General features: G+C 38.8%; 65 protein-coding genes and 1 pseudogene. 11 read left to right on the top strand and 55 right to left on the bottom strand.

Annotation, left to right across the window (positions count from 1 at the left end; translation table 11 throughout):
- The 35 genes and pseudogenes from B5D30_RS09295 to B5D30_RS09455 form a co-directional block, all read right to left on the bottom strand.
- On the bottom strand, positions 1 to 184 hold a 184-nt coding region (locus tag B5D30_RS09295), incomplete at its 3' end, for a hypothetical protein (RefSeq protein WP_200806723.1).
- Between the two features lie 137 nt (positions 185 to 321).
- A pseudogene (locus B5D30_RS09300) lies at positions 322 to 1,500 on the bottom strand (phage tail protein); the annotation flags it as partial.
- A 70-nt stretch (positions 1,501 to 1,570) separates the two neighbouring features.
- Complete coding sequence (locus B5D30_RS09305) at positions 1,571 to 2,611, bottom strand: PDDEXK nuclease domain-containing protein (protein WP_200806724.1); 1,041 nt, start codon at positions 2,609 to 2,611, stop codon at positions 1,571 to 1,573.
- Between the two features lie 51 nt (positions 2,612 to 2,662).
- Positions 2,663 to 2,803 carry a hypothetical protein gene (locus B5D30_RS13970; RefSeq protein WP_200806725.1) on the bottom strand — a complete coding sequence of 47 codons (141 nt, stop codon included), beginning with the start codon at positions 2,801 to 2,803 and terminating at the stop codon, positions 2,663 to 2,665.
- Between the two features lie 47 nt (positions 2,804 to 2,850).
- A complete protein-coding gene (locus B5D30_RS09310; protein WP_078807800.1) occupies positions 2,851 to 3,231 on the bottom strand; it encodes a hypothetical protein in 381 nt (126 codons plus the stop codon).
- A gap of 3 nt (positions 3,232 to 3,234) precedes the next feature.
- Positions 3,235 to 3,825: a major tail protein gene (locus tag B5D30_RS09315; protein ID WP_078807801.1), complete on the bottom strand. Its 591-nt coding sequence runs from the start codon at positions 3,823 to 3,825 to the stop codon at positions 3,235 to 3,237.
- Entirely contained in the window at positions 3,813 to 4,166 is a 354-nt protein-coding gene (locus B5D30_RS09320; protein ID WP_078807802.1) for a hypothetical protein, read from the bottom strand. Before B5D30_RS09320 ends, B5D30_RS09315 begins: the two co-directional genes overlap by 13 nt.
- Positions 4,163 to 4,594 (bottom strand): HK97-gp10 family putative phage morphogenesis protein, encoded by a 432-nt coding sequence (locus B5D30_RS09325; RefSeq protein ID WP_078807803.1) that lies wholly within the window; start codon positions 4,592 to 4,594, stop codon positions 4,163 to 4,165. Before B5D30_RS09325 ends, B5D30_RS09320 begins: the two co-directional genes overlap by 4 nt.
- A complete protein-coding gene (locus B5D30_RS09330; protein WP_078807804.1) occupies positions 4,587 to 4,925 on the bottom strand; it encodes a head-tail adaptor protein in 339 nt (112 codons plus the stop codon). Before B5D30_RS09330 ends, B5D30_RS09325 begins: the two co-directional genes overlap by 8 nt.
- Positions 4,922 to 5,233, bottom strand: coding sequence for a head-tail connector protein (locus B5D30_RS09335; RefSeq protein WP_078807805.1), 312 nt, complete (start codon positions 5,231 to 5,233; stop codon positions 4,922 to 4,924). The genes B5D30_RS09330 and B5D30_RS09335 overlap by 4 nt, the downstream gene beginning before the upstream one ends.
- Before the next feature lie 40 nt (positions 5,234 to 5,273).
- Complete coding sequence (locus tag B5D30_RS09340; protein ID WP_078807806.1) at positions 5,274 to 5,699, bottom strand: HD domain-containing protein; 426 nt, start codon at positions 5,697 to 5,699, stop codon at positions 5,274 to 5,276.
- Positions 5,700 to 5,753: 54 nt separating this feature from the next.
- Positions 5,754 to 6,965 (bottom strand): phage major capsid protein, encoded by a 1,212-nt coding sequence (locus B5D30_RS09345; RefSeq protein WP_078807807.1) that lies wholly within the window; start codon positions 6,963 to 6,965, stop codon positions 5,754 to 5,756.
- Positions 6,966 to 6,968: 3 nt separating this feature from the next.
- Positions 6,969 to 7,712 carry a head maturation protease, ClpP-related gene (locus B5D30_RS09350; RefSeq protein ID WP_078807808.1) on the bottom strand — a complete coding sequence of 248 codons (744 nt, stop codon included), beginning with the start codon at positions 7,710 to 7,712 and terminating at the stop codon, positions 6,969 to 6,971.
- Positions 7,612 to 8,940, bottom strand: a complete 1,329-nt coding sequence (locus B5D30_RS09355) for a phage portal protein (RefSeq protein WP_078807809.1) — start codon at positions 8,938 to 8,940, stop codon at positions 7,612 to 7,614. Before B5D30_RS09355 ends, B5D30_RS09350 begins: the two co-directional genes overlap by 101 nt.
- Entirely contained in the window at positions 8,937 to 10,220 is a 1,284-nt protein-coding gene (locus B5D30_RS09360) for a BppU family phage baseplate upper protein (protein WP_078807810.1), read from the bottom strand. The genes B5D30_RS09355 and B5D30_RS09360 overlap by 4 nt, the downstream gene beginning before the upstream one ends.
- Positions 10,221 to 10,235: 15 nt before the next feature.
- Positions 10,236 to 11,828, bottom strand: coding sequence for a terminase large subunit (locus B5D30_RS09365; RefSeq protein ID WP_144399557.1), 1,593 nt, complete (start codon positions 11,826 to 11,828; stop codon positions 10,236 to 10,238).
- Positions 11,829 to 11,893: 65 nt separating this feature from the next.
- Positions 11,894 to 12,070, bottom strand: coding sequence for a DUF5049 domain-containing protein (locus B5D30_RS09370; protein WP_078807812.1), 177 nt, complete (start codon positions 12,068 to 12,070; stop codon positions 11,894 to 11,896).
- Entirely contained in the window at positions 12,054 to 12,248 is a 195-nt protein-coding gene (locus tag B5D30_RS09375; RefSeq protein WP_078807813.1) for a DUF6900 domain-containing protein, read from the bottom strand. The genes B5D30_RS09370 and B5D30_RS09375 overlap by 17 nt, the downstream gene beginning before the upstream one ends.
- Positions 12,249 to 12,250: 2 nt before the next feature.
- Entirely contained in the window at positions 12,251 to 12,670 is a 420-nt protein-coding gene (locus tag B5D30_RS09380) for a DUF4314 domain-containing protein (protein ID WP_234984650.1), read from the bottom strand.
- A gap of 57 nt (positions 12,671 to 12,727) precedes the next feature.
- Positions 12,728 to 13,978: a site-specific DNA-methyltransferase gene (locus tag B5D30_RS09385; protein WP_078807815.1), complete on the bottom strand. Its 1,251-nt coding sequence runs from the start codon at positions 13,976 to 13,978 to the stop codon at positions 12,728 to 12,730.
- Complete coding sequence (locus B5D30_RS09390) at positions 13,978 to 14,760, bottom strand: S-adenosylmethionine synthetase N-terminal domain-containing protein (protein ID WP_078807816.1); 783 nt, start codon at positions 14,758 to 14,760, stop codon at positions 13,978 to 13,980. The genes B5D30_RS09385 and B5D30_RS09390 overlap by 1 nt, the downstream gene beginning before the upstream one ends.
- Before the next feature lie 5 nt (positions 14,761 to 14,765).
- Positions 14,766 to 15,428: a P27 family phage terminase small subunit gene (locus tag B5D30_RS09395; RefSeq protein ID WP_456107107.1), complete on the bottom strand. Its 663-nt coding sequence runs from the start codon at positions 15,426 to 15,428 to the stop codon at positions 14,766 to 14,768.
- Positions 15,429 to 15,474: 46 nt separating this feature from the next.
- On the bottom strand, positions 15,475 to 15,840 hold the full coding sequence (locus B5D30_RS09400; protein ID WP_078807854.1) for an HNH endonuclease: 366 nt from the start codon (positions 15,838 to 15,840) through the stop codon (positions 15,475 to 15,477).
- Between the two features lie 187 nt (positions 15,841 to 16,027).
- Complete coding sequence (locus tag B5D30_RS09405; RefSeq protein WP_078807817.1) at positions 16,028 to 16,456, bottom strand: DUF1492 domain-containing protein; 429 nt, start codon at positions 16,454 to 16,456, stop codon at positions 16,028 to 16,030.
- A complete protein-coding gene (locus B5D30_RS09410; RefSeq protein ID WP_078807818.1) occupies positions 16,453 to 17,805 on the bottom strand; it encodes a DEAD/DEAH box helicase in 1,353 nt (450 codons plus the stop codon). The genes B5D30_RS09405 and B5D30_RS09410 overlap by 4 nt, the downstream gene beginning before the upstream one ends.
- Positions 17,786 to 18,067 carry a VRR-NUC domain-containing protein gene (locus B5D30_RS09415; protein WP_078807819.1) on the bottom strand — a complete coding sequence of 94 codons (282 nt, stop codon included), beginning with the start codon at positions 18,065 to 18,067 and terminating at the stop codon, positions 17,786 to 17,788. Before B5D30_RS09415 ends, B5D30_RS09410 begins: the two co-directional genes overlap by 20 nt.
- Complete coding sequence (locus B5D30_RS09420) at positions 18,064 to 18,273, bottom strand: hypothetical protein (RefSeq protein WP_078807820.1); 210 nt, start codon at positions 18,271 to 18,273, stop codon at positions 18,064 to 18,066. The genes B5D30_RS09415 and B5D30_RS09420 overlap by 4 nt, the downstream gene beginning before the upstream one ends.
- 136 nt (positions 18,274 to 18,409) lie before the next feature.
- Positions 18,410 to 20,656: a phage/plasmid primase, P4 family gene (locus B5D30_RS09425; protein ID WP_078807821.1), complete on the bottom strand. Its 2,247-nt coding sequence runs from the start codon at positions 20,654 to 20,656 to the stop codon at positions 18,410 to 18,412.
- A complete protein-coding gene (locus B5D30_RS09430) occupies positions 20,653 to 21,399 on the bottom strand; it encodes a phage antirepressor KilAC domain-containing protein (RefSeq protein WP_078807855.1) in 747 nt (248 codons plus the stop codon). The genes B5D30_RS09425 and B5D30_RS09430 overlap by 4 nt, the downstream gene beginning before the upstream one ends.
- A 10-nt stretch (positions 21,400 to 21,409) precedes the next feature.
- The gene (locus tag B5D30_RS09435; RefSeq protein WP_078807822.1) at positions 21,410 to 23,353 is read right to left on the bottom strand and encodes a DNA polymerase; all 1,944 of its coding nucleotides are present in this window, start codon (positions 23,351 to 23,353) and stop codon (positions 21,410 to 21,412) included.
- A 57-nt stretch (positions 23,354 to 23,410) separates the two neighbouring features.
- Positions 23,411 to 23,974 carry a DUF2815 family protein gene (locus tag B5D30_RS13975; RefSeq protein WP_200806726.1) on the bottom strand — a complete coding sequence of 188 codons (564 nt, stop codon included), beginning with the start codon at positions 23,972 to 23,974 and terminating at the stop codon, positions 23,411 to 23,413.
- Positions 23,975 to 25,111 carry a DUF2800 domain-containing protein gene (locus B5D30_RS09440; RefSeq protein ID WP_200806727.1) on the bottom strand — a complete coding sequence of 379 codons (1,137 nt, stop codon included), beginning with the start codon at positions 25,109 to 25,111 and terminating at the stop codon, positions 23,975 to 23,977.
- Positions 25,104 to 25,403, bottom strand: coding sequence for a hypothetical protein (locus tag B5D30_RS09445; protein ID WP_078807823.1), 300 nt, complete (start codon positions 25,401 to 25,403; stop codon positions 25,104 to 25,106). Before B5D30_RS09445 ends, B5D30_RS09440 begins: the two co-directional genes overlap by 8 nt.
- A 2-nt stretch (positions 25,404 to 25,405) precedes the next feature.
- The gene (locus tag B5D30_RS09450) at positions 25,406 to 25,603 is read right to left on the bottom strand and encodes a hypothetical protein (RefSeq protein ID WP_078807824.1); all 198 of its coding nucleotides are present in this window, start codon (positions 25,601 to 25,603) and stop codon (positions 25,406 to 25,408) included.
- A 98-nt stretch (positions 25,604 to 25,701) separates the two neighbouring features.
- Positions 25,702 to 26,307 carry an RNA polymerase sigma factor gene (locus tag B5D30_RS09455; RefSeq protein WP_078807825.1) on the bottom strand — a complete coding sequence of 202 codons (606 nt, stop codon included), beginning with the start codon at positions 26,305 to 26,307 and terminating at the stop codon, positions 25,702 to 25,704.
- A gap of 487 nt (positions 26,308 to 26,794) precedes the next feature.
- Between B5D30_RS09455 and B5D30_RS09460 the strand changes: the two genes are divergently transcribed.
- The 5 genes from B5D30_RS09460 to B5D30_RS09480 all read left to right on the top strand — a co-directional run bounded on the left by B5D30_RS09460 (position 26,795) and on the right by B5D30_RS09480 (position 32,146).
- Complete coding sequence (locus tag B5D30_RS09460; protein WP_078807826.1) at positions 26,795 to 27,676, top strand: hypothetical protein; 882 nt, start codon at positions 26,795 to 26,797, stop codon at positions 27,674 to 27,676.
- A 13-nt stretch (positions 27,677 to 27,689) separates the two neighbouring features.
- Positions 27,690 to 28,337, top strand: a complete 648-nt coding sequence (locus B5D30_RS09465) for a hypothetical protein (protein WP_078807827.1) — start codon at positions 27,690 to 27,692, stop codon at positions 28,335 to 28,337.
- Between the two features lie 14 nt (positions 28,338 to 28,351).
- The gene (locus B5D30_RS09470; RefSeq protein WP_078807828.1) at positions 28,352 to 28,555 is read left to right on the top strand and encodes a helix-turn-helix domain-containing protein; all 204 of its coding nucleotides are present in this window, start codon (positions 28,352 to 28,354) and stop codon (positions 28,553 to 28,555) included.
- 14 nt (positions 28,556 to 28,569) lie between these two features.
- Positions 28,570 to 30,864, top strand: coding sequence for an AAA family ATPase (locus B5D30_RS09475; RefSeq protein WP_159443281.1), 2,295 nt, complete (start codon positions 28,570 to 28,572; stop codon positions 30,862 to 30,864).
- Positions 30,865 to 30,925: 61 nt separating this feature from the next.
- Positions 30,926 to 32,146 (top strand): MspI family type II restriction endonuclease, encoded by a 1,221-nt coding sequence (locus B5D30_RS09480; protein WP_234984651.1) that lies wholly within the window; start codon positions 30,926 to 30,928, stop codon positions 32,144 to 32,146.
- A 44-nt stretch (positions 32,147 to 32,190) separates the two neighbouring features.
- Here the strand turns inward: B5D30_RS09480 and dcm (B5D30_RS09485) are convergent, their stop codons facing one another.
- Positions 32,191 to 33,420, bottom strand: a complete 1,230-nt coding sequence (gene dcm, locus B5D30_RS09485; protein ID WP_078807830.1) for a DNA cytosine methyltransferase — start codon at positions 33,418 to 33,420, stop codon at positions 32,191 to 32,193.
- Between the two features lie 455 nt (positions 33,421 to 33,875).
- Here dcm (B5D30_RS09485) and B5D30_RS09490 point away from each other — a divergent pair, with 455 nt between their 5' ends.
- From B5D30_RS09490 to B5D30_RS09500, 3 genes are all read left to right on the top strand, one after another.
- Positions 33,876 to 34,034, top strand: coding sequence for a helix-turn-helix domain-containing protein (locus B5D30_RS09490; RefSeq protein ID WP_078807831.1), 159 nt, complete (start codon positions 33,876 to 33,878; stop codon positions 34,032 to 34,034).
- A 78-nt stretch (positions 34,035 to 34,112) separates the two neighbouring features.
- Positions 34,113 to 34,580, top strand: coding sequence for a hypothetical protein (locus B5D30_RS09495; protein WP_078807832.1), 468 nt, complete (start codon positions 34,113 to 34,115; stop codon positions 34,578 to 34,580).
- Positions 34,581 to 34,597: 17 nt separating this feature from the next.
- Complete coding sequence (locus B5D30_RS09500) at positions 34,598 to 35,332, top strand: HNH endonuclease (RefSeq protein WP_078807833.1); 735 nt, start codon at positions 34,598 to 34,600, stop codon at positions 35,330 to 35,332.
- Positions 35,333 to 35,353: 21 nt separating this feature from the next.
- Here B5D30_RS09500 and dcm (B5D30_RS09505) read toward each other — a convergent pair whose 3' ends face one another.
- From dcm (B5D30_RS09505) to B5D30_RS09530, 7 genes are all read right to left on the bottom strand, one after another.
- On the bottom strand, positions 35,354 to 36,355 hold the full coding sequence (gene dcm, locus B5D30_RS09505; protein ID WP_078807834.1) for a DNA (cytosine-5-)-methyltransferase: 1,002 nt from the start codon (positions 36,353 to 36,355) through the stop codon (positions 35,354 to 35,356).
- The gene (locus B5D30_RS09510) at positions 36,348 to 36,569 is read right to left on the bottom strand and encodes a helix-turn-helix domain-containing protein (RefSeq protein ID WP_078807835.1); all 222 of its coding nucleotides are present in this window, start codon (positions 36,567 to 36,569) and stop codon (positions 36,348 to 36,350) included. The genes dcm (B5D30_RS09505) and B5D30_RS09510 overlap by 8 nt, the downstream gene beginning before the upstream one ends.
- A gap of 100 nt (positions 36,570 to 36,669) precedes the next feature.
- The gene (locus B5D30_RS09515; RefSeq protein WP_078807836.1) at positions 36,670 to 38,187 is read right to left on the bottom strand and encodes a protein kinase domain-containing protein; all 1,518 of its coding nucleotides are present in this window, start codon (positions 38,185 to 38,187) and stop codon (positions 36,670 to 36,672) included.
- A 13-nt stretch (positions 38,188 to 38,200) separates the two neighbouring features.
- Positions 38,201 to 38,959 carry a hypothetical protein gene (locus B5D30_RS09520; protein ID WP_078807837.1) on the bottom strand — a complete coding sequence of 253 codons (759 nt, stop codon included), beginning with the start codon at positions 38,957 to 38,959 and terminating at the stop codon, positions 38,201 to 38,203.
- Positions 38,960 to 39,207: 248 nt separating this feature from the next.
- A complete protein-coding gene (locus B5D30_RS14100; protein ID WP_234984652.1) occupies positions 39,208 to 39,843 on the bottom strand; it encodes a nucleotide-binding domain-containing protein in 636 nt (211 codons plus the stop codon).
- The gene (locus tag B5D30_RS14105) at positions 39,789 to 40,502 is read right to left on the bottom strand and encodes an SMODS domain-containing nucleotidyltransferase (protein WP_234984653.1); all 714 of its coding nucleotides are present in this window, start codon (positions 40,500 to 40,502) and stop codon (positions 39,789 to 39,791) included. The genes B5D30_RS14100 and B5D30_RS14105 overlap by 55 nt, the downstream gene beginning before the upstream one ends.
- A complete protein-coding gene (locus B5D30_RS09530) occupies positions 40,503 to 41,069 on the bottom strand; it encodes an SLATT domain-containing protein (RefSeq protein ID WP_078807838.1) in 567 nt (188 codons plus the stop codon). It abuts the gene before it with no gap.
- A 1,160-nt stretch (positions 41,070 to 42,229) separates the two neighbouring features.
- Here B5D30_RS09530 and nrdD point away from each other — a divergent pair.
- Positions 42,230 to 44,413, top strand: a complete 2,184-nt coding sequence (gene nrdD, locus B5D30_RS09535) for an anaerobic ribonucleoside-triphosphate reductase (protein ID WP_078807839.1) — start codon at positions 42,230 to 42,232, stop codon at positions 44,411 to 44,413.
- Between the two features lie 510 nt (positions 44,414 to 44,923).
- On the opposite strand, the gene B5D30_RS09540 is transcribed toward nrdD, so the two are convergent.
- The 5 genes from B5D30_RS09540 to B5D30_RS09560 form a co-directional block, all read right to left on the bottom strand.
- Entirely contained in the window at positions 44,924 to 46,525 is a 1,602-nt protein-coding gene (locus B5D30_RS09540; protein WP_078807840.1) for a CTP synthase, read from the bottom strand.
- Between the two features lie 220 nt (positions 46,526 to 46,745).
- The gene (rpoE, locus tag B5D30_RS09545) at positions 46,746 to 47,336 is read right to left on the bottom strand and encodes a DNA-directed RNA polymerase subunit delta (RefSeq protein ID WP_078807857.1); all 591 of its coding nucleotides are present in this window, start codon (positions 47,334 to 47,336) and stop codon (positions 46,746 to 46,748) included.
- 144 nt (positions 47,337 to 47,480) lie between these two features.
- Positions 47,481 to 47,870 carry a rhodanese-like domain-containing protein gene (locus B5D30_RS09550; RefSeq protein WP_078807841.1) on the bottom strand — a complete coding sequence of 130 codons (390 nt, stop codon included), beginning with the start codon at positions 47,868 to 47,870 and terminating at the stop codon, positions 47,481 to 47,483.
- Positions 47,871 to 48,006: 136 nt separating this feature from the next.
- Complete coding sequence (locus B5D30_RS09555) at positions 48,007 to 48,984, bottom strand: ROK family glucokinase (RefSeq protein ID WP_078807842.1); 978 nt, start codon at positions 48,982 to 48,984, stop codon at positions 48,007 to 48,009.
- A complete protein-coding gene (locus B5D30_RS09560) occupies positions 48,984 to 49,202 on the bottom strand; it encodes a YqgQ family protein (protein ID WP_078807843.1) in 219 nt (72 codons plus the stop codon). Before B5D30_RS09560 ends, B5D30_RS09555 begins: the two co-directional genes overlap by 1 nt.
- 130 nt (positions 49,203 to 49,332) lie before the next feature.
- Here B5D30_RS09560 and B5D30_RS09565 point away from each other — a divergent pair, with 130 nt between their 5' ends.
- Together B5D30_RS09565 and B5D30_RS09570 are read left to right on the top strand one after the other, a co-directional pair.
- Entirely contained in the window at positions 49,333 to 49,878 is a 546-nt protein-coding gene (locus tag B5D30_RS09565; protein ID WP_078807844.1) for a 5-formyltetrahydrofolate cyclo-ligase, read from the top strand.
- A gap of 41 nt (positions 49,879 to 49,919) precedes the next feature.
- A complete protein-coding gene (locus B5D30_RS09570) occupies positions 49,920 to 50,447 on the top strand; it encodes a GNAT family N-acetyltransferase (protein ID WP_078807845.1) in 528 nt (175 codons plus the stop codon).
- A gap of 206 nt (positions 50,448 to 50,653) precedes the next feature.
- On the opposite strand, the gene tig is transcribed toward B5D30_RS09570, so the two are convergent.
- From tig to B5D30_RS13235, 7 genes are all read right to left on the bottom strand, one after another.
- A complete protein-coding gene (gene tig, locus B5D30_RS09575) occupies positions 50,654 to 51,937 on the bottom strand; it encodes a trigger factor (RefSeq protein WP_078807846.1) in 1,284 nt (427 codons plus the stop codon).
- Positions 51,938 to 52,037: 100 nt separating this feature from the next.
- Positions 52,038 to 52,472 carry a hypothetical protein gene (locus B5D30_RS09580; RefSeq protein WP_078807847.1) on the bottom strand — a complete coding sequence of 145 codons (435 nt, stop codon included), beginning with the start codon at positions 52,470 to 52,472 and terminating at the stop codon, positions 52,038 to 52,040.
- Between the two features lie 15 nt (positions 52,473 to 52,487).
- Positions 52,488 to 53,510 (bottom strand): DNA polymerase III subunit delta, encoded by a 1,023-nt coding sequence (gene holA / locus B5D30_RS09585; RefSeq protein ID WP_078807848.1) that lies wholly within the window; start codon positions 53,508 to 53,510, stop codon positions 52,488 to 52,490.
- The gene (locus B5D30_RS09590; RefSeq protein WP_078807849.1) at positions 53,507 to 55,759 is read right to left on the bottom strand and encodes a DNA internalization-related competence protein ComEC/Rec2; all 2,253 of its coding nucleotides are present in this window, start codon (positions 55,757 to 55,759) and stop codon (positions 53,507 to 53,509) included. The genes holA and B5D30_RS09590 overlap by 4 nt, the downstream gene beginning before the upstream one ends.
- Positions 55,746 to 56,240, bottom strand: a complete 495-nt coding sequence (locus B5D30_RS09595) for a ComE operon protein 2 (RefSeq protein ID WP_078807850.1) — start codon at positions 56,238 to 56,240, stop codon at positions 55,746 to 55,748. Before B5D30_RS09595 ends, B5D30_RS09590 begins: the two co-directional genes overlap by 14 nt.
- 70 nt (positions 56,241 to 56,310) lie before the next feature.
- Positions 56,311 to 56,934: a ComEA family DNA-binding protein gene (locus B5D30_RS09600; protein ID WP_078807851.1), complete on the bottom strand. Its 624-nt coding sequence runs from the start codon at positions 56,932 to 56,934 to the stop codon at positions 56,311 to 56,313.
- Positions 56,935 to 57,263: 329 nt separating this feature from the next.
- Entirely contained in the window at positions 57,264 to 57,383 is a 120-nt protein-coding gene (locus B5D30_RS13235; protein WP_407675498.1) for a transposase, read from the bottom strand.

Genomic DNA, 57,383 nt, shown 5'->3' on the forward strand with positions numbered 1-57,383 from the left:
GTGTTGATTTTCCAGAAAAAATACTTTCTACCAAGTAGACAAACAAGGTGTGATAAGGAATTCCTTTTTCCTTCTTCATATTAGACAAACGAGCAATCTTTTCAAATTCAAATCGCTGAAAACTTTTGGCAATTGAATGTTGAATAAATGACTTTTCTTGGTTGTTTCGTGTTATAATATTCATGGCATGAACACTCCTTGATCGTTATGGTTTGGTACTTTAATTATATCAAGTTTTGAGTGTTTCATGCTTTTTTTATTCCCCTTGAATGTTGGTGAGGTAAGGGGAAACGTGGGGTTTTGGTGTTTCAAGTTTTAGTTTATTACATTTTGAAAAGCCTCAACTACATTGCCGATTAACATTCCTATATCTGCGTTCGCATTTCCAAGCCCTGCCATCAAGTTGCCAATTGATGATTGTAACCCTTGAATAGAACCTCCAATCGTTTCTGTCGCCTCTTTGGCAGTCGTTCCTGTAATGCCCATTTGTGTTTGAATGGCATGGATTGCCTCAGTGACATCAGCGAAATTAGATAGGTCGTATTTCTTGCCTGTGATTTTCTCGGCATCAGCGAGTAATCGTTCCATTTCCGTTTTTGTTCCACCGTAGCCTAACTTCAAATTGTCTAGCATTCCATAATTTTGTTTGGCAAACCCTTGATAAGCGTTCTGAATAGAAGTAATATCTGTTCCCATTTTATTGGCATTGTCACTCATGTCTGTAATGGCTTGATCCGCCACACCAGCAGCTTTTTTCGTATCTCCGTCAAGAGAGGCGATTAAACTTGCAGAGAAACCTGTGACGGTTTCCATGTATTCATTTGCGGACATTCCTGCGGTTTTAAACGCATTATCGGCTGACTTTTGAACGGTTTTTGAGGCATCACCAAAAAGAGTATCGACTCCTCCAACTAACTGTTCATAGTCAGAGTAAGCAGAAACCACTTCTTTGCCAAGTTTGACTGCAACAGCTCCTGCCGCTACGGCAAATGCACCCATTGTGACACCCACACCTTTTAAGACACCGCCTAACTTATCAAATTTTGAACCAGATTTTTCTGCCTCATCTGCGGTATCTTTCAGCTCGTTGCCTAATTTATCCGTTTGCTTGGTAGCATCTTCTTCCTCAGTCCCCATTGACTCAATCGCTTTTTCGTTACTAGCTACTTCTCGCTCCATACTGTTGAGCTGAGCTTTGGCATTGTTGAGCTGAATCGCCCAGTTCTGGGTTCGCTTGTCATTTTCGCCAAAACTGTCACTTGCGTTTTTCAAGGCATTTTGAAGTGTCGCAATCTTTTCTTTTTGTGTGTCTATGGACTTGTTTAAAACTTCATTACGTGAAGAAAGTGCGTGAATACTCTTATCGTTCTTATCGAATTCAGAAGATACGAGTTTCATCTCACTACCTAGGACTTTGAAACTCTGATTGATGTCACGAAGGCTGTTCTTAAACTCACGTTCTCCTTCAATACCGATTTTTAGACCGAAATTGTCTGACATGACCTCACCTCACTTTCTGTTTTAGGGTATGAAAAAAGCACTTAGCTTAATTGCTAAATGCTCTAATTCCTTATTCTTCTGTCGCTTGAAAATCTTTCAGTAATCTTGCTTCAATATCTTCTACGCTTGGTAGTTTATCCACATACTCATCTGGCAATACTTCAGTAATGGAATACTCTGCTAACCCGATGGGTGAATGAATGTTTTTCAACGCATACTCTGCCATGAGTTTATCTTTATTTTTACAAAGTAGAATACCAATCGTAGGATTGTCTCCTTCTCGTCTCATTTCTCCATCTACTGCATTTACATAAAAATTTAATTTCCCTGCAAATTCTGGTTTAAAATCAACTGCTTTTAGTTCAACGACTACATAACAGCGAAGTTCGAGATGGTAAAACAACAAGTCCAGATAAAAATCATTTTCTCCAACGTGAATCGGATATTGTTGCCCTACAAATGAAAAGCCACTGCCAAGCTCCAATAAGAATTGTGTTACATTTTGAACCAATTCGTTTTCGATCACTCTCTCTAAAGCACCTTTTCTTACTGCTACAAAATCAAATACATAAGGGTCTTTTATGATATCTTGTGCTAAAGTATTTTGTGGATTTTCCAAGGTTACATCAAAATTTGTAATCTTGGGAGCTTGTGTTTGACGATGGTAGACATCTGTTTCAATTTGATGTTGCAATACTCTAAATGACCAATTTTCTTTTTTAATTTGTTCTATATACCATTTGCGTTCCTCTACACTCTCAATTTTTAGCAATTCTAAATTGTGTGACCAACTAATTTGTGCAGACACTGTTTGCACAAATTCTAAATCTGGATAGACACTTGCAAATTTTGCCATGTTTTTCAGATTCCTCACAGAAAAACCAACAATTTTAGGAAACTCTCTTTTTATATCAAATGCAAGTGTATCAATAAATTTATTCCCCCAAGATTTCTTTTCATTGATTACTTTCCCAATGTTCCAATAAAGCAAGATCAGCTCTGAATTGGCATTTTTTGCAACGCGATATTGAGTTTCATGCACCTTGGTTTTAATCGTAGCAAGCAGTTCAATATATTCCTTATTATCTACCAGCATATCTTTTTCGCTCATTTTCTTCCAACCTCTAATTTTGTCTATTTTTTTCTATAAGTATACCATAATTTAGACTCCACTTGTCAGTACTTCATCAATAAACAGCTCCACTTTAGGCTTAGCCACACCTGTGTATTGCTTATGACACTCCCACAAATCAAGAAAAAGTCCAAGCGGACAGAACCAAAAATCATCTGGTGTCATCCCCATTTGAACCGTTCCATAATAATACAGGCGAGTAAATGTTTCTTCATCACTTACTCGCCGTCCTTGTTTTTTCCTGAATCCTCACTTTCAATCACTCGGTTTGTGCCTTTAAACATAGCCTCTGTGATCGCTTCTTTGTAATTCGCCAAATCAAGTGGTGAAGTTAAAAGTTCCACATACTCAGTCGTGAGTTCTTCTCGTTTCTCCTTGTGTTTCAGATTATGAATCTTGATAGATTGATTGGCGAGTAAGGTAATCAACCAAACAATCTCATCTAGTGCCAACTCAAAGTTCTCTGATTTTAGAAGTTTATCACCCAAATGATCGAGTCCATCATAATGAGCAGCGATTTCTTTAGTCGCTTTGGTGGTCAAAATTAAATCAAATTCTTCCTCCCCTAATTGAATCGTACTTGTTCGTTCCTCAATCATTGCTTAGTCCTCCTCGAAATTTGGTTCGTAAACATTGGAATACCACCCAGAAATCATTGCCTGAGAAACATCTAAATCTCCCTCATCTACCTCTGCTTTCCATGGGTGTTTGCCTTGACCGTCTAATTTCTTTCTTCGCATCACTGTTCCCTCAATCGTTGGGGTTGAAAACGTAATGCTGTCGCCTTTGGTCGCTAGACTGCTACTTGGCACGGCAAATTTCACACGGTAGAGCCACACATATTTGTATTGTCCTTTTGATTTTTTGGCACGAAAGCCAATCGCAACAGGTGTACCTCCGTCTTCACTTGACGAAACCAAGACACCGTTTGAGTCAACGACTGCTCCTGTTAATACTGCTGCCACACTGCGACCGATATTGTCCACTCCAAGGGATAACGTTCCATTCTTAAATTCTTTGACCACTTCACTCGCACCGTCATCTGCGTAAAGTGTTGCCTCGGCTAATTCGACTGACAATTCTGCCGAGATTGCTTTGGCAAGTAACACAGGTGTGCCGTATATTTCGTCACCTGTTGCCAGTGACTCTGTAATTGATGCATAGTAAAGTTTGTCCAATCCTACTGTTGCCATATTGTTTCCTCCATTTCATAATGCTTTGCGACATCTATTGCCACATGAAAATAGTTTGTTTCTTTCTCAAAACCAACAAAGAATCTTTCCGTAATCGTGAAATTTGCTCCAAGTAAGGCTTGAGTGATCGGTTTCTTTATTGCTAAATAGTTCCCTTTGGTGAACAATGAAATGCGAACCTCATTGACATCAATCGTAGGCAAGTTGTCACCAAAGATTTCAAATTGGTCTGAAAGTGGTGTCAGCACGGAATAAGTATTCGGAGCTGAGTCACTAAACTCTCCTGTTTCAACTGGGATGTTGAGGTTAACAAGTAAGCTGTTTAGTTCTTCTAAAATCAAATGTTCTCCACCTCACTTTCTAGTTTCGCTTTCATGGTTTCAATACAGTTTTTTCTTGATTGTGCCTTGGCAGGTTTTAAAAAAGGTTTCGGTGCTTGACTGTGACGTCCGTACTCGAGAATATTGGCTATCTTGGCATTTGATTCCCCGTCACTTCTTGGTTCATCAAAACCGACTTTGATATTCCAATTGCCGTCTTTATCTTGACGTGCCTGTGATATACCGAGTGCTTTCTCAAGTTCTCCTGTCGACCGACTTTCAAACTTGGTATTTACTCCAACAACAGCTGAAAGATTGGTTCTCACTTTGTTTTCAACCACTTCTGCACCACTTTCTAATACTCTCGGTATGATTTCGTCCGTTTTGCTCGCTAGTTTAGACACCTTCATCAAGAAGTCCTCTGGCATTTTCATCATTGCTTTAGCCATTTGTACTCCCCTCTACTTTCGTGGTCAGCACCTCAAGATACATTCCTCGATTTCTGACGTTTTCAACAGAGAGAATTTGATACCTGTCGTTGTCTGAGAGAATTACCATTTCCGTTGTGACTGGAAAACTTGGAATCACTCGAAAACGAAATAAGCAAGTTGCTGAACTAAAGGTTGCTAGATTGACCCACTTCTCTGTGGCATTCTTTTCTTCCTTGTAAGCTCGAGTGCTTGCTAGGACTTCATCTTGTTTCGTCACAAATCCTGCACTGTCTTTATGATTACTCGTTTTTACAATTTGAATCCGCTGCTTCATTTTCCCAAAACTCATACTTGCCACCGCCTATCTAGTCGGAGTAATAAATTCACCGTGTACCAAACTTGACTACTCGCATTGACATTATCCGAAAAGAATCCAGCCGTTGCCCCGTCACGACTTTCATAGAAGTGACTCGCAAGCATGATAATCGCTTGTTCAGTCGTGGCTGGAATTTCATTTTCCAAATAATAATCTTCCGTTAAATGTTGGTAGCTTTCAGCGTAAGAAAGAGCCGTTAGAATCAATCGTTCTAACAGCTCATCATCTTCATCATGATCGAGTATGAGATTAGCTTTGACTTTTTCAAGTAATTCGGTCATAACAACCTCCTTTGATAAAAAAGCACCTCGTCAATAATAACTAAATGCTCAAAAAATCTATCGCTTTTTTATATTTTTCTATACGTTTATAATCTGTTTCCGTTATTTTTTTCAATCTTGATAGGTCAGAATTATGTCTTAAATCAGCCAACTTGACTATTCGGCTTATTGAATTGCTTTTTACATCTTCCAAATATTCAAAGTACGGTTGCCCTTTTTTCTTTGTTAATAGCTCAACTGCTTTGACAACATTTTCTGGAATCCCTTTATTCAGCAACTCTTCCGCAGTGATTGCTGTATCTTCTAGAACATCATGAAGATAAGCAGTTGCTTTTTCTTCATCAGTTGAGACAAAACTTGCAACTGTTTTAGGATGTTCAATATAATCAACACCCGCTTTGTCCTCCTGTCCTTGATGTGCTTCAGTAGCAATCTGCAAAGCTAATTCAGAAATTATTAACTCCATTATGACACCACCCCTCATTGATTTCCATACTATTATTCTACCACAAATAGCTTTTTATGAACCACTTCCTGATGCTTTCATTTTCAAAATTTGAACAGCTTCAGGCAAGATTAATTTGCCGTCTACCCGTTCTTTCGCCAAAAATGCCACCATACCGTTTCCTGCAAACAATTCTCGCAACTGGTCAAAACTACGCACCCCACGGTCGCCAATGTTGTAGTAAGAGAAATCTCCAAAAGCAATGACAGGTGTTCCTGCAGAAACAGTCGGTACAAATGGCGAGGTATACACAGGATAACCAAACAAGCGATCAGGCTCTCCAGCTTGTACGGCAGGTTGCCATAGGTATGCCCCGTTCCCGTCCTTTAATTTACGAAGTAAGGCAATCGTTTGGTCATTCATGATGAATACTGCATTTTTACGATAAGGTCGTTTCAAAGCATACACCAAGTTAATGATTTCATCCGCCGTAATCGAACTTTGCGTATTGGTCGTTACTGCCACTTGGCCACCACCTGTTGGAGCAAAAATACCAAGTGGCTTTCCTACACCGTCTCCATTTAGGAAGGCATTTTCTTCTGCATTCGCAAGAGCTTTGGCAAACTGGTCTAAGATATAATTTTCCAGATTAAAGGCATTATCATAAAGCAACTCATCAGTAATTTTAATCGCCACATGAAGTTTGTGGGCATCAAGTAAAATTTGTTCGAAAGTGGCTTCCCCAAAAGATAAATTCCCTCCTTCTTCAATCCAAGAGGCGGCTGGTGTAGTCGCTGCAATATTGATTTTGTGTTCACCAGAAGTTGTAATCTTCGTTCCGAGTTGACGCAGGATATTTTCTTCGGTTAATCCTTGAATCAAACGACTATCATATTCTTCTGGAACGAGATAACCACCCGCTGTATCGACTCCTTCTTGAAGGACATTTGAAATCTGTTTGAAATTCGAGCGAAGTGCTGTTAAAACTGCATTCTTGTATTCGTTAGAGGCACGTCCTGTTTTCATTTCTTCTTGTTTGTTTTCTGTCATAGGTGCTGACGTTAACGGATTCGAAGTTGGTTTACTCATTTCTTGTTCCATAGACTCCATGCTACGCATTCGTTCAATCTCTTTCGTAAAATTCGTCACTTTTCGCTCCATTTTTTCATAGGTTTTCGCATCCTCTTCAGACATCAAACCGTCTTTATCTTGTTTCGCTTCCACAAATGCTTTTGCACCTTCCCAAGCCATTTTGCGTTTTTCCATTAATTCTTGAATTTTGTTCATGTCTTAGTTCCTCCAATTTTTTATTAGTTCTAGCCGACTCATGAATGTTTCAGCTTTTATAGTGTTGTTTGATACTTCTTTTGCAGGTTCAATCTTACATTTTTCCGCAATCTTCTCCATGAGGTTATTGGTAATCGCAACTTCTGAATAGGCACAATTGTTGACTGGAATATCTGTGTCTATTCCTCCTATAATCTCATCCGCAAATCCCAACTCAACTGCTTTGTGTGCATCCATCCACGTTTCTGCATCCATCATGTGAGCCAATTGAACTCTGGAACAATTCGCTCTCGTTTCATATGCATTGATGATGCTTTCCTTGACTTCATCAAGCATGGCGATTGCCTTTTGCATATCCACCTTTTCGCCAAAGGCAACCGTTGAGGGATTGTGACTCATCATCATGGCAACAGGAGACATCAATATTTTCGTGCCAGCCATTGCGATAACAGAGGCCGCCGATGCTGCAATCCCATCAATCTTGACCGTCACCTCCCCTTTGTACTCCCTCAACATATTGTAAATACTCGCTGCCGCAACACAATCCCCACCTCCAGAATTAATCCAAACGGTAATATTCCCACTCCCTGAATGAAGTTCTTCTTTAAATTGTTTGGGTGTCACGTCATCGTCAAACCATGATTGCTCAGCGATTTGCCCATTGAGATAGAGAGTTCGCTCTAGGACTTCCTCGTTCAAGTCTTGATTCAGAACCCTCCGATTCTTCCACTTCCAAAATTTCGTCATTTTCTTCCTCACTTTCTTTCGTATTCGCAAAAGCTCCTGCATCTTTTAATGGGAGCATATTGCCATTGATTAAATAGAGATTTCCACCCTCTTCATCAGAGATACGGTCAAGATTTTCTAACTCTCTGATGTCGTTTGCACTCATCCAGCCATTCTGTCTTCCTGTAGCATAACCATTCATACGACTTTGGTAATCTCCCCTAAGCAAACCGTCTACATTGAACTTGATAAAGTATTCTTTCTTTTCATCAGGAGTAAGCAGTGCTTTTGTCATGGCTTGTTCCCAACGTGTCACCCAAGGGTCAAGTGTGTACTTTACAAACTCAAGGGACTGTTGTTCAATATTCGAAAAGCTCGACTTCTCCAAGTCACCAACCATGTGTGGTGGAACTCGGAAAATTCGAGCGATTTCATTGATTTGAAATTTCCGTGTTTCTAAAAACTGTGCTTGCTCAGGGGAAATGGAAATCGGTGTATACTTCATTCCCTCTTCTAAAACTGCTACCTTGGCTGCATTGGAACTTCCTCCAAAGGTTGCATTCCAAGATTCTCTGATTCTAATGGGGTCTTTCAAAGTGCCTGGATGTTCTAAAACACCACCTGGGTTTGCACCATTCGCAAAGAACTTTGAACCATATTCTTCTGTCGCAATCGCAAGTCCAATTGCATTTTTCGCCATAGCAATCGGAGAATATCCGACTAATCCGTCAAAGCCAAGTCCTAGGATATGCAAAACCTCAGTTTTGGGAAGTTTGACTTGTTTGCCATTCTCAACGGTATACAAGTAATAAATCTCTTTTTGTTCATCACGATGTACTTGTATTCGCTCTGGTTGTAATGGATAAAGTGCCACGACTTCCCCTTTTCCGTTTCGGATAATCTGTGCATAAGCATTTCCCCATAAAAGCAAATGAGTCATAAGCGTTTCTCTGAATACAAATGAGGTCATCTCACTATTCGGTTCATCATGAAGTAAAAAATAAAGCGGATGTTCCAGAGCTTTCTCTTTCCCACCGCCTTTTTGGTATTGATAAAAATGTAAGGGCAAGCCTGCGACCGCTTCAGCTAAAATGCGAACACAGGAATAAACAGCCGTCATCTGCATAGAACTTTGTTCTGTGACGACTTTCCCAGCCGTTGTTTGACCGAATAGAAATCTGGTCGGTGATGTGAGTGATTGGTTTGTTGGTTTCTCTCTTGATCGGAAGAACGATTTTAAAATACTCATGTTCCACTCTCCAACTCTTCTATTCTTGTTTGTAATTGTGCGATTGTTGTGGTTAAATCATTTAATCGATTGTCTACATAAAACTTTGGCACCAATTGATGACTTTTCGTGAGATTCGTCTCTTCCAAAGTTGCCGTTATTTCTGGTATCTCCATAAACGTTTTGATTCCTGCAATTTCTTGATTCTTATACGTCAACAAACCTGAAAATTCTTTTGTTGCCTCTGGAAGTTTCAAAAAAAGACATCTTGGAAAGTAACCCCCACTATACGTTCGTGCTATGTCGCCTGCACTATTGATTCGAGGAATGACAAGGACAACTTCGTCCGTTCGATATAAATCTGTCCCTGTTTTGTTGTTGCAGTAAATATAAGCTCTCTCTGTTTGGCTTGTGACATAATTTCTTGTCGCATTATACACAGGTTCTTTCTCAGATTCCGAGCCTGTGTTCTTACTTCCTAGAAAGGTTGTCCCAGAATTATTCAAAGTCGCCATGCCTGATGTCCACCCTTTTCCAGTAGGTGCTTTCTGGTACTCATTGAAATCAGGTAGTGGTGGCACCTCCTCTTTCCTCAGCATATTTTGTTCCAAGTCCAAAATGAAATCTGCGACTGCTTTGAAGTTGTTCAATTCTTCTGGTGCGTTCGCTACCAATTGGGCAAATACAGTATCCAACATCTCTCTTGTCGCAAAGCTTGAGAAATCCATGTTTTCTAAAGCAGTCGTTACTGCCAACAACTGTTCTATGTCCTGTTTGATTGCTTGAACATCCCCCTCTTTTTCTATCAATCGAGCGGAGAATGTAAACAGTTCTGTTTCGAGATAATCTTTTAACGCCACAAATTCTTTGCCAAATTGCCCATATAGAACTTCTTCTAGTTTTGGCAACGTGTCATCTCCTAATGACTTCGCCATTTTGAAAACAAATTGCCCTACGTCCACTTGCCCATGGGCATCTTGTAAAATCGGACTCACGGAAATTTTCCCAACATACCCGCTCCACTCAGGAGGGAGTTCAACAGTTAAATACTCTTTTTCATTGATTGTTTCCACATTCAAGTCCAAAACCGTCATAGGAATCTCACCCACTTGAAACACAAAGATAACTTTTTTATCCGTTAGCGTGGTGTAGTCCATTTCCTCTCCGTTGTTCGTTAAATCGAATACCAACTTTGGCGAATGAATGTCCTTTGAGAAAAAAACAGCATTCAATTCTTTGACTCGTTTTTGTTGAGAAGAAATATCCGCCTCAATCAATGTGTCTTTATTTACATTCGTCATTCTTTCACTCCTCTCTTAAAAACTCAACAAGCCTCTATCATCATACACACTCGCACCCGTATCATTCCCACAGCGGATAGCACGGTCGAGTGCCATAATGGTCGCAATTGCCCCATCAATCTTCTCGGTTGATTTTTCTTTATCGGCTTTGATGTTTCCTGCAGGATCCGTTCGGATGAAAATATTATCCATGTTCCAACGAAGAACTGGATGAGCCCCATGAGCAATTTTCTGCTCAAGGGTTAATTTCATCAACTCTTTTGTTGGCGGACTCATGTCCTTGAACCCTTGTCCGAATGGCACGACAGTAAATCCCATACCTTCGAGGTTCTGCACCATTTGAACAGCACCCCAACGGTCAAAGGCAATTTCTCTGATGTTGTACTTTTTCCCTAGTTCCTCGATAAAGGTTTCAATGAATCCGTAGTGGACGACATTCCCCTCGGTGGTTTTCAGCCAACCTTGTTTTTCCCACAAATCGTAGGGAACGTGGTCACGTTTCACCCTTAAGTCAAGCGTGTCCTCTGGTATCCAGAAATAAGGTAGGACGACAAACTTATCGTCCTCATCAAGTGGTGGAAAGACCAAAACAAAAGACGTAATGTCGGTTGTGCTTGAAAGGTCAAGACCACCATAACAGACTCGACCTTTAAGAGATTTCTCGTCCACTTTGAACCCACACACGTCCCACTTATCCATGGGCATCCACCGAATAGCTTGTTTGACCCATTGGTTCAAGCGAAGCTGTCGGAATGAATTTTCCTCCGCAGGATTTTGTTTTGCGGACTCACAAGCTGTTTTGACCTTATCAATTCCAACGGTAATCCCAAGGGAGGGATTGGCTTTCTTCCAAACTTTCGGATCCGTCCAATCGTCCGACTCATTTGCCCCATAGATTACAGGATAAAAAGTCGGGTCATGCTTACGACCGTCAATAATATCAAGTGCTTTTTGATGTGTTTCATAACAAATAGAATTGGTATCTGTCCCCGCAGTTGTAATCAAGAAATACAGTGGTTGAGTTCTCGCGTCACCTGAACCTTTTGTCATCACATCAAATAATTTTCGGTTAGGCTGAGTATGTAACTCATCAAAGACAACTCCGTGAATATTAAACCCGTGCTTACTGTATGCCTCAGCTGACAAGACCTGATAAAAGCTATTGGTTGGTTTAAATACAATTCGTTTCTGTGAGGCAAGGATTTTTACTCGCTTATTGAGTGCTGGACACATTCGCACCATGTCAGATGCCACTTCAAATACGATCGAGGCTTGTTGCCTGTCAGCTGCACAGCCATAAACCTCAGCACGTTCTTCTCCATCACCACAAGTCAAAAGTAAAGCAACCGCAGCCGCAAGTTCTGATTTGCCCATTTTCTTTGGGATTTCAATGTAAGCCGTATTGAACTGCCGATAACCATTGGATTTCACTATGCCAAATAAATCTCGAATGATTTGTTCTTGCCAATCAAGAAGTTCAAATGGTTTGCCAGCCCACGTGCCTTTGGTATGGCTCAGACATTCGATAAAGTTCACGGCATAATCTGCCAAATCTTTATTGTACTTTGACGTCTTAGCTTTGAACTTAATCGGTTTATATTTCTTCAAAGGCAACCGCACCACTCCTTTCTCTCTGTACTAAAAAAGACCGCCTAAGCAGTCATTCAAAACGTTTATTCCTCACCTGTCATGATAAAGCGAATATATTCTTTCTTGTGTTCCTCGATAAAAATCACGAGGTCAAAGAAGTTTTGTTCGTGGGCTAATCGTTGTACCGCTAAGGTATCTAGCATATTTGTTAATCCTAAATCTCGAATCGCTAGAATTTGTTCCTTAATTCTTGGAGTCATTTTGCCCGTCCTTTCTGCCTTGTTCGTAAGCAGCGATTAATGCTTCCTCAAGACTCCACACAGCAATGTCAAGGAAGTCCTCACGATCACTGTTGTGTGCTTTCAAGTCGCCACGTTCAGACAAACCATAGATGTGTTTCTTGGCAATATTGTAAATCTTGCGTTTGCTCACTGTCATTGTCAGAACTCCTTTCTCACTCGAATCCTATCCCAGTTATTTTCGCTTGGGTAAAAGTCCACCCAGACCAAGTCATGGTTCAAGACCATGTCCGAAATGTACTGCCAGGCATCATTGTAGGTTTCAAACTTTTCAACGTTCCCATTTTGGAAAACCAATTTAAAAGTTTTCTTAGGCTTGATGATTCGTACCATGTCCTCTCCGTACAACACGTTCAGACTTGATCCGTTATCCCATTGAACAAGTAGCGAACCAATGTCGTCTATGCCTATCACTGTGCCTTGTGTGCCCTTTGGTGGGGCGTAAGGGTCGCTCATGGAAATGAGTTCCACCCTTGTGCCTTCTGGGTAATTTTCTTTCAAGCGTTCAATTGTTTCACGATTGGGTATCATTTTGATGTCCTCCTTTGCTTCTTTGTTCATTACATATATCACTCTAAAGGACTTTTATATCAAGTGATTAGCCAATTTTTAATGGTTTTAGTTGATACAATCTTCGCTCGAAAACACATCTTCATACTTTAACGTTTGACCATCACGGATAACTCGAACAGATTCGGCTGAGCCAACTTGCTCAATGTAGCGATTCACAATCACGTCCACAAACTTCTCATCAAGTTCAATCGTGTGGCAAATACGATTCGTCTGCTCACAGGCAATCAAGGTCGAACCACTGCCTCCGAATGGATCAAGCACGATACAGTTGCTCATACTTGAATTGGTGATCGGGTACGCAAGCAACGAAATAGGTTTCATTGTTGGGTGATCGCCATTTTTCTTAGGCTTATCAAACTCCCAAATGGTTGATTCTTTTCGACCTGTGTACCACTGGTGCTTGCCTTTCTTCTTCCAGCCATAGAGGACTGGTTCATGTTGCCACTGATAAGGTGAGCGACCAAGGACGAGACTTTGTTTTTTCCAAATACAAGTACCTGAAAGATAGAATCCTGCACCCACAAATGCTTTACGGAAATTCAATCCCTCAGTATCCGCATGGAATACATAGATGCTGGCATCATCTGACATGGCTTTCTCCATACAAGAAAAAGCATTAAATAGAAAACTATAAAATGCCTCATTGTTCATGTTATCACTTTTTATTTTACCAACAGATCCTTCGTAATTTACATTATACGGAGGGTCTGTCACGGTAAGATTGGCAAGTTTTCCGTCCATCAGAACGTCATAGGTTTCTTGTTTGGTGCTATCCCCACAGACCAAACGGTGATTACCTAATAACCACAAATCTCCCGTTTTCGAGAATGTGGGTTTATTGAGTTCTGTATCCACATCAAAATCATCTTCTTGAACTTCTGCATCACCGTTTAATAACTGGTCAAGTTCCGCTGTATCAAATCCAAGCAAGTCTAAATCGAAGTTAGCACCTTGTAAGTCAGATAACTCGATTGAGAGCATTTCATCGTCCCACCCTGCGTTCATGGCGAGTTTGTTATCAGCAATGGTATACGCTCGTTTCTGTGCTTCCGTTAGATGCTCCACAAAGATACATGGAACTTCAACGATTCCTTCTTCCTTTGCCGCAGCAATTCTGCCATGTCCAGCAATTACATTGAAATCTTTATCAATCAAGCAGGGATTGATAAAGCCAAATTCACGTAACGAAGAACGCAGTTGAAGGATTTGCTCTTTGCTATGAGTTCGAGAATTCCTCGCATAAGGAATCAGTTTTTCAATAGCTACTTTTTCAAAACGTTCAATTGTCGTTGGCATCAGAACAACCCCCATTCAGCTAATTTTTCAAAACCGCCAAGTTGATTCACGTAATCACGAGCAATCTCTACAATTTCCGAGTAAGGTTTGCCGTCAATCTCTAAATCGCCAATGGCACAAGACAACTCGACAGTTTCTCTTGTTTTTTGAGCTTTTAGAAACGCATAGATGTTGACTGCTACATCAGCTTTCGATAAATCTTTGCCGTGCAAACCACCACCTGTAATGGAGTCTGCCATATCTGAACCAAGTTTTCGATTGGTTGCACCCGTATCAACCTCTGTGCCACCTGTCCAATCTCCTAGCGGATTGATTTGAGCAGTAGGATAGAATTTTTTCAAGTCATTTGTTTTCGCATGACTTTGACAAATAATCAATTTCTCTCCATTAAGAATGTACTTCCCGTCAAATGGATAGATTTTGTAAAGTTCTCGTGCAATTCTTGACAGTTCCTTTTGTTCATCTGTGAGTGGTATTCCTTTAAAAATGCCATTATCTCCACAGCGAAATTGTCTTGCTTGATTGTGAGCGAGTTCTTTATCTTGTGGCACGATAACAATATCTTTTTTTATTTCCCCTGCAATTCGATTGATTGCATTTTTGATGTCATTGCAATTTAAAACAGCTGAAGTTTCAATAATCACATGACACTTGCCATGCCCGATTAAAACCTCAACTGCTATTTTGGGATTCTTTTCTTCTTGGTAAGCCAAGTCCACGATTGCTCCAGCAATGCGGTCAGCTTGCTTGTCTGGGTGCATCGGATTAACCTTCTCTATCATAATTTCTAATTTCCTTTCCTCGAACGGAGCAACCGCTCCATTGCATCATCATTTGGACTGCCTTCAAAATCTGTCGTGCAGTTTTGTTTCACAATATCGAAAATCTCATACCAGAGAAGATTCGCTTGCTTTTGAAAATTTTGGCTCATGGTCACAAACGGACTCGTCACGACTCCTCCTGTTGTCGGGTGTTTCCCGAGCAGACCATATTGACTGACGGCTTGTTCACACTGAATGTACCGAGCAAAGGCTTGAGCATAACTTTCAAGAACCCGAGGACTGACAAGTTTCTCGCAACCTCGTTCTTTGAGCCATAGCCAAGTCTCACGAAACAGTTCATCCGCTCCCAAGGTTGTTCCGTCCTTTGGTTTGGCAGAAAGGTATTCACTTGGGTCAGGCATATCCATTCCCTCAAGGTCAGTCCCTTCACCAATATCCCCACCGACCAATAAAGTCTCAGGTTCAAATTCATGGATTTCGATTCGTTTGCCAGATTTCCCAGTTGCTAATTTATCTGCTAGAGGCATTGCTTTAGAACCTGCCTTCGCACGTCTACCGCCTCTGTTTGTACCATCTCTTGCGATTATTCTCGCCTCCTTTTTTCCGAGGGGGTTAATAGGGTGTTTGAATTGAACTTTTTGTGCGTGAAAGCCTAGCGCGCTGTTCATTTCGAGTGAGCCTAGAGATAATGACCGCCCCTCCCCTTGTTATTTTTTACATGATTGTTTTATCTTTTGTGTTCATTCGTGTCATGTGGATTCGTGAATGGCAGGACTTACACACACTCATCAAATTTGAAAAGTCATGCGTGCCACCTTCACTTAGTTCTTTGATGTGATGGACAATCTCGGTTGGTGTGTTCCGCCCTTCTGCCTGACACATCTCACACAAAGGATGAGCCGCCACGTATCTTGCCCTTATTTTTTTCCAAGCTCTGCCGTAACGTTTGTTGGTCTCCGGATCACGTTCATACTTCTCGTAACGTTTCCTTGCAAGTGTTCTATGCTCTTCGCAATAGGTATCATGCGTAAGGCGCGGACAACCAGAGTACTTACAGGGTTTAGCTGGTGAACGGGGCATAGCTCTCACTTCCTTTCTGTGCAAAGCAAAAGCCCTCAAGGATTGCTCCTCAAAGGCTTATGTTTTTATTCGGATACTTCGATTGCTGATATTGCGTGAGTATCTTTTTTCATTTTTTGCTATCTTAATAATACCATACTTTTTTAGTCTTATTTCGTCTCATTTAGTCGCAAACCGTGTCATCTTTTTAAATTAGAATTGGTTCTTCTGGTAAATGAACTAAAGACAAGGCTTTTGAATGCCATCTTAAAATGGTACTTCTATCTGCATGAAGAACTCTTGCAATCTCCTCCCAAGTCCAACCATGAACATAACGATAAGACAACACCAAATTGTGGTCTACATTTTCTAGCTCGTCAATCATGATAGACATTTGCTCTTTCAAATCAACAAACTTATCCACTTGCTGATTTATCTTTTCTTCTTGTCGCCAAACTTTTTCAAGCACTCTCACAAAATGCGGTTCTCTTTGCTTTGTGCCACTTAAAATACGTTCCTCGTAAGAAACAGTTTGCGTACATTTAGCTAAGGCTTTCAATTCCTCCAATTTTAACAATTCTTGATCAATTCTTTTATCTAAGCGATAGGCTTGTTTCAAATATTCCTTTGGTGTCATCTAACCTCCTCCAATCTAGCTTTGACCGCCTCTATTAAACAATCTTGCGTTTTCTCTTTTACTTTCAATGCTTTTAACACATCTTCATCCATTGTGTCTTTTGCGACAATATGATGAATCACGACCGTTTCATTCTGTCCTTGCCTGTAAAGTCGTGCATTGGTTTGTTGGTACAATTCCAGACTCCATGTTAAGCCAAACCAAATGAGTGTTGAACCACCTGCTTGTAAATTCAGTCCATGTCCTGCACTCGCTGGATGAATGACGGCAATCTCAGTCTTTCCTTGATTCCATTCTTCAATGTCATCATTTGTCTTGATTTGCCGTACCTTGAAACGCTCTTGCATTCGTTTCAAATCATGTTGAAACCAATAGGCAATCAAGACAGGTTTGCCATTCGCACTTTCAATCAGTTCTTCCAAAGCCTCAAGTTTCTGGTCGTGAATTTTGACAAACTCTTTTGACTCGTCATAGACAGCTCCATTTGCCATTTGTAACAATTTGTTGGAAAGACTTGCGGCATTCACGGCATCAATTTCTTTTCCCTCCAAAGACAAAATCATTTCTTGTTTTAAGGTATCATAGTGCTTGCGTTCTTCCTCGGACAACTTCACTTCTACATCATTCATCACAAGCTCTGGCATTTTCAAATATTCACTGGATTTCATCGAAATCGTAATGTCTGAAATTTTGTCATAGATAGCTTGTTCAGCACCTTCTTTTAGCTTGTAGGTAAAAATCATGTGTTGATTGCGTTTATCAGGCAAGAAGTATTTTTCTCGGTAATGGCTGATATATCGACCTAATCGCTCACCCATATCCAACAAACGAAATTGGGCGAATAAATCCATTAAGCCATTGCTACTAGGTGTTCCAGTAAGTCCAACGATTCTTGAAACAAGTGGTCGAACTTTCATCAATGCTTTAAAACGTTTCGACTGAAAACTTTTAAAACTGGATAACTCATCAATCACAATCATGTCAAAATCAAAGGGAATACCACTCTTATTAACCAACCAATCTACGTTCTCACGATTGATGAGATAAAGATGTGCGGGTTGCTTGAGTGCCTCTTTTCGTTGTTTGGGCGTGCCACGGATTTTGGAAATCGTCAAATCGTTTAGGTGTTCCCATTTTTTCACTTCTTCTGGCCATGTATGAAACGCCACTCTGAGAGGCGCAATGATTAAGACTTTCTTGACTTCAAAGTCATCAAACATCAAGTCGTGAATGGCTGTGAGCGTTGTGACCGTCTTGCCCAATCCCATGTCCAACAGAAGCGCTGAGGTTTTGTGTGCCTTGATATGTTGTATCGCATATTTTTGATACTCATGCGGATTGAATTTCATTCAAAATTCCTCCAATCTGCTCTATTTCGTCCAAAACAAAGCACCAAAATCCTAAATTTGTCAGTTGTTTCATCCGATACACTTGCAAAGGACGTGGTTTCTTTTTCTGTGCTTTCACTTCCACAAACCCAATCTTGCCATTGGGTAAAAGTACCACTCTGTCTGGAATACCTGCCATACTCGGAGAGGTCAACTTTAAACAAATTCCTCCAATTGCTTTTGTTGCTTGAACAAGCTGTTGTTCCACTTGCTTTTCTCTCATAGCCATACCGTCAAATATTGGAAGTACGCATCACGCAAGACTTCCAGATGTCCGTCATTGGGATAGTGTTTCATCAAATAGTTGATTTGTTGGGCATACCCTTTTCTCCAAGGGTACTTTCCCTCGTTTGAGGCGAACTCGTAGAACACGTCAAATCTACTGTCCCTTGTGCCATTCCCGATTTCTAGCCATTGTTTAAATTTCATTTTGGTTTCCTCCGTTTTTTCAAAAGGTGCTGAACGGTGTTAAGTCTTTCTATAACTTATATATAGGTTAATAATTATTACTCTATAGAAAAGTTCTATATAAGCTCAACACCTATCATCACCCACTCTATTTTTTCTAGTTATCAAATTCCGAACAAAGCCTTAATCCATAAACGATTGCACCTTTTTTCGTTCGCTTACGAGTCATACCTGCTCCGTCTAAGCCAATATTGAAGTCAGCCTTACTGCGTGTGTATTCGCCCGAACGCATACAAAACGCACGATAAGCCGCATACAGCTCTCCTGATTTTTCTGTAAAGGTCTTATCCACTTCGCAACACTCACTCAAAAAATGTCCGACCCAATCGTTGCTTTCCTTATATTCAGCCATTGCATCTAATACCTTTTTTGGTAAATCAATGTGGTAATTTTTCGCAATCACTTCTTTTGCTCCGTCCAATATCCAAGTTAAAACAGATCCACCTGCTTGTTCAAACAAGTAATCGGCATAGTTCTTAATCTCACTCTTACCCTCAATTTTCGCCAAGAACGGAATCACAATCAGTCTTCGCCACGTCCCCTCATCAATCGCCCCGACCTTTGGCAAATGATTGGTGTAGAGAACCAAGGTATGTGTCGGCACGTACTTGAACGGATCTTTGTATTTCTTCTCAGCTGAAATTTCATCGGTCGAACACAATTGTTTAATATTGGATGTGTTCAGTCGCATTCCCTCTTCCAACTCTGCTGCGATTAACAATCGTTTCCCTTTTGCCTCGGCAAGCTCTGGTTTCACGTTTCTTCGCACTTGACTGGTCAGGATATCTGCAGAAATACTCCCACTGTAATTGCCTAGCACTCGACTAATCACATTCCAAAAAGTCGATTTGCCATTTCGACCCTCACCATACGAGATGATGAGTGCCTCAACATAGACTTTTCCGATAGCGACCAATCCCACAATTTTCTGCACGTAAGCAATCAATTCTTCATCACCACAAAAAATGGTATTGAGTGTGTCCTGCCAAAGTGCTTGATTGTTAACACTAGGGTCAACCTCCGTTTGCTTGGTAATGTAATCAAGCGAATCATGTGCTTGCTTTTTCCCTATTCTTAGGTCAATCGTGTGACTGGGGGTATTGAGTAAAAACTCGTTCTTATCCAGAATACGCTGTTCAATCTCTAACATGGGTTTGGACTCATTCAAGGCATTCACGATATAGCGAGAATCTCTCCGCTTGATTGCATATTTCTTGTACTGTTGTGCCTCCTCGTACTTCTCAAAGGAGCATTGTTGGACTTTGTTAAACAAGCCTTGTGCCTTTTTCACAACGACACTGACAAGTAAGTCAAATGCCCCATTTTGTAACATCTCTTTCTTCGCTTTTTCAATTTCGTTTTCAGCCTCCTCGAGTTGCCTGAACGTCAATTCTTGTTCAATGCCTTGTGCCTTGGGTTCAGATTCTTCCCAAAAACTGCCGTTGTACACGAGAAACTTGGTGGAAGGAGAATATCTCAATTTATGTGCATACTCCCTCGCAAGCACAGTGGCTTGACCGACATCCGAATAATCAGTCGGTTTCAACAAACACTCGACATTGTACTGCTCTGGTGGAATGTAATCTGGCGAGGTGGCGATTTTCTTCCCAAACGATACAGCCGATTTCCAAATCAAAGCCAGTTCCTCTTCAGGTAGCGTAGGTACGCACTTTTCTGCTGCTAATTTTAGAAATTGAGCTTTGTTCGATTCTGTGTTGCCATATCTTTTGATGAGTTTCCCTGCCAATTGACTCATGGCATTGTTACGATTCCCCTCTGTGATTTGATGACTGCCTTTGTCCCATTCGGCAAATAAATCTTGGTGGAGAAAATCTACAATCGTCAAATTACCCTCGTACATCTCTACTTGTGTATTATCTGTTCCGAAAATCAACCTCGCGCTATCTAGTGCATTCTCATCAAAGTAAGGAAAACTTGCTTGAATTTCCTTTTTCAAGTTTCCATACGTTTTACTATCTGAAATCGGCTCAATCGGAAAATACACATGAAATCGTGGACGAGCGGATTGTTTGCCTTTTTGCTTGTTGTGATTACGAGAGTAACTCACCCAAAAACAAACCTCTGGAAAAGCAAGTGCCACTTCAAGCGGAGTGACCCAGTCGCTTGTTTTCTCCGAGTGTGTATTGTCACAATCCAACACCACCACATCTGACTGGAGAAAATTGTCTGACTTACGATAGTGATTTCGATATTCGGCACTCACATGGTCAAAAGCAATCGCAGATTCTAAGGTTTGTGTGTCGCAAACCCTTGCTTTTACTGTAAATCGTGTCGTGCTTGCTTGTCCTTTAGAATTAGAACGATACAATGTGAAAGGTTTCATGCGACACCTCGTTCAATGAGCGGCAGAATCCCCTCTTCTTTAAGCAAGTTATAGATAAACAATCGTCCTTTTTGTGTCCAGTAGGTGTGTGGACGTGTGTGCGTTGCACCGTCACTTCCAGCATAAGTTTGAACTTTTGTGCTGGTATAACCTTGTTCGGCATGATCTTGATAAAGGAGCCAAATTTTCCCTTGTTTGTACTGAACTTTCTTTTGTTTCAAGAATTTGTTCATTCTGGTCGCACTCCACCCATAATCTTTGGAAATAGTAGAGATTGCGACTAAATCTTTACAATTTAGTACCACGTCATAATAAGTTGCTTTCGGTTGTAGTTCGGAGATTTGTTGGGTTTGAAGAGCAACTTGTTCAGACAGTAATTGAACTTTGCGTTTTTGAATTTGTAATGCTCTCTCCACCACCATTTCTGGATTGTTCCATTGCCTTTCCACTTCTAGAAAATACTGTCGAGCTTGTTTTCCTTTGTCGTTGCGTTGAATCATGGAGATTTCCTTCGCCATTTCAATTTTCAACGCATGGTCAATAACAGCTTTAAAACCGCCATTTGGCATTTGGACATTTTTGTCCAAACATGAATAATCAACATTTTCAATAAAACCATATTCGGTCATCCGTCCGAACCACTTCGCATAAGGTGTTTCAATTTCGAGAAACGAATGTAGTTCTCGTCCACTAACCAACTGTTCATCTTTTTCATTGGTTGTTACTTTAATTAGTTCGTTCATTTTCTTTACCTCAATCTTTCTTATAAAAATTACATTCATAACCTTCTGCTCTCATGGGCAGTCCTTTTGCCCAATCTGGCATTTGGCACATGATGTTGTTAATCGTTTCAACTTGTATATCTTTTGGCACTTCCAGAATGACTTCATCATGAACGCTCGCCACAATGTTATATTCTCGAAGAACTTGCATGGCATAGGCAAGAATATCCCTTGCGACTGCTTGCGTAATATTCTCCACAAACTTCGGTCCATAAGAATTGATTCTCTCCCACTTTCTAGCAAGTCCGATTCCCTCATATGTGACACACTCGCCACCGAACTTGTTCTCACCAATCCTTGGTTTGACGTACGCAAGTTTTCTACCTGACGGCAAAGTAATAAAGAGAATACCACTTTGATAGTGAAAAGATAAATTACGTAAACGGACACTGGAGCGTGTTTTGACTACTTGTTTCACTGCACGGTCTACAGCCCACCAAAACTGAACAATATGGGGATTGGCATTTCGCCATGCATCCACCGTTGGTTTCAATTCTTCCTCTTTCATGCCAAGACTGGTTGCACCAAAGGCATTTAATGCTCCAACTGCCCCACCATACCCACAAGCAAGAGTTGCAATCTTCGATTTTTGGCGTAACTCGGAATGCTTATCGACTGTTCCTTCTTTTGCGCCAAACATACGTTCTGCATTTTTGATATACAAATCTTCCCTATTCGCATAAGCATTGACGACCCATGTTTCACCTGATAACCACGCAAGTACAATTGCCTCAATGGAGCTAAAATCGGAAACGATAAATTTGTAATTTTCTTTAGGAACAAACGCTGTACGAATGAGCTGTGCCAAAACTTCTGGAACGTTATCATACAAGAGATGAATTGCCTCAACGTTTCCTTGTTTGACGAGCGTTCGCACTTCAGCCAAATCAGAAATGGTATTTCGGTATAAATTTTGGAGCTGAATCAATCGTCCACTCCAGCGACCAGTTCGGTTTGCACCGTAAAACATAAACATTCCTCTCGCTCTATGATCACTTCCTGCCACCGAAAGCATAGTTTGATACTTCTTCACAGATGACTTTGCGAGTTGTTGCCGAAGGAGCAAGACTTGTTTGAGTTTCTCGTCTATCTTAGAGTCGAGGAGTTCGGTTACTGTCTCTTTTCCAAGACTTTCCACCTCTAAACCTTGTCCTTTCAACCACTCACGCATTTGTAGGACACTGTTTGGATTTTCTAAGCCCGTGAGATTTTTCAACTCGTCCAAAATCGCTTGTTTACTGGTTTTATCAAGCTCTACTGCTTGTTTTACAAATTCTAAGTCAATCAAAATCCCTCGATCATTGATTTCTTGGTCAAGATGATACTCTGCCCAAAGTTCCTCTGTAACTGGAAATTTTGATAGTTGTTTTTGAATCTCAAGTTCCACTTCCACATCTCGCTTGTTGTAGGATTTGAATGTTTCCCACTTTGCTTTATCGTGATTCGGTAAGTTACGTATACGTCCCCCATTTACTTTGGTGGGTATACACGGAACGCAAAAATAGCGAATGAGATTTTTACCCTCGGATAATTTCTGTTTGTCTAAGCCAAGGACAGCACCTACTCCCTCAAGAGAAAGTGGCAAGCCCAATGTCGCAGACGAAACCATGGTGCAACGCCATGACTTCGGATTGAGGTATTGTCCAGTCGGCATACCTAGAAATTTTGATAAACAAATGCGTTCAAAATTAGCATTAAAGGCATATTTTAGAACGGTGTCATCTGACAGAGCTGAATACACTTCTTCTGGAATTTCTTCTCCGTTTGCTACATCAATGACTTGTACTTCTCCACCGTCTATTGAATAAGCGAAAAGTAAAATCTCAAATTCATCACATTCTGCATAACGGTAAGTGCCACATTTGCTTAAGTTGACACTCGAATACGATTCAATATCTAAGGATAATGTTTTCAAATTCCCCCTCCTCGCAAGTAGTAGAGCGAAATACTCTACTACTCACTTTTCTATTTTCTACGCTAAAAACTCGTCATCTTGCACAGTCGAAAAATCATTCTCTGCCGATACTCGACTTCCGAGTGGTTCTCCATCTTTTATCTTCTGCAAGTTATTCAACCCACAAGCAATTCCTTTATTTCCTTGAGCGTTATAGGCGTAAAATGAAATACTTGCACGACCATAAACTCCGCTGTAAACTTCACTTGGATCAAGAATTGGTTGGAGATTGCTATCGACAATCCCTGGTTTTGTGGTCGCATTGGCATTAAGGAAATAACTATTCGCATATGCTTCATCATCTGGACGTTCCACATCTCCGTCACGAAGTGGTGTTTTGAGTGTCGCAAGTTTCGGCACAGATTTTCCATTACCACGAAGTTTCGCCTCACCCAAAACATAAGCCACTTGTGTTGCTTTTTCGATTGCCTCAATCGTTGTGGTATCCGACTTTGGAATAATGAGTGACACCGAGAATTTCGGTGTGCCACCATTGATAGATTTTGCCTCTAGCACATTGACGTAAGACCAACGTGTGTTTGTTCCTGTGATCACTTTTGTTTGATTTTCTGTAATTGACATTTATTTGTCCTCCGTATGTTTAAATTCTTCTCGAGCAGTCGTTATTTTGACTGCTGTTCGTTTGTCTGTTTTGGGAACTAGCGTGAGTTTCCCTTTGGGTTTGATAATGAAATCGCCAAGCAACTCCTCAAAGTTTTTCTTTGTGAGCAATTTGGTCATTGCCGTAACACCGAGTAACTTTTGTTCATAAGGATTAAATCCTGCATTCTCAACCGCCTTTGCGACTTCTTCCTCGTTAGCGTATTTCCGTACAGCACGACCCTCGACTAATTTCCAATCATTCCATGTCTTGCCTGCAAGTGCTTGCTTAAGAGCATACTCCTTGATGTCCGTTGCCCAATTGACCAAATCATCTACTTTAGATAGAATGTTTTCTATTTCATCATATGTTAGTAAATTGGCTTGTTGGAACTCATACTTGGCAAGTGCCATATTCTGTTCAGCTCGTGCTTTACAGACTTGTTTGGCAGGGCAAAAGTTACACCATTTGCCACATTGAAAAGCACCATCGCCTTGGTAAGCTAAGTCTGCTTTAGGTCGCAAAACCTCCTCTGCCCATTGGTAAAGTGCTTCTTTCGTGAGTTCGTAGGTAGAAATATTTTCTCGTCTGGGTTGAAAAATCGTCATCTTGACTTTTTGAATGTCGTAAATTCCGTCAAACAAGTTCAATGCTCCTAAGGCATAGCACATCATTTGTGGATTTTCATGAGCTTCAACCAACACACCCAAACCGTACTTCAGATCAATCACCGTTAATGTTTCATCATCGATAATCAAGCAATCTCCAGTGCCAAATCCCTCTGGCACGTAATTAGAAAAATCCAGTTTTTGTTCAACAATGACAATTGGGTCTTTCGTGACTTCTTTTGCTTTAGCGAGTTCTTCCATAACAAACGTGACATACGCAGTCGTGCATTCTTCCATTTCTTCATCGTAAAATTCAAAAGTAGAAATAGGATTTTCTGCTTCATTGCCCAGTGCTCGCTGAAGTTTGTACTCACACAAGGCATGAACTTCTGTTCCTTGTTTGGCATATTCGCTTGTTGTATTCTCAAACTGCTCTCCCAATCGTGCAGAAGGTGTGCAGTGAATCCACCGATTGCTTGAGGAGGCAGAAAGCAAGGCGTGATTAGTCATGAGATAATTCCTCCGCTAAGAGCATGATTTCTTCGTAATCCTGTGGGTTCACATCACTCAATTTTTCAGCATCAAATCGTTGGATAATGGATTTGATTTGTGCTGTGAACCCCTCTTGACTTTTGCGAGCAAGGACACCTCGGACTTCTTCTAAAGTGACAGATTGTTTGGTTGTTTTTTCCTCTTTGACTTTAGGTTTTTCCGATTGCATCGCCAAACATAGTTCTTGCAAACTAGCGCCTAACGCTTGCACGTCTTGTGCGACTTGTAATAATAATTTTGTCCGTGACATTTTCAATCTCCTTTCTTCACTTCGTGAACTTCCACGTTTTCCACCGACTGACCTGGTGCTAAAACCAAGACTTCCAACTTCTCGCCGATAAACCATTTCAGTAGTTTCTTCGGCAGCTTAAGCGTTGCACCTTTAAGCACTTGTTCTTTGTCACCTTTGTTATCGGTAACATTGATTAACACTCTGTGTTTTAACTTCATGTTGATTGCCTCCTTTCGCTTGTATTTGTTCAGGATTAACTCCCTTACACATTACAGGCGAACTAAAACGGAGAAAGTAAACCCCTCCCCGTAATTTTTTAGAATAATTTTTTGAGTCGAGCATAAATTTTATTTAATCGATTTTGAACAGCCTGCTTTGTTATTCCAAGTTCTGCTGCAATATCAGTTTGTGATACTTTTTCATAGAAAATTTTTTGAATTAGCCAACGCTGATTATCTGTTAACTTAGTGAGTACTTCTTCCAAACGTTCTATCCTTGGGTCAAATGAATTTTTAGATTCTTCTTCCAAATAAGCTTGGTAATAAAAGTTATTTTTATCATCGGCATGACTCTCAGCTTCAAAAGCATTAATAGAGAACGTTTGTACCATCGGAAACTCTCTCTTAACTGCGTCTTGCACGACATCCTTTGTTGGTTCAATCCCGTGATGGTCATGTTTGAACTGTTCAATATACCTAGGAATCCACGCACGGATTCTTGCTTTTTCTTTGTTGGTACGAATACCGTGATAAGCCTTCATCGTGTAATAAACATCTTGGTCATCTATTTGATGTAACTCATAAATATCAAGTTCAGATACACCGTGCTCTCCTGGTTTCAACTCATCAACTACTTCCCCATTGGCATCAATGTACTTGTAGGTGCCACGTTTCTCTTTTGGCGTTTTTTTCACTTTAGTCATCGCTGACCCTCCGTTTTTTCTGTTCACACAGAACAGAGAGACTTTGATTTGAAGCCAATCTACCGATATTTAGAGCACTTAAAAAAAGCCACACTGAAATAGACGGTAAGAGCCACAAAATTTGAAAATGAGCGTAATTAGGCATAGTCGTGCCTTTTGCTTATTTCAAATTCAGCTAGTCTTTCCGTTCTTTCAGCCGGCTTATGAGAACGATGTTTTTTATGAAAGTTAATTTAGGACAATTTGGATGCCTAGATAGGTTAGACAATGTCTATGTACCAAAGTTTCAAAGTCTGATATAATAGTTATTATGAGTTAGTGGGAATAAGACTAATTTGCCATTCCACTTAACCATTCTCAGGGAACAAAAAATGCCTGTAGAATAACTTTCTACAGACAATCATGAAGTTTCCGATTATTTATTAAATAGTTTCTAAGGTTACTAAGGTTATTAATTTTGAGGATTTTGCAAGGAGGCTAACCATTAATGACTAACAACATTCCAAAATTGTGTGGCGGAACATTTCTGACTTTGCTCCTACAAGCAGTCAAACCACACAATAGATCACACGTCACAATCAAGGGTGAAAAGGTACGTTTATCAAACACCAACGTCTTACGAGCACTAATACAAGTTTTCGACCCGACAAGCTACTTACCTGACGACAAATCGTTCAATACCATGACATCAAAGTATAAGAATTGTAATAAGATTGGCGATGCAAATTTTCGATATGACGACAGCACTGTCATATCCGCATTCAATCAGGAGGTACTTGAAAACTATAATTCTCCACTCGTGCGTATGACTGAATTTGCAGAAACGTACCTCAATATTGAAACTCCAGCCAAATATGCATGGTTGGTTCGTGCCATCCTTGAATTACTATCTGAAGATACCACTATCACAGATGATGCTTTCTTCTATATCGGAGATAATAGGAGTGCTTCAACTAAAAAACAACTGATTTCAACCTCTGATATTTCACTTGAACCATTTTTGCTTGGAGTTTGGCACTTTATCATCATGAATCGTCCCGATAACATAGTCGGAAAATCAACCGTTGCTAGGTGGCATGCCGCACCTAGCAACCCTAATGCTCAAAGAGATTTTACGAGCGAAATTGGAAAAGGATACCGTTGTGACTTAAATGTATCAAGATTAACAGAGATTCCCGATTTGGAAGATAATATTGAGCAACCTGAAGTTGAAATTATTGAGCCTGAAATCATCAATAGGAAACATGAGTCTAAGGATGGAGCTAATCCCTCTAACAATCAAAGTCAAAATCAACCCGTTAATATATTCAATCAATTTGGTAATGGCAACACCCAAATTGGTAGTGTTGGAACATTCATTAATAAGTAGGTGATAAAGCGATATGAACGATAATCAATTACAAATCCAAGGACAAGGTGAAGCACTCTTTCCGACACAAAATTCTTTTACCCAAACAGGTGACAAGAACCTTCAAGTGGTTCATGCTGATATAGTCGAAAATCATAAACATGAGACAATGGTCATCAATACGGGAACTGCAAAAGAAGCCCAAGCGATGACAAATGTAGCAACATCTGGTATGAACCACGATTTCTACAATTTAATCGTCTGGGGTAGCGATGAAATCAGTGATAACTATGTCACAATTGACAAATCTCGTGCCCTGACTGAATACATGACAGAATCTGTCTTTGCAGCCTTTACGCCACTAACAGCTAATAAACTGAGCGAGGTTTTCCGTATGCCAACCATCATCACAAGTGAAAACCACTATTACGGCTATACCGATGATGACCATATGGCTAAGTATGGTTTGATTACTGATATTCGAGAGGTTTCGAGTGGTTTCAGGATTTACTTCAATAAGCTGAATGAAATACCCCAACAACGTCTAAACGAGTTATCCGAAGAATTAGACCTGTGGTCCACAACACACTTCACAGAATTCAATCGTTCGCATTGGTCGATTAAAAATATCGATCTTGTGACAGAATTAAAGAAAGCTGGCATACCAGTGCTATCAATGTGATTGGAGGAATTACAATGGATGAAAACAATCAAGAAAATATGGCCGTTGAGAAATGGGTGAACCTTGAGGATATTGCTGAATACCTAAGTGTCAGCAAAGATACAATTCGAATCTGGCTACGTCATGGGAAACTCCCTATTCATCGAGCTGGCAAACGGTACAAATTCAAAATTTCAGAAGTAGATGAGTGGTTACGTGAAGGCAAAATGACCAATTGATTGGAGGGATATGCGTGCAGAAAATACCAGCACCTATTGCGGAAATTACTTTAAACGAGGCGACATTTCACAATGAGTTTTTTCAACCAACACTGATAAACTACCTATATGGTAAAAACGGTGTTGGTAAATCGACTATTGGTAGGGTTATCAAAAGTGATTCAGGTCTTATCTGGAATTCAAACCATACGATGACTGATTTTTCCATACTTGTTTACAACGAGGATTTCATCAAACGTAACTTTTCGAGCTATGATAATCTGGCTGGAGTTTTTACAATTGGTGAAGACGATATCAGTGTTCGTGAAGAAATTGAGGCAAAGTCTGCTGAACGACAATTGCTTCTTAACCAGCACAAATCAATCAAGGAAAGTATCCAGAAGAAAACTGATGAGCGTAACTCTATTGAACAAGCCTTTAAGAGAGCCGTCTTTGAGTCTTCAGCTGACTTCAGGAACTACTTTATAGATGCGATGCAAGGAAAGCGTGGTAAGCCAGACGTGTTTGTCCCTGAATTGCTAAAACAAACTAATGCCGTGAAACACGACCTCAACGAATTGAAGATGTTGTATGATACGGCTTTCGATAAATCGTCAGTCGCCTACCCTGAACTAAGGAAAGTGGACAAAAGCTTACTAAGCACTTCACCATTACTTGAAAAATCAATCGTCAGTAGTAGCAACTCTACTTTCGCTGAATTTGTTAAAAGATACCAAACGAGCGATTGGGTTCGACATGGTCATGACCACTTCAAAAACACTGACGGTCACTGCCCATATTGCCAACAAGTGTTGCCGAATAATTTTGAGGAACAAATCTCATCTATTTTTGACGACCAGTACCAATCAGACTTAAATGCTGTTAAGTCGTTCAAACAGAGTTATAAACACAATCTCTCATCACTAATTGACACCTTGAATACTAATACCTCAACGATGTATTCAAAGCTGAACCTGACGGAGTATCTCGATAAACTTGAACTCCTTAAATCGGTGGCTAATGAAAACCTCAAGACAATTGAGGACAAGCTCAACGAACCAAGTTCAATCGTCAAATTACGTGATACCGACTCAATCATTGATGAAATCAATGGTTTGATTGCCGATTTCAACCAACAAATCAAAACCAACAATGATATTGTCGCTGGAAAAAATGACAAGAAAAAAGAGTGCATCAAACAACTCTGGGAGTTAATTTATGACACACTCAAACCGCAGGTTGATGCTTATCATACTAACGTAGCTACTTTCGATGATGAGATAGCTACCCTCAACCAGCAGTTATCTGATATTGTTACTCAGGGGAAAGACGTTTCCGCAAAACTTGCGGAACTCAATAAACAAAGCATCAACACAACCGATGCGATTGACAGCATGAATATCCTGCTCAGTGATTCAGGCTTTCAAGGTTTTTCCATTCGTTCCAAGGATGGTGAAAATAATGTCTATGAGGTTATTCGGCAAGATGGTCGAGTTGCAGAAAACCTAAGCGAAGGTGAGCGAAACTTCATTGCCTTTCTCTATTTCTATCATCTGGTTCACGGGAGCCCAACTGACGATGGGACGAACAGGGACAAAATAGTCGTCATCGATGACCCAGTGTCAAGTATGGATAGTGGTGCGTTATTCATTGTAAGTGCTCTTGTTCGTGGCATGGTTGGTATTTGCCGTAACAATGCGAGCTTAAACAAACAAAATAACATCTCTCAAGAGAATTACATTAAGCAAATTTTCGTTCTAACCCACAACACTTACTTTCACAACGAAGTCACTAGCAATATGGATAGATACTGGGATTCTGTATCATTCTTCCTCATCAGTAAATTAGACAATCATTCTCACGTCAAACTGTGTTACCGAGAAGAAAACGATTTGCAGGGAAATCCGAAACATTACAATGTTGACCCAGTTCAAAACGGTTATCACGCATTATGGACTGAATTAAAGGATTTGAGCAGATTACAAAATGTTTCACCAGTTTCTGTTACTCACGTGATTCACCAGATATTGGATCACTACTTCATTCAAATGTGCTGTTACGATGGGAATTCCATTCGAGATAGAATTTTAGTAGATAACAAGCAGAAATTCCAGAAACTGGATGACGAAGGCAACGAAATTATCGATGAACGCTACTATCTGATACAATCAATGCTGTCCTATCTTGCTACCACGAAGAATACTATCTCGGATGCTCATTTCATAGATGAAGCAATGGATCCACAAACTTGTTTACGAGTGTTCAAAGAAATCTTTGAAATCATGGAACAAAATCAGCACTACACTATGATGATGGGCGGAACTTTATAGATATATTCTCCGCCCATTTGATTTTACCGTTTGTCAAAAAAATAATAAGGGAGGTTTCACAATGGTAACAATAAGCAAAGATAATCAATTAAAAAACGAATCAGGCAAAGCGTCTAACGAACTAATCGGTAGTATGCTCACTGATTTACAAAACCAATTTCCAAATGATATTTTAATCCAAGAAAAATATGCTATCGGTTATCCTGGTCAAAAAGAGCAATTTAAAATGGACTACCAAATATCATTCCCAAATCTAAGCTACGAACGTTGGTTGATAAAATCAACAAATTCAATTAGAGAACGAATCTATGGTGTCGAATTTTTTGCTCAGAACATAAGGAACATTGATAAAAAAGCAAGTAATATTTTTGTTGTTGTCCCTAACTCTATTTCGAATGGTGAAAAAAGAAATGTTACGAACTATGATTCTAAAACCAAAGCAAATGATTATACTTCTTTTTTGGATGGGGTTATATTTGTAAGCACATTAAGGGAAAAAATCTTAGCTCACATTTCAAAAAATACCTCTCAAGGAATAAAATCGAACATATTAGGTAAAGATGCTGAAGTTGAAATTGTTAAGTTGTTGAATAATGTGAATAACCGTAAGCTTTGGAATGATTATTCAAACTACCAAAAAACGATAAAATCTTCAACCTTTGATATTTACAAAGAAATTCTGTCAACAGCCGGATTAACATTTGGCAAACATCTAATTTCAAATGTTGTTGCAACAGACAGTATCCCAAAACTAAACATAGATGGTCAGAAAAAAGGATATCCAAAAACAGATGTATCTTTTAAAGTAACATCAGACAAAGGCGAAAGCTCACATACCATTAGTGTCAAAAACACAGAAGCAAAAATGGTAACTGTTCACGAGGGACGCGTTTCAGATCTAATAACAGCACTACAGATAAAAGTAGATTCCGAACTTGCTACTGCATTACGCCAATTTGAAATAGGAGGTAGTAAAAAATATCTTGAAGATAAGTATCCTGAGTTATTATCTGTAATGAATAACCAACTAAGAAAATATAACAATACTCTGACTAAATTTTTCTTTTTTGGCGACAATAGCCCCTTAGTCTATGATCCAATTCAAATTGCTGATATGATTCTTTATACAAAGAATTTTTCTATATGGACAAAACAGGATTATGTAGAGTATTACAATAACTCATATTCAAATTGTGGGCAATTTGGGACTCCTTTTTCATGGACATATCCAAGCAAAAAAAGAGGAAAGAAAATTCAAGTAAAAGGATTTACTAATAATTAAAAAATTCCCGATGTCCAAATCTGTCAGGACATCGGGAATTTTTTCTATACGTAGGTCAAATCAGTAATTGGTTTCATTTTATTTTCAGCTTTTATTAAAGTCTCTTTCATTGTATCCGCTACTGCTCTCATCATAGGCACAGCAACAGAATTACCAAATTGACGATACATTTGAGTTCTAGAAACCGGGACAACAAAATCATCAGGAAAACCCATCAATCGTTTTGCTTCAAGCTCGCTAAACAATCGGACTCCTGTATCCCCATCCTTCACAAAAGTTCCTGTCAAGCGTTGTATTTTATGATAACTTGCAACTAAAGTGTTAACTTGAATATCACTATCAAAATCGACTAACTGCGGCTTTCCATCATCCTTCTTGAATAGGTAACTATTCTGAAGATGCTTTGAAATTGTATAGCCTTTAGGATTTTTTTCTAAAATACTAGAAATCGGAACTTTCACGTTTGAATTGCCATTCGGAAACTCAAAATCCGTAATACATAAATCTGGTCTAAAACCTACAATCACTACTCGTTCTCTCCTTTGCGGAAGACCAAAATTTTGAGCATCAAGAACTTTATGAAAAGTATTATAACCAAGTTCTCCACTCAATTTTTCCATAATGACATTAAATGTATTACCGTTATCATTTGTTAGTAGCCCCTTTACGTTTTCAAGTAAAAACATTTTGGGTTGCTTCTCCTTCAGTATCCTCAAAACATCAAAGAATAACGTTCCTTGAGTTTCGTGAGAAAACCCTTCTCGTTTCCCAATATTACTAAATGGTTGGCATGGAAACCCTGCTAATAAGACATCATGATTAGGTATATCTTTTGAATTGATTTTAGTTATATCCCCATATGGAATTTCTCCATAGTTTGCTTCATAAGTTTTTGCTGCATACTTATCCCATTCTGAACTGAATACACAGGTTGTATTTGAGTCCTCAAAACCCTTTCTAATTCCACCAATACCGGCAAAAAGATCAATAAAGGTTAGCTGATTATTTTTTTGTGTTGTACACTCAACAATTTGATCATTCATATAAATTGATTTACTTTTATCAATTTTAGACATTTGCATACCCTCACGTAATTTATATAGACCAATCTGTATTAATTCAACACATTTTTGACTAAAATTATTACAATCATTAACTTCAGTTGACATTATTTCTTGATAAATATCATCAGTTAAATAAATATTTCTAGGATGTTTTTTTTGTGAGTCAGGCACGTTCTTTCTACCTGCACCTTTTCGATTTCCTCCACGCATATCATCACCTCTTCCAAACAACATACGGAAATTTTACCATATTTTTTTTGATTTTTCAATTTTATAAATCAAAAACAGCGGATAAAATCTTCACCTACTAATCTATCATTTCAAAACACATACTATAATTATGATGAATAGAGAAAAAGCGAGGTGGCTGAAAAACTACATATTTTTAAAAAATAATATATTTTAACCTTCATGATTAAGTGATTTTTGAATTTGATTTTCTCTAAAAAGGCACTTTTCAACAATCTCAAAAAAAGATTTTGAAAGTAGGTTTGTTGCCTTTCAGGCTATTATTTTGCATTAACCATGTCTTGATTGTTAACTTTTTCAAATTCAAATTGATTTTTGAAACTATAAACCAATCGCAACACTTTGATATGATGATGAAACAATAGTAATCAATTTTGAAAACTGATATAATTATTTTAGTCACTAATCAATAAGGGATGGAAAAATCTGAGCTAGGTAAGCATGCCAATATCAGCCCAGCCTCGATTGCAAAACTTGGCAAAGGAAAAAACATCACGGCTGATGTTTTACTCAGAATCTGCGATACACTTGATTGTGACGTCGAGGATATAATGGAAACGGTGGAAATACCATAAAATCAATATTCAAACTCCTGAGACAAGAACAGCATTCCTCAATGACGATGTAGAAAAAAACTAAAGGAGAGAAATATTTTGACACCATTAATGAGTTTTTGGCCAAGTATATTTGATAAAATAGTTGATCAGATAAAACTGATTGAATATCGGAGAACATTTCCTAAAGAATGCAGTTATGCTTATATGTATGTCAGCAAACCCGTAAAAGCTGTTTCAGCAATCATTTACTTCGGACAAAAACATGCTCTTACAGACTGGAAACTAGAATATTCAAACAACGTTTCAGTATCCGAAAGAATCGATCACTATTTATCAGATTATAGATATGGAATGGAAATAATTGGAGTTCAAAAAATCAAGCCAATTAGTCTCGAAGATCTCAGAGCTAACGTTAATCGCTTTGTTGCGCCACAATCATATCTACTATTGGAAAACAATCAAGAATTACGTAACTATTTAGAAAAGCATACTGTGAAAGTTGGCGAATTAATTCGAAATGATTTAACTACCGCTTTTCCTGAACACATTTGCAAACAATATTAATAACTCAAGGAGGTAATATGCTTACAATTGAACAAATAATTGAAATAAGAAAATCAAAACTACATGATAGAGGTTACGAAATCGTTTTTCCCGAAGATAAGATTATTTGGCTAACCAAAAGACGTACCATTGCTGGGCTATTAATATTAATCAAATACCATACTGCCTCAGAGGCTGATTTGGTAGGTGCGAATAATCGTCTTCAAACTATAAAAAAGATCTTGAATGGAAAAATAGATTCAAGCTGGATCCAAGACAGATACGGTGATGCAAATAAACCATTCAGCGAACTTTGGACTGAAGAAGGATTCTCAGTCGTTCATGCAGAAGGATTACAAGGAAATCGACAATACGTCTTAGATCCTGAAGACCATGAAAAACTTTTTAACATTAATGCAAAATCATCAAGACTTCAATTAAGTGTACAAGACAAAAACAATATTCTTCGCCTTCAGGGTGGAAAGTGCAATTTTTGTGGTTCTTATTTGTTTACTAAAAATTCAATTAATAAATACACCTTTTCTAAAGACCGAGTTACCTTAGAATTTGATCATCGTATTCCAATTGATAGAGGTGGGGAAAATATATTTGAAAATTATCAGGCACTTTGCCATTACTGCAATAAAAGCAAACGACAAATGTGTTTTGTTTGTACGGAAACCTGCTCAGACTCTTGCGCTTTAGTTAACCCTTCGAATTCACATATTGTACTAGCTACTGGTGAAGACATTTCAGATCGATTAACCAATTAAATAAAAAAGTAGCCGTATTAATCAAGGTACGGCTACTTTAATATCATCACATACCGATTTTATCACCGGGGGACAGACAGCGTTAGCTAATTGTTTTATGCTGTCCGTTCTTGATACAGGGAAATCAAAATCATCTGGAAATCCCATAATTCTTCGCATTTCAATTAAATTAAAGTGCCTTCTTTCTTTCGACAAAACAGGAATCATTGCACCTCCACCACTGTTGCTAACAGCAAAAGTAGGAAATGGTTCATCAAGCGAATATGCTCTAATTCCACTCGATCGGATTTGAAAAACGCAATCATTTAAGTCGCAATTGTTTGCGATTCTCTCTAATTTTTTTCTTGTTTTTGGAAGAGGAAACGTAATGTCATTTTCTGATTTTTTATTTGTGTATAAATCAACATACTCTTGCCACTTCGCAGTAATTGGTATTGAGTAATCACCAAGTTTTAAATAGTTCCGAAGGGGCGTTTTAGCAGTCTTTTTTTCAGTAAATTTAAAATCTATTTCCGCTTTATTATCGTTTCTGAAACAAACAATATAGACACGTGGCCGACTTTGTGGAACCCCAAAATAAGTACTATCCAATATCTGTGAGAAGAACGAGTATCCAGCATCTTCTATTGACTTTTGGATTACTCTATATGTCCTACCTTTATCATGTCTTACTAAATTTGGAACATTTTCAAAAAATAATATTTTAGGTTTCTTCACTTTGACAATTTCCATTAGTTTAAAAAAAACAGTTCCTCTATCGTCTTCAAATCCTAAATTTTTTCCTGCTTGAGAAAACGGCTGACACGGAAAACCCGCACACATCATATCAAAATCCGGAATTTTATGCGGTTCGATTGAGAACACATCTCTTGAATTGAATTTACGCCCAAAATTTGACTCGAATGTCTTCTCGCATGAGTCATTCAACTCATTGGAATAAACTAATTCCGCATCCAATTTTGATTTCTCGATTCCTATAGAAAAACCTCCAATCCCAGTGCAAAATTCAGCATATTTAATCATTTTTTCTGTCTCCCATTATATTTTCAACACATAAAAGTTCGGCTACTCCGCACTCAAATAATAAACAAAGTTTTTCAATCGTATCATAGTCTATCCTAGTCGCCTTTTCATTGTATAAATTTGAGATCGTTGTCCTAGAAAGTTTAGTCTGCTCATGAACATCCTGAATACTTAATCTACGCTCACCCATCAAAGTAGATAATTTACATTTCATACTTCATCCTCCTTGAGATAACCAATATATTGTTTATTATAACTAATATATTGGTTATAATCAAGGGAGATTCTAAACTGCGTAATCTTTTACTCTTCTTCTAATTTTCAAGTATTTCCTCAATCATCGGTTCTAACCCTTGAGCCAAAAGCTTTTCAATCATTCTTTGAGCGCTAAACCGATTTACATCTTTCGCAACATATCTCAAAATTTTAGCAGCTATTTCATTTATGGTAAACGAGAACGGCGGTTGTTCTACTAAAACGTCATCAGCAAAACTTGCAAACGGATCAAACGCAGCAAATTCGCCTCCGGCGGCTTCATCATAACCACTCTCAATAGATTGGATCACATGTTGTGCGTGTTTCTCATCAATTTTCATAAATTTCAGAAGTGCCTCTGAAAAACCTTCACCTCGGCTATTTTTCAAACTTTCGCACATTTTATCTTTTGGCATTTCATAAATATAACTCTCGATATCATCGTCAAATTGTCTATCTAAAATTTTCTTCGCAACTAATTGTAGTCGTTCTTTATCTGAGTGGTATTTGATGCTTCTTTCTAAGTGAGCCTTCATCTGTTCAGCATCATCATAACGATAAATTGAGTTTTCATTTGTTGCTTTCTCGGCAATACTCCTAAATTGATGTGCCACATTCAGAGGACTTCCATTCATAATGAAATTTATAATACGCCCTAAAGAATAGATGTCACTACGTTTATCACCGTCTTTCAAGAGCATGAACTGTTCAGGAGCACAATACCAATATTGACCCACAGCTGCTGTTGTCATAGTCTGATGCGAGGAAAAAATATTCAAATCTTTTCCCAAACCAAAATCAGCTATTTTTACCACCCCTCGAACAACAAATATGTTTGTAGGGCTCAAATCACGGTGCACAATATTTCGAGAATGTACTTCTGACATCACATCCATAATTTGAGAGATAAGCGTTACTTTTGAACTCTCATTCAGATTATTTTCTTTAACGAATTCAGCCAACGTTGTCTCAGCCCGTTCCATTCGGTAACTATATGTATCTTCGTCAAAATCAATAACCTTTATTATCATCGAAATATCTTGAAGTGATTCAGTGATTTTGTACTCGCGTTTAAATCGGCTCTTAATACCTGTATTGACTAAAAAATCATCCTTTAACTTTTTTATGATATATCCCGTTGATAGTTGAAGGTATACATTCGCAAAACCTCCAGCCCCAATAAATTTCAAATCTTCATCAATTCTCGCTAAATGATATTGCCCATTTTTACTTGAAAGCATGAAGCTATATGGACGTAATAGATGATTGAATCCCTGAAAGATTTCTTGGGCCCTAGCGACAGCTTCTACTTCTGAGATTTTTAATTCACTTAGGATATATTCTTTACTTAAAATGATATTGAAGAACTTATCAATTTGATGATTGTTCAGTAGGTCGACTAAATGATCATAGACGTACCTCCACCGACTAGGGAAGCCTTGTGCATAGGTGTCACCTACACCAAAGTATTGATTGAAAAAGGTAACTAGTTCAGAGCCAGATTTATATTTAAACCATGGTTCTGAGTCGCCTATAAACACATTTGAAGCCTCTTTCAAAGCGTTGCTATCTAACATAAGCATCCCCTCCTCACTCATCGCTTAGCCGAATAGGCATAAACCGATTTGTTTCTATCGTAAATGGGCGAGCTACAACCATAAAATCCCAAGGCATCAACTTTAACATATTATCAATATGGTTAAGCGAAATAAGTTCAACAACGGTACTGTTGACGAATATTACATACTTCAACTCATCCTGATAATTTGCAATAAACGATAGCATCTCCCTATCTCGGCTCAGCCTATAATCCTGGTGATGTTGCGCATCCCTAATAGGCATTTGAAAACCAGATTTAACATCTCGATAAATGTCTTCCATCATTTCCAATGCAAAGTCAGAGTATTGAATGAAGAAAATACCAGTTTTACAATCAACTCTATATTTTCTCAAACTACTTATGTGGCTTTCCCAATTTTTTAGAAATGATTTTTTGAAATCAGAATATGAGTGTGAAGGGTACTTGAAATCTAGGCTTGCGCTATCCGTAATTTCGCCACTTACTATTTTTGATTTGATATCAGTAACTTTTGCGTTATACCCACTTTTCAATTTTAGGTACTCAGCTCCTTTTCGCGTCTCCTTCGATGATGTCACCTGAAAGTGCTCAATAAATCCACCTTTAAAGACAAAATCCGGAAACTTACTTGATTCACTATTTGGCACAGCCAAATCAAGTATGGACTCCATCTTTTGAATATCTTCAATTGAGAAACCATATTTGTCTGCACTACAAAAATGTTGTCGCACCATGTTGATTATTTTGAGTTCTTTATCTCCGTGTGACATTGGCCCACCTCCCATTCTTTTTAATTTGAAGTATTACGATTATTCACTCGCATCAAGCCCTTAATCCCTTAATTATAACACCGTCAGAGATATATTTCATTATCCTTTTGAATGATTACACCCCATCACATCCCCTGAAAATCGGTCGGTCTCCCCTAGACAGAAAAGAGCTAAATAAAAAGGCGTCCCAATTATGAAAACGAGTGAAAAGCCCTAGTAGCAAGCCATTTAAAGTCTGTTTATTTGTATCAATCACTACCCGTAATTGTATTTATCGGAACATCAATTTTAGCCCTCGCAATCATCGTATCCCCAATTAACGCATAGCATTCGACATAGTGATTCCTGTTGAAAGATGTGTGCTCATTTTTCCTCATACTCCCAACTACAATTTGTCCACGTTCATTATTGCGTCTCCGAGCCTCATACCCCGTATTTCGTACCTTCCAGTACCACGTCACATTTGATAGCAACGAACGTGGTATGTCATGCGATGATATATCAAACTGTAGTTGTTTGTTTGCTTTCAAAGCCCAATGCCTTGCCAAGAATTCGGTCAGCAATTTTGGCCTAAATCCTGGCTGAGTTATCATACACTCCAATTTTAAGTTGTAGCGAATATCTACGTTGAACTTGTTTTCTGCAAACTCTTCGTAAGGAGCAGCATACTGTGCTTTCGCAGTTTCTTTAGCAAATCCACGACCAAACAGTTCTCTATAGGCATCAGTCAACTCATCTTCAGAATCTAAGTCCTTCAGCTTATTAAAAGCTTTTTTTGCCTTTTTGATAAACTTACCATTATCATCATTGGAAATTTGTTGATTGCTTCCTAGCGCATACCAGTAGCTCCTATCCGCATCTTCTTCTGAAAGGAATTCAAACAAAGCGTTCCATAATCAGAGAACGCCACCGTCTTTCTGGAGTCATCTGCATCAATAAATTTCTTGACCAAAGTATCAATGAGTAGTCCCTTGAACTTAAAGCCGATATTATTTTTCCACTTTCTTAGTAACTGACAAAAATAAACGTAATGATAATTGGTTTCATCTGATATTTCTTTACCGGCTTCTTGCTCTGGAATAGGTTTCGTTATTTTCCAAGAGCCTCCTCCGTTTGAATCTGGGTATTTATAATTCCTATCACTCTCTTCAAATCCAGGCACCAACTCAACAACACCATCGCCAAAGGAAACAACAACTACCTGTCCATCTCCTTTTATATCCGTTCTAGAGTATAGTCCTTGAAGTTCTCTCTTGATTTCCTGCAAAAGAGCCGACTGACCATTGGTTTCATAGTCATCAAACTTTTTGTAAATATCTTGTGGTAATGAAAAAATACAGTCCCAATCGCTGACGCCATGAATGGCAGTATCTCTGCCAACACTACCGACAACAATCATATGATCCCGGTTTGATGTTGAATCATAATATTTTTTATTCAGTCGCTTAGTTATCGCCTCTAAGCGTGTAATCCATTTTTCTGCTTCTTCAGACGTGATTTGAATGTCACTGCAGTAATCTTTGAATTCTTTTGATAAGCCCAATTATTTATTTTCCTCCTTCAATTCCATCAATTTTTCGGGAATGAAGTACTGGTAATCTTCTGAGTAATCGTTATCCTTGCATTCCTTGATAAGTTCGGACGACTTATTTACAACGTGTTTAGGAACATTAAGTAAGTCATCATTATATTGCATTCGTAGCTCAATCAGATCGTCATACTTCGAGTTGATATTTTCAATTTCATCGGTTTGAAACTGCACAGCGGATAATAACATTCTTGCTTGTTCACGCAGTTTCCAAAAATTATTGGCATCCTGTTTTTCTTTGATTGCTATCTTTCCCAAATCCATGGCCTTATCAAATCCGTTTACTGCTAATGTTATGAAAGAAACTACCGCCACAGCGAGGTTAAATCCAAAACTGCCTTTTCCCAGAACAATCGCAATTAATCCAGAAGCTGTAATCGCTGACGATACTACCTGAACCACTTTCAAAACATTGGACCAAAAAAACAGTCTATCTGATTGAACAATATGTATTTTATGAGTCCATCCTACATTCACGATAAAGTCCTTCAAGTCACCATGAAGTTTTTCTCTTAAATCCAAAACAATCGCCTCCTTCACTCTTGTATATACCGAATATCTTTTAATTATAACACGAAAATCCAGCTGTGTCAGGCTTTCCTACAAGTGTACTTAGAGTAAAAAATCCATCGTGTTGGATAATCCGTGGTTGCACATCAATCTTGATAAATTCCTTATGCCTTTCCATGTTCTGTCTCCAATCGACCGATAAGAGGTTCATAATAATTCAGCAACCTTACAATCGCCGAGGTGCGTTCATGAGTAGTTATGACTTTTGCATGATGCAAATAATCGGCCATCATCTTTGATAGTCAATAGTCCATTTCTGATTTTTTGATTTCTTCAACTTCACTCAACTATTCCAGATTCATTTGACTGCGATTGCCAGTCAGACCATTTGTTCGACAAAATGACTTTATCGAATCAACCGACACTCCTTGCTGTTTTGCGATGCGTTTATAGCCGATCCCCTTGTTACGTAAATCGAAAATTTGGGCTTTTTGTTTTTCCGTTCATGATGACATCCTCACTTTCTTTTAGGTAGTACATTCATCACTCTAAATAACCTTAAAGTCAAGTTTTCTCTGTAGGGGTGCTCCCCCATTAAACCATTACAAATTGCCGATTTTCTTTCTCAATGGGGGCCGACCCCCTAAATGAATTTCCGACCCCCTTGAATTATTCAACCCTTGTATCTTTTCATAAATTTCCCCGTAAAATAAAAAATCACCCTTAAGCGGCAAGCTCAAGAGTTCCCATGTGGTGCGATTTATAAGCACTTTGTTGTTGTATCCATTCCTTATCAATCATTTCAATAACTTAAGGGCACCTCTAAAAACTCCGGTTAAGCCAAAATTAGCAATTTTGGATAAGCGTGAGTTTTTAGAGGTACCCAAATGATTCATCAAATGGGATACGGGTATCTCTAAGTCTTGAGTATCCTTTCCTTCCTCCAAAAATTTTACAATCACAAGAAAAAAATTTAAAGTTTTTTCCGAAAAACAGAAAAGCCTACAACCACAACATATCGTGCCTATGTAGAATTTTTTTCCTAACAAAACACAATATATTGTGTTGCATTTCCTTTCGTTTTGATTTAAAATAACTTTTGCAGACCTCTCTTTTTTTGGGAGTGATGAAATATGGATAAAAAAGTTTTATATAGATAGAGGGTAATTTCAATGATGACTTTTACAACCGAGAAAAACCGCACAAATGTGGTCAATGCACTGGAGAATATCAAGGTAATCAAGCGTGATGATCGCTTGGTGGAGTTTGATGACCAAAAGATTTTTGATGCTTTGCTAAAAGCAGAGAGCAATTTGCATGGCGAGTTGACACCTATTAGCTATGCAAAAATTCAGTCCATCGTGGAACGTGTAGATGCTGAAATTGCCAATCGTTTTAGCGAAAATATTAAAATCTACGAAATCCAAAATATCGTCGAACATATCCTGCTTGAACATAATGAATATGAACTAGCTGAGGATTATATCAACTACCGCACAAAACGTGACTTTGAGCGTGCGAAGGCGACTGATATTAATTTCACAATCAACAAATTGATTAACAAAGATCAAACGGTGGTCAATGAAAATGCGAATAAAGATAGTGACGTTTTTAACACGCAACGTGATTTGACCGCAGGGATTGTCGGAAAATCTATCGGGCTTAAAATGCTCCCTGCACACGTGGCAAATGCCCACCAAAAAGGAGAAATTCATTACCACGACTTAGATTATCATCCATACACACCAATGACCAACTGTTGCTTGATTGATTTCAAAGGAATGTTGAACAACGGGTTTAAAATTGGGAATGCAGAAGTGGAAGAACCTAAGTCTATTCAAACGGCGACTGCTCAAATTGCCCAAATCATCGCCAACGTGGCAAGTAGCCAATACGGCGGGTGTTCTGCGGATCGAGTGGACGAATTGCTTGCACCATTTGCAGAAAAAAATTATGAAAAACATATGAAAGATGCTTACGAGTGGGTGGCAGAAGATAAACGCGAAGAATACGCAAGAGCGAAAACGCAAAAAGACATTTATGATGCCATGCAATCTCTTGAGTATGAAATCAATACACTTTTCACAAGCAATGGTCAAACCCCGTTTACCTCACTTGGTTTTGGGCTTGGTGAAAGTTGGTTTGAGCGTGAAATTCAACGAGCGATTTTGAACATTCGTATCAAAGGACTTGGAAGTGAAAAACGTACGGCGATTTTCCCTAAATTGATTTTCACATTAAAACGTGGATTAAACTTAAATCCAGAAGACGCAAATTACGACATTAAACAACTTGCACTAGAATGTGCCTCAAAACGTATGTACCCAGATATTTTAAGCTATGACAAAATTGTCGAGTTGACAGGTAGCTTTAAAGTCCCAATGGGTTGCCGTTCTTTCTTGCAAGGTTGGTGGGACGAAGAAGGCAACGAGGTAAATTCTGGACGAATGAATCTCGGCGTTGTAACACTCAATCTTCCACGCATTGCCCTAGAGTCAAATGGTGATAAAGAAAAATTCTGGAATACTTTAAACGAACGATTGCAAACGTTGAAAGATGCTCTCGTCTTTCGCATTGAACGCTGTAAAGAGGCAACTCCTGCAAATGCCCCAATCCTTTATATGAATGGAGCATTTGGTAAACGATTGAACCGCAACGAATCGGTCAATGAGCTGTTCAAAGAAAAACGTGCAACAGTTTCAATGGGGTATATCGGTCTTTACGAAGTGGCTGCTCTCTTTTACGGGGCAAATTGGGAAAATACCCCTGAGGCAAAAGATTTCACGCTTGAAATTATGAGTTTGATGAAAAATTGTGCTGACAGGTGGGGAGACGAGTGCGGGTACCATTTCTCCGTTTACTCTACACCAAGCGAAAGTTTGACCGACCGTTTCTGTCGTTTAGACAAACAAAAATTTGGTAGCGTTGAAAATATTACCGATAAAGATTATTACACAAATAGTTTCCATTACGATGTACGGAAAAATCCTACACCTTTTGAGAAATTAGAGTTTGAAAAAGATTATCCTAAATATTGCTCTGGCGGGTTCATTCATTATTGTGAATATCCTGTTTTACAACAAAATACGAAAGCTCTTGAGGCTGTCTGGGATTTCGCTTATGACCGAGTAGGATATTTAGGAACAAACACACCAATTGACCACTGCTACGAATGTGATTTCGAGGGTGACTTCCTCCCTACCGAACGTGGATTCAAATGCCCAAATTGCGGCAACCAAGACCCTAAAACAGCAGATGTTGTCAAACGCACGTGCGGTTACCTCGGCAACCCACAAGCTCGACCAATGGTAAAAGGACGTCATAAAGAAATTTCATCTCGTGTGAAACATATGTAGCAAACTTTATACCTTGTAAGAAATATTTTCTTGCAAGGTTTTATATTGGGCACCTCTAAAAACTCGCACTTATCCTAAATTGCTAGTTTTCCGATTTTCTTCGTCAATCTCCTCAACCTTGTCTAGCTAGGAGGGGCAGGAGTTTGGTCGTTGTTCGCAATGCTACTTGAAACTTCGTTTCAAGCAAGTAAATAGCATGACTCACTACGACAAACTCCTGAACACCCCTCTTAGCTTTTCTTATTGTCTAGCTGCGAGGGGCTGAAGTCTGGCAACTGCTCACAATGTCGCTAGAAACTTACGTTTCTAGTAAATGAACGACATGGTTCGCTGTTGCAGACTTCAAAACGCCCCTCTTCGCTTTTCTTGTCACCACATAGCTTTCGTCGATTTCCTCGATAATCGAAAAACTAGCTAATTTAGTCTTAAGCGGAGTTTTTAGAGGTGCCCTATTGCAAAAAAACCACATAAAATCTGTTAAATTTCATGTGGTTTTATTTGGTTCTCTACTTAATTCCCCGTAACACTCGCACCAATAAATGCCTTAAACAAGCCTTCTGGACGATTTGGGCGACTTGATAATTCAGGGTGGTATTGACACGCTACAAAGAATTTATGTTCGGTCAATTCAATGATTTCCACCAAACGATTGTCTGGAGAAACTCCTGAGAACGTAAGCCCTAATTCCTCAAATTGTTCACGGTATTTATTATTAAATTCATAACGATGACGGTGACGTTTTTGTACTACTTCTTCGTCATTGTACGCCGTTTTTGTTTTCGTTCCGTTTTTCAATTTTGCTGGATATAATCCTAGACGAAGTGTACCACCTAAGTTTTCAATTTCTTCTTGATCTGGCATTAAATCAATGATTTTATGCGGTGTCGATTGGTCTAGTTCGTTAGAGTGAGCATCTTTTAGACCTGCCACATTGCGTGCAAATTCCACACAAGCTAATTGCATACCAAGACAAATACCTAAAAATGGTACATTTTCTTCACGAACATAGCGAATCGCCTCGATTTTCCCTTCTGTTCCACGCTCACCGAAACCACCCGGCACAATGACTCCATTCATTCCTTTGAGTTTTTCTGCCACATTTTCACGTGTAACATCATTTGAGTTGACCCAGTGTAAGTCAATCTCGCTATCCCACGCATAACCAGCGTGCTTGAGTGCCTCTACAACTGAAAGATAAGCATCTGGCAATTCTACATATTTTCCAACAAGAGCGATTTTCACTTTTTTCGATAAATTCATCACCTTGTCAACCATTGCACTCCACTCTGTCATATCGGCTTTTGGTGCCTCAATTTTCAAATGGTCGCAAACTAATTGATCCATATCTTGAGCTTGCAAGTTCAGCGGAATTTGGTAGAGATGTTCTACATCAAGCGACTCAATGACCGCCTCAGGTGCCACATCACAAAATTGTGCCAATTTGTTTTTAATCCCTTGATTGACAGGTTGCTCTGTACGAACAACCAACATATTTGGCTGAATCCCCAAACCACGCAATTCTTTTACAGAATGCTGTGTAGGCTTTGTTTTCATTTCCCCTGCTGCCTTGAGGTAAGGAATAAGTGTCGTGTGAATATACATCACATTGTCGCCACCCATGTCACTTTTCATCTGACGAAGTGCCTCGATAAATGGCAAGGACTCAATATCTCCCACCGTTCCACCAACTTCAGTAATAATGACATCACTATCAGTGGTTGTTGCTGCACGTGTGATTTTCTCTTTCAACGCATTGGTAATGTGCGGAATCACTTGCACCGTCGCACCAAGATATTCGCCTTTTCTCTCTTTACGCAAAACTTCCGAATAAATTTTCCCTGTGGTCACATTTGAATACTTGTTTAAATTAATGTCAATAAAACGCTCATAATGCCCAAGGTCTAGGTCTGTTTCTGCACCATCATCTGTTACAAATACTTCTCCATGCTGATAAGGACTCATTGTTCCCGGGTCAACATTGATATACGGGTCAAATTTTTGAATCGTCACCTTTAGTCCACGATTTTTGAGCAAGCGTCCTAAACTTGCCGCAACAATCCCTTTCCCAATAGATGATACTACGCCACCTGTAACAAAAATATACTTGGTCATTGTTGTGCCTCCATGCTTTCTTTTTTGTTTGCTTTTTCTAGGGAATAAATACTGACTTCATTCTAAAAAACGTTGTGCTACTACATTTTAGAGACGCATCAGTATAAAAAAGAAAAAACTCCCAACTGGTGTTGGGAGCTGTAACTTCAAACCGACTTCCTAATGAAGTGCCCGAAGAATATAATACTGATTTTAGAAGGAAATGTCAAGTGTGACGAAATTATTTTTCCTCTTCATCCTCTTCCACAAAATCATCTTCGTCATCATCATCTACGTCAACTTCAACGTCATCTTCCACTTCTTCGTCATCTAAGATGATTTCTTTTAGGTCGCTGTCGTAAGCAACTACTTCATCAGCCTCATCGTCATCATCATCGTCAAGCGTAAGGTCGTCCTCTTCATCAACGTCATAATCGTCCTCTGGGTCGTCATCATTGTAGTCGATAATGTCATCATCGTCACTTGTCGCAAACGCATTGATACGTTTTTTCTTCTTGCGTGGACGGTTTTCTTCTTCTTCGTCCTCGTCAACGTGAGAAATTTCTTCGTCTACTTCGTCAATCGCATACCAGCTACGAAGTCCCCAACGATTTTCACCAAGTGAAATAAAACTTCCGTCAATATTTAAATCTGTATAAAATTGACTTAAACCATCACGAATTTCAGCATCACTTTTCCCTAGGTAATTTTGAATTGCATTTACCAAGTCAGAGAAGTCAATCACATCACCTTTGTTTTCCAAAATTGCATGTGCAACTTCAATCATGGACAATTCATCACGATTTTGTCCTTCAAATTCCTTTAATTCTATTGTCAATTTGGGTACACTCCTCAAAAAGAATTTCACTCGTCAATAAGCAAGTGAATTTCTACTCATTTTAGACATCACAAAATTGTCCTTACTCTACAAAATACCATTATAAGAGTTTTTTCGCTTGCAGTCAACGAGTACACTTTACATTTTTTTCGCTTTCGTACGTCCGTCCCAGCCGTCGTAACCCGTTTTTAAAATGTAAATATCGGTAAATCCTTGTTTTTTCAAAATAACTGCTGCTCGCCCTGCTTGTTGACGTCTTGCATCATAAAGCAAAATTGGCATATCTTTTCGCAAAGCTCCTGATGTTTGTTTAAGGGTCATCGTCGGAAAACTTCTTGCCCCCATAATATGATTGGCATCAAAAGTTGCCTTATCACGCACGTCAATAATTTGAGCATTACGCATTTTTTCCTTAAACTCCGCATTATCAATCAATTTCGCTGCTTTTTTAACAGAAAAATAACTCCAAACTGCTTGAATGACTAATGCTAATAATATTACTACTAAAACAATGTTTACTACTGCCATGTTCAATACTTCCTTATTTCCTTTTTTAGTTGTTTGAGACTTGCAGGAGTTTGGCAACTGCTCAATGTTGCACTCAAAACTCTGTTTTGAGTAAATAAATGCAACGTTTCGCTGTCGCAAACTCCTTAACGCAAGTCTACGCTTTTTGGTTAATAAATTTTGTTGCTAGGCTGGCGGCTCCGATGATTCCTGCGTCGTTTCCTAGTACAGCAAGTTTGATTGCGGTTGTTTGTTGGACAGTTGGGAACGTGTATTCTAAGAAATAATTCGCTACACGACTTCTCAAAAATTCGCCTGCCGCACTTACTCCGCCTCCGATAACAATCGAAGAAGGGTTAAGCGTGTTACCAATATTGCCGCAAGCAAGACCAAGGTACATACATACTTTGTCAACAACCATTAAAGCAAATTTATCTTCTTCTTTTTCAGCTGCGACAAAAATATCTTTACTAGTTATCGCTACTCCGTCATTCATTGCTGCTGCAAGTGGAGAAGTACCAACGTATTCTTCTGCCAATTGACGTGCCACACGCACCACACCTGTGGCACTTGCAACCGTTTCAAGACAACCTTTTTTCCCACACGTACAATCAAAACCATTCGGATCGATAGTTACATGACCAATTTCACCAGCTGCTCCAGCATTTCCATGAAGAAGAAGTCCTTCCATGACAATACCGCCACCAACACCTGTACCAAGGGTCATAAAAACAACGTTCGGGTCATTTTCTCCCGCACCTTTCCAACGTTCTCCAAGAGCTGCTACGTTGGCATCATTGTCAATCGCAAACGGAATACCTGTTCCTTCTTCAATCAGTTTCTTCACTTCTTGAAGTGTTGTCCAGTTCAAATTGTAAGCTCCGATAACCGTTCCTTTTTCAATGTCAACCGTCCCGGGACTCCCCATGCCAATTCCTACAAAATCATCTTTTGTTAATCCATATAAATCCAATCGGTGATTAATACTCTTTACAATATCAGGTACAATATGTACACCGTCATCATGACTATTCGTATCAATCGCCCATTTTTGTTGCACTTCGCCGTCAAGCGTCAAAATACCAAATTTTACCGTTGTACCACCCAAGTCAATTCCAATTAATTTCTTTGCCATTAAACAAACCTCGTTTCGTCTTTTCTTGAGAGTTCTATTCGATGCTCTCGTCTTAAAATTAATCGTGCCGTTTTGTACTCATCATCGTCTATCAAATGTGCTTTGTGAAGATTTTTGATTTCAATTTCCATTAGCTCAATATCATACAAACGTTTGCCAAGATAGATATAAATCCCAAACCGTTTCAAAATTTGTTGCACATCATAAAGCGTTTCCAAGCTAAGCACCCTCTTAATCTTCTATTCTTATGATAAAATAACATAAAAACGCTTTTCTTTCAAGGTTAAATCAAACCTTTTGCAAAAGTTTACGAAGAAAAATAAATGGTCTATTTTAAGGAGGAAGAAAATGAAGAATAAAAAAAATTTACGCAAAATCCTTTTACAACAGATGAAAGATTTCGCCAGCTCTCCAGAAAAAGAAGTGGAAACAAACATTCTTTTAGAGAAACTTTTTCAAACTTCTGCATGGAAAAATGCCCGTTCTATTGGTATTACCATTTCCATGCCATTTGAATTGCCAACAGAGAAAATCATCACTCAGGCATGGCAAGAGGGGAAAATCGTAGCGATTCCAAAGACAAGAGAAAATGGGGAAATGGATTTTTTTGTCCACACAAGCAAAACCACTCTTGAAAAAACAACTTTTGGAGTGCTTGAACCTGTTGGTGCTGAAATGAGCAAAAAAAAGGAAATTGATCTTATGATCGTACCACATCTTGCCATTACAAAAACAGGTGTTCGGCTTGGTTTTGGAGGCGGGTTTTACGACCGCTATCTTGCAGATTTCAAAAACGACACCCTCGCTCTTGCTTATTCATTCCAAGTCATGCAAGAATTACCACAAGAGCCATTTGATATTGTGATTAAAACGATACTCTCTATTGACAAGTAGTTCAAGCTACCTCATACTAATACTATATGGAGGTGTGAAAAATGTATTTTAAAAAATTAGTTGGAGAAAATTGTTTTCTATCACCAATTGATGTAAATGATGCAGAATTGTTTACATCATGGCTTAATGATTTAGAAATTGTTGAAAATTTAGGGTTCCCAAACCTCATGATTACTGTTGAAAGCGAACGAACAATGCTTGAGGAACTTGCCAAAGAACATAATTACGCCATTATTGACCAGAAAACCAATCAATGTATTGGAAATTGTGGTTTCAAGTACGTTGATCTGCTCAACAAAACAGCAGAGGTGGGCATTTTCATTGGAAACCGTGATTTTTGGAATCGTGGATATGGACAAGAGGCACTAAAGTTGCTGATTGATTATGGTTTTCAATCTTTGAATTTACATTCTGTCTATTTAAAAGTATTTTCTTACAATACACGTGCCATTCGTTGTTATGAAAAAATAGGTTTTAAAGAAATCGGCAGACGGCGAGAGAGTCTTTTGCGTGGGGAAGTTTGGCATGATATTATTTTAATGGATATTTTGGTAGGGGAAGTTTCTTAAAAATAAAAAAAACTAGAGTGGAAGAATTATTCCTACTCTAGTTTTTTTGACTCTTTATAAAATAGATGCTTTCCACACGATTTGGCAAAGAGCCAAATAGCAAGACTGCATGAAATCAACATTTTAGAAAATGAAATTTCATGCAATCTTGCTATTTTTATCTTGTTTCACTCAAGCTAGAAGTTTGAGCCTAACCTTTTCAATTATTATTTCTCTTTCACAGTAGAAGTAACCACTTCAATCGCTTTTTTCATTGCAATATCATGTTTCAACATATCTGTTGTCAAGAATTTTTCTACTTGCTCAACTGGCATATTGTATTGCTCTGCCAAGTCTTTGATTTCGTTTTGAATGTCTTCATCCGTTGCTTCAAAGTTTTCAGCTTTTGCAATAGCTTCGATGACAAGGTTTGTTTTCACACGGTCAACTGCTGTTTCTTCGTATTGTTTGTGCAAATCTTCTTCTGTTGTACCTGTTAATTGATAGTACAATTCAGGGTTGATTCCTTGTTGTTGCATTTGGCTCAAGAATTGGTTCATTTGATTGTGAACTTCATCATGAATCATCACTTCTGGAATGTCTGCAATCGTTGCATTTTCAACCGCTTGGCGAATCGCTAATTCATCACGTGCATCTTCTGCCGCTTGTTTTTTGCTTTCTTCCAATTCTTTGCGAATTTTCGCTTTCAACTCGTCAAGTGTTTCCACTTCTTCGTCTACATCTTTAGCAAATTCATCATCAAGTGCTGGCAATTCTTTTGCTTTTACTTCATGAATCGTTGTTTTGAATACCGCATCTTTTCCTGCAAGGTCTTCTGCTTGGTATTTTTCTGGGAAAGTAACTTTTACTTCCACTTCTTCACCTGCTTTATGACCGACAAGTTGTTCTTCAAATCCCGGGATAAATTGTCCGCTACCAAGTTCAAGTGGGTGGTTTTCACCTTTTCCACCTTCAAATGCAACACCGTCAACAAATCCTTCAAAGTCAATTACTGCTGTATCTCCATTTTCAGCTGGCGTATCTTCTTTCAATACAAGTTCTGCAAGAGCAGTTTGCTCACGTTCAAGACGAGCTGCTACATCTTCATCTGTTACTTCAGTATCTTGTTTTTCTACTGTCAAATCTTTGTAGTCGCCAAGTGTTACTTCTGGTTTCAAAGCTGTTGTCACAGTTAATTCCCAGTCAGAACCTTTTTCCGCTTTCCAATCTGTAATAGACGGTTGACCTACTACTGCATCAAGCAATTCAACTTCTTTCAAAGCCGCTTCATAAGCAGTTGGAAACGCATGGTTCAACGCATCTTCATACAAAGATTCTTCACCAAACATTTTGTTGAAAACAGTACGACTTACTTTTCCTTTACGGAAGCCCGGTACATTCACCTTTGTTTTTACTCGGTTAAATGCTTTATCCAAAGCTGGTTTCAATTCTTCTTGTGTAATAGAGAATGTCAATGTGCCTTCTGCACCATTTTTCTCAAATTTTGCCATTTTAACTTTCGCTCCTTGTAGGTATCACTTGATACCTTTTCTAAAATTACATACTTATTCATTTTAACTCACCAGCTTATTTCTGTCTAGGAAAACTTACTTATTTCTTGTTTTTCATCATAATTCGTTGCAATTCTTCTGCAACCTCATTGCGACTTAAAAAATGTGCCACACCTTTTTCTCCCGCAAGCAAAGAATGAACCGTTTGCTCCATGCGAAAACCACGTGCTGACATTGAAAGAAAAAGTGATTCGTTTTCACTAAGTGTCTCTGTTTCCACCACATCAAGCACTAATTCACCGTCTTGTTGCAGAAAATCAACCCACGTTTTTTCTACTTCGTTGCTCAAAAGCAAAATATGTCGCACGCCAATATCACGCATCCACCCACGGAATAGCTCGACAAATCGCTTAGAACATTTCCTGCTAAAAATCGCATTATCACGAATAATCAAATTCGGCTGTTCACTTGCAATCGCACTAATCCACGAACGTAAATAACTAGCCTGCTCTTCAAATACATCACGCTTAGTCATTTTCACCCCTCACTTTCACATTTTCCCGCAAATTTCCATGATAAACAACTGAAAAAGCACTTTCGTATCAAGTGGGGAACTTTTCATTTTATGGTCAAGTACGACACTTTTTTCAAAAATTTCCATTAAAAGCCGTTTATCCATTCTTCTTACACGTCCCATTGCTAATTTGACACGATAAGGATTGGCACCTGTTGCACTTGCAATTGCTCCTTGTTGAAATCCCTCAGATAGTAAAATTTTCACCTGCAAAAAAAGACGGACTTGTGAAATAAAGAGAGCATTTAGGGCGATTAGACTTTCGCCTTGTAAAATTAAATCTTCCAATACTAGCAAAGCTCTGTCTGCATTCCCTTCAAAAATGAGTCCTGTCAACTCAAAAATATCTTGGTCAAGCGTTTTGGCGACAAGTTGCGTGATTTCTTCTTTCGTAGCCACACCTTTATCGCCAACAAATACCTGCACTTTTCTCGCCTCATTCATCGCCATAGTCAACGAAAAATGTGTCCGTACAAGCAATTCTTCCAGAGCGTGTTTGTCAATAGAAATCCCCTCGTTTTTGAAAAAATCCAATAGATAACGACGAACTTCTTCCTCTTTTAATGGCGACAACTCTAAAACCGTTGCTTCTTTTTTCAGTGCTTTGACAACTTTTCGTTTCCCGTCCAAATTTTCACGGACACAAAAGACTAAAACAGTGCTTTCTGACGGGGACTTCAAATACTCTAGCAATTCCTCTACATTATGTTCCACACCTTTTGCCACTTTTTTTGCCGTTAAAAACAAAGAATCTTCAGCGAAAATCAACTTTTTCTCGGCAAAAAACGGCAATTCCAATGCGTCATTTACCACTTCTGAAAGCGAGGTGGTATTCATATCATAAAAAGAAAAGCTCATGTCATCTCGCCCTTCTGGAAAAAGTGTTGCCTCCAACGCTTGTTTGACTTGGTCAAAGAGATACTCTTCTGTCCCAAACAAAAGATAGACAGGAGCAATCTCGCCTTTTTTTATTTTCATCAATTCATTTTGAATCGTCATTTTTCTCTCACGTTCTCTCTTACAGACTTTATATTTCCTAGTGTAGCGGAAAAAGGGTCAACTGTAAAATAAATCATGCCGTTTTCATCTGTTCTTTTGATGAAAATATTTCGTTTTCCTAGTTTTTCGAGCGTTTCTTGGTTCGGGTGACGAAATGAATTGTTGACACCACAACTAATCAGTGCAATTTTCGGGGAAATTTTATCCAGAAATTCCTCTGTACTGCTTGTTTTACTGCCGTGATGTCCCACTTTCAAAACATCTGCTGTAATGTTCGCCTGCTCCAACAGCAACAATTGCTCTTCCTCACTTTCAGCATCACCTGTAAACAAAAAACTCCTGCCACCAATCGTTTGTCTCAAAATGAGAGAATCATTATTTCCTCCGTCATTGACTTCCTCTTTTGGAAATAAAACTTCCATTTCGCCAATTTTTTCTGGTGCAAGCACCGGATGAATCCTCGTACCCGTTTGTTCAAGAGAGAGCAAAATCTTGCGAAATCCTGCTTGTTTTTCCGCACCTTTTGGGTAGTAAAGTGTTTTGATTGGAACAGCTTGGTTAACAGTCAATACATCACCGTAATGATCCTCGTGTGCATGGCTTATAAAAACTTCTAATGCCTGCACACCTCTTGATTTGAGAAAAGGAATCAACGTTTTTTCCGCATTGTTACTTGTTTTTCTCTCTTTCCATTTTTCATTGCTCACAATTTCTCTTTTTCCACCAACATCAATCAATGTCGCTGTCGTTGAAACACTCGGTTGAATGAAAAAACTATCTCCTTGCCCAATGTCAACCATTGCCACCATAGTAGTCAAATGATGAGTTTGAAAAAAGAAAACACCACTTATCATGACGAAATAAAGGAAAAAATAACGCCAACGTCCTGTTTCAATGATCCAAATCAGAAAAATCGTCAACGCAAGCAAGGCGAAAAATAGTACAATATTCGGTTTACCTATTATCAGCTTTAACTCTGTAAAGGGAGCAAGAAAATCAAATGAAACATTCAGCCATTTTAACTCAAAAACGAAACTTGTAAAAAATAACACGACAATCATTGGTAAAAAGAAACATTCAAACACTTTTGTCAAAAAAAACGAAAGAACAATCGAAGAAACATTCCATTCATAAAAATTCCAACTAAGCAACGGAAGAATACCGAATGATAGAGAAATCGTGAAAATAACCTCCTTTTTTAACCCTCGAAACCGCTCCAGAGCAGGTGTAAGAAAAGCAATCAAGAAAGCTAAACCAAAAGTTAACTGCCCTGATGCAGTAAAAAATAAATAGGGGTTAAAAATCACGCTGATTCCCACGGTCAAACCGAACGCATTTTGCGGACTTAGACCGAATAAATCACCACTATTCCTTTGTAAAACTGCTCGCCACACGCTTGTCGCAAACCCTGTCATGCCTAAGTAAAAAATACTGAAAACGACCTGAAGAAAAAGTACCACTTCTTTTGTTAGTCCTATTCTTAGTAAAATTCTACGAAAATAGTGAAGAAACAAGCTAATATGCAGTCCTGAAATCGCAAATAAATGGAGCAAGCCAAGAGATTGGAAAAGCTCTCGATTTTCATCAAAATCCTTAGAAAAATGTGCGAAAAGTAAGCCTGTGACAAGTTCTTTCATCTGTTTTGAAAAACGTTTTTCACTATGCACAATCGCATTTCTGCGTAATACGTTTAGAGAAAGCTCTCTTTTTTGTGTTATTTTTTTGATTTTTGTTATTGTTAATACTCCTAGAAAACCGTTCTGTTTTAAGTATTTTCGATAATCAAATCCGTCTAAATTTCGTTGACTTTCCCCTAAAGAAAGTTCTCCGTCAACTTTTAACACAATGCCACTTCCTGCACCACTCCACCACTCTTTCTCTTTTTCTGACGTTATTTTTACACCACACTTTACGTTCCCTTGAGACATACCTCCTGTAAAAGTTAGCCAGTCTCCGTCAAGTTTTATCGTATCTACTTTCACTGAAAGCTCTTGGTTGACAACGGTTGGATGTGTGAAAATAAACGTCTCTCTACGCTCATTTTTCCAAAAAAGCAACATACAACTTAGCAGTACAAAAAACGCACAAAAAACCGAAAGTTGAATAACTCTTACGGATTTTGCACGTATCAGACGAATGACTAGACAAAGAAAGAAAATGACACTCCATACACTCGGCGATAGCACGAGAATACTCACGCCAAACGCTAAGAGTCCCAAATAGATAAGCGGAATTTTATCCTTGCTCACTATTTTTCATTATCTCCTTGTAATCAAATGGTAAATCAGCGAAATATTTTTCCTCGAGTGTTACTTTTTTCACTTCAACTCCGACTTGCTGAATGAGGTGTTCAGCATACGGGTCATTTTTATAATCGTTTAAATAATTGATTTTCTTAATTCCAGCCTGTAAAATCTGTTTCGTACAGGAAAGGCATGGAAAATGGGTCACATAAATCTCGGCTCCCTCGGTATTCACACCAAATTTTGCACATTGCAAAATTGCGTTCATCTCGGCATGAATGGTGCGAACGCAATGCCCGTCCACCATGTAACAGCCCTCATCAATGCAATGCACTTCTCCTGATACCGAACCGTTGTAACCTCCAGCGATCACACGCTTATCACGCACGATCGTAGCTCCTACTGCCAGCCTATCACACGTACTTCTAAGTGCGAGCAAAACGCTTTGCCCCATAAAATATTGATCCCACGGTATTCTCTCACGCATATTTTCACCTTTTTCAATTATAGTTTTCGCTGATTTTAAAATTAACACATCATTCATCTGTATTCAAGAGTTATTTCACACAAATTTGATCTTTTATTTTTTCAACTGTTTTCGCACCTATCCCTTTCACCCTTGCCAAATCTTCCACGCTTGCAAAACTACCATTTGCTTTGCGGTCTTCGAGAATGGTTTCTGCTTTTTTGGCACCAATTCCTGTAATTTTCTGAAGTTCACTTACGTCAGCTGTATTGATATTAATTTTCTTCTCTCCCTCGCTTTCTTTCGCCGTAACATTTTGCGTTTGAAGAGTTTCTTCCACTTTTTCATCAATCAATGGCACATAAATCACCATTTGATCTTCGAGTTTTTGCGACAAATTTACTCGGTTTTTATCTGCATTTTCCGCAAATCCTCCTGCTTGGTCTAAAACATCTTGCACACGCATTTCTTCAGTGATTTCATACATTCCAGCTTTTTTCACCGCCCCTTTTACATCCACGTACATTTTTGTTACTTTCTCCGTTTTCTTCTCCTCACTTGTATTGGTAGATGACGTTGTGGAAAACGAAATTTCTTTTTCTGTCGGTTGCGGACGAAAAAAGAAAAAACAACCGAGTGCAATAACTGCAACGACTCCACCAACAGCAAGCCAAATTTTATGCGTTTCTAGCCATTCTTTGATTTCTTTGTTCATAACTTCACCTCATAGCCTTTCTTGTTTTTAGAAGGCTTTATTTTTAAGATACGCAGAAAATTTGATTTTTGTTTGAAAAAGTATAAAAAAAAGGCTCTTTGTCAAATCGTGTGGAAAGCATCTATTTTACAAAGCGTACCTAAGAGAGTTGGACATCTTGTCCAGCTCCTCTTTTGCGTCTACCAGAAATAGTTTTCTTGTAGCATTCTGCTCTGTCGAACCTAGCCAGTAGCACAATTATAGGTCGTTCAACATGCAAAACCTTGTTCACTTGACTATTCTCTTGTTTTATCTTTCACTGTTACACTTTAAATACTGAAATATCTATTCTAAACCACCTTACAAATCCCTGTAAGAAGACCACACTGAATATAGCTCCTCGTACGGAAATTCTCAAATCTTCTAAAACCATAAGCCAATCGTTTGATGACTTTTAATTTATTGTTCAA

Origin of the sequence: Pilibacter termitis (assembly GCF_900167335.1) — a bacterium.
Taxonomy (GTDB): Bacteria; Bacillota; Bacilli; order Lactobacillales; family Streptococcaceae; genus Pilibacter; species Pilibacter termitis.

Coding starts and splice junctions, on each gene's coding strand:
- B5D30_RS09305 (WP_200806724.1), bottom strand. CDS start 2,611: ATGAGCGAAAAAGATATGCTGGTAGATAATAAGGAATATATTGAACTG.
- B5D30_RS13970 (WP_200806725.1), bottom strand. CDS start 2,803: ATGGGGATGACACCAGATGATTTTTGGTTCTGTCCGCTTGGACTTTTT.
- B5D30_RS09310 (WP_078807800.1), bottom strand. CDS start 3,231: ATGATTGAGGAACGAACAAGTACGATTCAATTAGGGGAGGAAGAATTT.
- B5D30_RS09315 (WP_078807801.1), bottom strand. CDS start 3,825: ATGGCAACAGTAGGATTGGACAAACTTTACTATGCATCAATTACAGAG.
- B5D30_RS09325 (WP_078807803.1), bottom strand. CDS start 4,594: ATGGCTAAAGCAATGATGAAAATGCCAGAGGACTTCTTGATGAAGGTG.
- B5D30_RS09330 (WP_078807804.1), bottom strand. CDS start 4,925: ATGAGTTTTGGGAAAATGAAGCAGCGGATTCAAATTGTAAAAACGAGT.
- B5D30_RS09335 (WP_078807805.1), bottom strand. CDS start 5,233: ATGACCGAATTACTTGAAAAAGTCAAAGCTAATCTCATACTCGATCAT.
- B5D30_RS09340 (WP_078807806.1), bottom strand. CDS start 5,699: ATGGAGTTAATAATTTCTGAATTAGCTTTGCAGATTGCTACTGAAGCA.
- B5D30_RS09345 (WP_078807807.1), bottom strand. CDS start 6,965: ATGAACAAAATTCAAGAATTAATGGAAAAACGCAAAATGGCTTGGGAA.
- B5D30_RS09350 (WP_078807808.1), bottom strand. CDS start 7,712: ATGACGAAATTTTGGAAGTGGAAGAATCGGAGGGTTCTGAATCAAGAC.
- B5D30_RS09355 (WP_078807809.1), bottom strand. CDS start 8,940: ATGAGTATTTTAAAATCGTTCTTCCGATCAAGAGAGAAACCAACAAAC.
- B5D30_RS09360 (WP_078807810.1), bottom strand. CDS start 10,220: ATGACGAATGTAAATAAAGACACATTGATTGAGGCGGATATTTCTTCT.
- B5D30_RS09370 (WP_078807812.1), bottom strand. CDS start 12,070: ATGACTCCAAGAATTAAGGAACAAATTCTAGCGATTCGAGATTTAGGA.
- B5D30_RS09375 (WP_078807813.1), bottom strand. CDS start 12,248: ATGACAGTGAGCAAACGCAAGATTTACAATATTGCCAAGAAACACATC.
- B5D30_RS09380 (WP_234984650.1), bottom strand. CDS start 12,670: ATGAACAAAGAAGCAAAGGAGGACATCAAAATGATACCCAATCGTGAA.
- B5D30_RS09385 (WP_078807815.1), bottom strand. CDS start 13,978: ATGCCAACGACAATTGAACGTTTTGAAAAAGTAGCTATTGAAAAACTG.
- B5D30_RS09390 (WP_078807816.1), bottom strand. CDS start 14,760: ATGATAGAGAAGGTTAATCCGATGCACCCAGACAAGCAAGCTGACCGC.
- B5D30_RS09395 (WP_456107107.1), bottom strand. CDS start 15,428: ATGAACAGCGCGCTAGGCTTTCACGCACAAAAAGTTCAATTCAAACAC.
- B5D30_RS09400 (WP_078807854.1), bottom strand. CDS start 15,840: ATGCCCCGTTCACCAGCTAAACCCTGTAAGTACTCTGGTTGTCCGCGC.
- B5D30_RS09405 (WP_078807817.1), bottom strand. CDS start 16,456: ATGACACCAAAGGAATATTTGAAACAAGCCTATCGCTTAGATAAAAGA.
- B5D30_RS09410 (WP_078807818.1), bottom strand. CDS start 17,805: ATGAAATTCAATCCGCATGAGTATCAAAAATATGCGATACAACATATC.
- B5D30_RS09415 (WP_078807819.1), bottom strand. CDS start 18,067: ATGAGAGAAAAGCAAGTGGAACAACAGCTTGTTCAAGCAACAAAAGCA.
- B5D30_RS09420 (WP_078807820.1), bottom strand. CDS start 18,273: ATGAAATTTAAACAATGGCTAGAAATCGGGAATGGCACAAGGGACAGT.
- B5D30_RS09425 (WP_078807821.1), bottom strand. CDS start 20,656: ATGAAACCTTTCACATTGTATCGTTCTAATTCTAAAGGACAAGCAAGC.
- B5D30_RS09430 (WP_078807855.1), bottom strand. CDS start 21,399: ATGAACGAACTAATTAAAGTAACAACCAATGAAAAAGATGAACAGTTG.
- B5D30_RS13975 (WP_200806726.1), bottom strand. CDS start 23,974: ATGTCAATTACAGAAAATCAAACAAAAGTGATCACAGGAACAAACACA.
- B5D30_RS09440 (WP_200806727.1), bottom strand. CDS start 25,111: ATGACTAATCACGCCTTGCTTTCTGCCTCCTCAAGCAATCGGTGGATT.
- B5D30_RS09445 (WP_078807823.1), bottom strand. CDS start 25,403: ATGTCACGGACAAAATTATTATTACAAGTCGCACAAGACGTGCAAGCG.
- B5D30_RS09450 (WP_078807824.1), bottom strand. CDS start 25,603: ATGAAGTTAAAACACAGAGTGTTAATCAATGTTACCGATAACAAAGGT.
- B5D30_RS09455 (WP_078807825.1), bottom strand. CDS start 26,307: ATGACTAAAGTGAAAAAAACGCCAAAAGAGAAACGTGGCACCTACAAG.
- B5D30_RS09460 (WP_078807826.1), top strand. CDS start 26,795: ATGACTAACAACATTCCAAAATTGTGTGGCGGAACATTTCTGACTTTG.
- B5D30_RS09465 (WP_078807827.1), top strand. CDS start 27,690: ATGAACGATAATCAATTACAAATCCAAGGACAAGGTGAAGCACTCTTT.
- B5D30_RS09470 (WP_078807828.1), top strand. CDS start 28,352: ATGGATGAAAACAATCAAGAAAATATGGCCGTTGAGAAATGGGTGAAC.
- B5D30_RS09480 (WP_234984651.1), top strand. CDS start 30,926: ATGGTAACAATAAGCAAAGATAATCAATTAAAAAACGAATCAGGCAAA.
- dcm (WP_078807830.1), bottom strand. CDS start 33,420: ATGCGTGGAGGAAATCGAAAAGGTGCAGGTAGAAAGAACGTGCCTGAC.
- B5D30_RS09490 (WP_078807831.1), top strand. CDS start 33,876: ATGGAAAAATCTGAGCTAGGTAAGCATGCCAATATCAGCCCAGCCTCG.
- B5D30_RS09500 (WP_078807833.1), top strand. CDS start 34,598: ATGCTTACAATTGAACAAATAATTGAAATAAGAAAATCAAAACTACAT.
- dcm (WP_078807834.1), bottom strand. CDS start 36,355: ATGATTAAATATGCTGAATTTTGCACTGGGATTGGAGGTTTTTCTATA.
- B5D30_RS09510 (WP_078807835.1), bottom strand. CDS start 36,569: ATGAAATGTAAATTATCTACTTTGATGGGTGAGCGTAGATTAAGTATT.
- B5D30_RS09515 (WP_078807836.1), bottom strand. CDS start 38,187: ATGTTAGATAGCAACGCTTTGAAAGAGGCTTCAAATGTGTTTATAGGC.
- B5D30_RS09520 (WP_078807837.1), bottom strand. CDS start 38,959: ATGTCACACGGAGATAAAGAACTCAAAATAATCAACATGGTGCGACAA.
- nrdD (WP_078807839.1), top strand. CDS start 42,230: ATGATGACTTTTACAACCGAGAAAAACCGCACAAATGTGGTCAATGCA.
- B5D30_RS09540 (WP_078807840.1), bottom strand. CDS start 46,525: ATGACCAAGTATATTTTTGTTACAGGTGGCGTAGTATCATCTATTGGG.
- B5D30_RS09550 (WP_078807841.1), bottom strand. CDS start 47,870: ATGGCAGTAGTAAACATTGTTTTAGTAGTAATATTATTAGCATTAGTC.
- B5D30_RS09555 (WP_078807842.1), bottom strand. CDS start 48,984: ATGGCAAAGAAATTAATTGGAATTGACTTGGGTGGTACAACGGTAAAA.
- B5D30_RS09565 (WP_078807844.1), top strand. CDS start 49,333: ATGAAGAATAAAAAAAATTTACGCAAAATCCTTTTACAACAGATGAAA.
- B5D30_RS09570 (WP_078807845.1), top strand. CDS start 49,920: ATGTATTTTAAAAAATTAGTTGGAGAAAATTGTTTTCTATCACCAATT.
- tig (WP_078807846.1), bottom strand. CDS start 51,937: ATGGCAAAATTTGAGAAAAATGGTGCAGAAGGCACATTGACATTCTCT.
- B5D30_RS09580 (WP_078807847.1), bottom strand. CDS start 52,472: ATGACTAAGCGTGATGTATTTGAAGAGCAGGCTAGTTATTTACGTTCG.
- holA (WP_078807848.1), bottom strand. CDS start 53,510: ATGACGATTCAAAATGAATTGATGAAAATAAAAAAAGGCGAGATTGCT.
- B5D30_RS09595 (WP_078807850.1), bottom strand. CDS start 56,240: ATGCGTGAGAGAATACCGTGGGATCAATATTTTATGGGGCAAAGCGTT.
- B5D30_RS09600 (WP_078807851.1), bottom strand. CDS start 56,934: ATGAACAAAGAAATCAAAGAATGGCTAGAAACGCATAAAATTTGGCTT.